Source organism: Acidovorax sp. SUPP1855, assembly GCF_030158955.1.
Lineage (GTDB): Bacteria > Pseudomonadota > Gammaproteobacteria > Burkholderiales > Burkholderiaceae_C > Paracidovorax.
The window spans coordinates 112,125-167,289 of the sequence record NZ_BQXI01000007.1 but is presented as its reverse complement, the minus strand read 5'-3'; the positions used below and the strand labels follow the sequence as shown (position 1 = coordinate 167,289).

The following is a 55,165-nucleotide window of genomic DNA, read 5'->3' as shown; positions in this document are numbered from 1 at the left end:
CGATCTGCGAGCGCAGCACGAGCAGGCTGCGGTAGTTGTATTCGAGGCGGATGAAGCACAGCACGATGAGCACCAGGCCCACGGCCAGCAGGCCCCACATGGGCCCCGTCACCTTCGGCAGCTTGCGCCCGCCGGCCGGCAACTGCGCCTCGGGCGCCAGGGCCTGCAGACCGAAGAACACCGCCAGGCCCACCAGGGCGATGGCGAACACCGGCCAGCTGGCCTGGTAGACCTCGCGCCAGTTGGCGTTGAACTGCAGGCGCAGCCCCTTCCAGCGCGTGTTGGCCAGGCGAAAGCGCATGGCGCTGCCCCAGATCAGCGGGGCGAGGAGGGCGCCACCGATCAGGAACAGGCCCACGGTGGCGTCCTGCCCCGTGCGCACGGCGATCTGGTAGGCGACGGTGAGGCCCAGCAGCACGACGAATCCGAAGACCATGCGGCGCTGCTGCGCGGTGAATTCGAGGGGGCTGCCGGCCACCAGGGTGTGGCCGTAGAAGTACTGCGCGGTGCGCCGGCGGGCCCAGGGCGTGTACAGGCCGAGCGTGAGGATGCCCAGCAGCACGTTCACGATCCACACCCGGAAGTATTCGCCGCCGCTGCCGGTGAAGACCAGGGCATGCGGTTCGATGCCGTGCGATGTGAAGGTGGAAGACACCCTGTCTGCGGGTGGTGGGGTCATGTCCATGGGCTGCTCTCCTCGGTGCCGCGGAGTGTAGCGCAGCCCCTGTGGCATCGGTGGCCTGTCCATCGGCCTGTAGCGCAATACCAACTTGCGGTGGCAGCTACTGATTTTGTAGCGTTTGCGGTGGCGCCGCGCGCGGTGGGGCGCCCGCCGGCATCAGAACTTTTCCCACGGCTGCAGGTAGCGCCACTGGCCCTCGGGCACCTTGGCCAGCGGCACGCGGCCGAGGCGGATGCGCTTGATGGCCACGACCGACAGGCCCACGGCTTCGCACATGGCCGGGATCTGCCCGGGGCGGATGCCCTTGAGCGCAAAGCGCAGGCGCGTCTCGTTCTGCCAGCTCACCTTGATGGGCGGTAGCGGGCGGCCATTGAAGCTCAGGCCGTGGCAGAGCTTTTTAAGGCCGCTGTCGGACAGCGTGCCCTGCACCTCGACGATGCATTCCTGCTCCAGCGATTCGATGTCCTCGGCCAGCTTGCGGGCGATGCGCGCATCCTGCGTGTAGACGACCAGGCCGCTCGCGGGCGTGGGCAGGGGGGTGAAGCATTCGAGCGCCCGGAAGTGCCGCTGCAGCACGCGCGTGCCGCTGGCGTCGTCGGCCGCATGCGAGGCCGCGCCGAGCAGGGTGAGCGCCGAGGGCTCGCCCTGGCTGCGGCTGCCGTGGCTTCCATGGCGGCCTGGGCCTGCCGGCGCTGCGCCGACCGGGCCCTGCGGTGCGCCTGGGCCGCCCAGTCCCGCTTCGTAGCCCACGGGCTTGTGCAGCAGCAGGGTCACCGGGGTCAGCTCCATCAGGTTGGCGTCCTGGTCCATGGCCACCGCCTGGTGCGGCGAGACGCGGGCGCCGGGCGCCTCGACCACGCGGCCGTCCACGCGGACCCAGCCGCCCTCGATGTATTGCTCGGCCGTGCTGCGCGAGCAGCCCAGTTGTTCGGCCACGCGCTTGGCGAGGCGGATGTGTTCGCGGGTGGGATCAGACATGGCCGGGCTCCAGGGAAAGGTTCAGTGCGCGGATGCGCTCGACATGGGCCAGCAGCGAGCGCCGGGCCACCGGCCACATGCGCTCGGGCACATCGGCGTAGGCGTGGCGCACCCAGTCGTCCGGGCTGCCATCGGGAAAGGCCCGCATCGCGGCCAGCACCTTGGCCTCGCGCGCCAGGCGGTGGGCCTTGAGGCCGGCGATGGCGCCGCGCGCATCGCCCAGCACGTAGCCGTGCGCGGGCAGGATGAACTGCACGCCGTGCCGCTCGCACAGCGCATCGAGCCGGTCGAGCGAGTCGAGGTAGTCGGCCATGTTGCCGTCCGGCGGGTCCACCACCGTGGTGCTGCCGTTCAGGATGTGGTCGCCACTGAAGAGCAGGCCGTCCTCGACCAGCAGCAGGCACAGGTGGTTGGCCGCGTGGCCGGGGGTGTGCACCACCTCCAGCGTGTGCGTGACTTCGCCCTCGGGCGACGGGCCGGCCAGCACGAGCCGCTCGCCCTGCGCCAGTGCGCGCTCGGGCACGAAGTGGCTGGCCGCGCGCGCGGTGGGCGCCGACGGCAGGCCCAGGATGGGCGGTGCGGCGCGGCCATTGGCGGCCACCCGGGCCTGCAGCGGCAGCGCGCCGGGGGAATGGTCGGGGTGCGAATGCGTGCACACGATCATGCGGATGTCGCCGCCGGCCGCGCGCCACAGGCGCTCCAGGTGCTCGGCATCCTGCGGGCCGGGGTCGATGGCGATGAACCCCGTGGCCGGGTCGCCCACCAGGTAGCTGTTGGTGCCGGGGCCGGTCATCACGCCGGGGTTGGGCGCGGTCAGGCGCTGCACATTGCGCAGCAGCGGCATCGGGCGGTCGCTCTGCCAGTCGAGCGGGTGCACGATCTGGCCGTCGGGGCACACCAGCGCCAGTTCGCCGAAGGGTGGCTCGTGTTCCATGTGGCGCGATTCCCGGCCCGCCAGCAGGCCGGCGCGCGGGCAGCTGGTCCACAGCGGCGCCTCGTGCGCCACGGCGGCCAGCACGGCGTCCACACCGTCGAACCGGGCCAGGCGCTCCAGCGTGCGGATGGTGGGGTAGATCATGAAGAAGCGCCCTGCGGCATGGCGCTCCAGCGCGTCGGCCGGGCGCACCCACACCGGCTCGAACTGCTCGGCCTCGTCGGCCACGGGTTCCTGGCCCTCGGGCATGCGCGCCACGAGAAAGGGCACGTCGAAGCGGCGCGGCAGGTCGCGGTCGGCCGTCCAGTGGGCGAGCAGGAACACGGCATCGGCCGCCAGCCGCAGCCCGCGCGCCTGGCACTGCGCCACGAACGGCGCGTGGCGGTCGAGCGCGGCGATGTCCGCGGCACCGGCGAAGCGGCCATCGGCACGGCGCGCCAGCAGCACGCCCAGTTCCTCGAAGCTCTCGCGGATGGCGGCGATGGCCTGGGTCACGCGCAGGCCGTTCTGTGTGGCGCGCCGGTCCGCGGCGGCGTGCGAGGCGGGCGCGGCGTCCAGCGCGTCGATGCCGCCGCCCGGGAACACGTAGGCGTCGGGCGCGAAGCTGGCGTTCGGCGAGCGGCGCGTCATCAGCACTTCGAGCCCGGTGCCGGTGCCGGCTGCCGGCGCGTCGCGCAGCAGCAGCACGGTGGCCGCGGCGCGCGTGGCCACCGGTTCGCGGTGGGGATGGAGTTGTTGGGAGGTGCGGGGCATCCGGCGATTATCGGCAGTGGGCGCCGGGGCGCCGCCCGCCCGCGCCCCGTTGGGAAGCAAAGCAGTTGATTGCTATAAAATTAATAGCATTATGCCCTAGAAAATCATGCGCTGGAGGCCGATTTTGCTTCGACCTGCCGGTGGCCGGCCGCGGCCTTGTATTCCTGCACCCAGCGCGCCAGCACGGCCGGGTCCATCACGTCCTCGATGCGCGCGAAGCCCTCGGGGGCGCGTTCTTCCACCATGTCGAGGATGGCGTCCAGGCCCTCCTGCCGGTTCAGGGCCACGATGCGGGCGGTGGCGGGGCGGCGCGCGGCCTCGTAGTGTTCCAGCGCGGCGACGGGGTCGGGCTGCGCGTGCAGCGCATCGGCCAGCGCGCGGGCGTCCAGGATGGCCTGCGTGGCGCCGTTGGAGCCGATGGGGTACGCAGCAGGTGGACTGCCACAGCCTTCCTGTGCCTTCCTGTGCAGGTGATGGAGCAAATAGTCCCCCAAAAGATAGAGCCTTTCTACCACTGTAAACCCTCTGCTCTGTGGGCGGTGTCGCATAAAACGATTTCTTCCCGATCAGCGTTCTTTGCGAAGGAATATTGCTCGTCCACAGGAACAATATTAATTCTGCTCTCTGGTCTTTTTTCATAGGTGAAATTTATTTTTGCAACAAAATCCCAGTCGAAAATCGCGGCTATGATAGCATCGGCTTACGTCGCAATGCTCCGTAAACCCCCCGGCATTTTGGTAATTTGTTGCCAATTGTCGGTAATTATCAATCACAAGGGAAAGGTAAAAAATGACTATTAAGAAGAAAATCATGCTAATCGCTTTGGCGCTGGCAACAAACGCAGTCTATGTCAGCGCGCAAGATTTTTCTGCAGACACTTACGCCAAGCCAGAGAATTTCAACTTTACTAAAGAGCAGGCGCTTAAGGCCGCTGGGTTGGATGTGTATGTGAACGAAGAGAATTCTAAGCAAGTTCAAGCATTGGTAAAAAATAGGCCAAAAATACAGGAAATTGCTGGGGAATTTTATGCTGGCTCGTGGATAAGATACGATGAAAATCTCAAGGCACATCAAATTTTTGCCACTACTGCCCCTATCAACAAGCTCAAAAATTCGACTTTTGATGGAGATGTCACATTCGTCCAGGTGAAATTCAGCTATAAACAACTGGAGGCGATGAAAGACAAAATCATGAGTACTTTCGCCGAGTCTGCTCAAAGCAGTAATCCGCTCGTTTTCGGAGTTGCCATTGATGAAGAAAAAAACCGACTTCTAGTGCGGGGGCGCGAGGAAAACCACAATATCATCAACTCTCGACTGAGGTTGCTTGGTATTGACATGGGCGCCATCTTGCTCGAGGACCAAAATGGCCCTATCACTCTAATGGGTTCATTGTTTGGTGGGTCAAAAATTGGTGCATCAAACGCGGATACAGCAGCCATGCTCAGATGCACCGCTGGGTTTAACGTCATCATTGACGGTATATATCCTGGCACCATCACATCGGCGCATTGCTGGCATTACAACACCAGCTGGAATAAGGTGTACTTCGCTGATGGGGTAGGCAAGGGTGTTGAAATTGGGGAATTCTTTGCCGATGGATATCTGGATAAAATGGATGCTATTATCTTTGGGAATACTAATTTTGTTCACACACTATTCAGAAAAATAATTACAACCCCTAACAATGCCGTGAGCGTAAAACCCGTAACAGGCTTGTCTCAAAATGCCAAAGTATGCACTTCAGGTGGTACTAATGGTTGGAGATGCGGCACGCAAAAACAGCTCGTTTCAGAAGCGTTTGTTAATGGAACGATTTTTAAATTCTCGGAAGCAACGTTCTGTGGCTCTGGAGGTGATTCCGGGGGGGCGGTGGTTAATGAAACTAACAATGCAATAGGCATCTACACGGGGGCAGTTGGCAACTACCCTAATGGAACATGCGGATCAGTGTTCGGAGGGGGAACCGTAAACTCGTTTTTTCAGCCGCTTACGCAGTATCTCGCACGGTATCCAAATGTGGCCATAATGTCAGAGTAAATTAGGCTTGAATCGAAGGCGGATTCGATTCCCGGCCCGCCAGCAGCCCGGCGCGCGGGCAGCTGGTCCACAGCGGCGCCTCGTGCGCCACGGCGGCCAGCACGGCGTCCACACCGTCGAACCGGGCCAGGCGCTCCAGCGTGCGGATGGTGGGGTAGATCATGAAGAAGCGCCCTGCGGCATGGCGCTCCAGCGCGTCGGCCGGGCGCACCCACACCGGCTCGAACTGCTCGGCCTCGTCGGCCACGGGTTCCTGGCCCTCGGGCATGCGCGCCACGAGAAAGGGCACGTCGAAGCGGCGCGGCAGGTCGCGGTCGGCCGTCCAGTGGGCGAGCAGGAACACGGCATCGGCCGCCAGCCGCAGCCCGCGCGCCTGGCACTGCGCCACGAACGGCGCGTGGCGGTCGAGCGCGGCGATGTCCGCGGCACCGGCGAAGCGGCCATCGGCACGGCGCGCCAGCAGCACGCCCAGTTCCTCGAAGCTCTCGCGGATGGCGGCGATGGCCTGGGTCACGCGCAGGCCGTTCTGTGTGGCGCGCCGGTCCGCGGCGGCGTGCGAGGCGGGCGCGGCGTCCAGCGCGTCGATGCCGCCGCCCGGGAACACGTAGGCGTCGGGCGCGAAGCTGGCGTTCGGCGAGCGGCGCGTCATCAGCACTTCGAGCCCGGTGCCGGTGCCGGCTGCCGGCGCGTCGCGCAGCAGCAGCACGGTGGCCGCGGCGCGCGTGGCCACCGGTTCGCGGTGGGGATGGAGTTGTTGGGAGGTGCGGGGCATCCGGCGATTATCGGCAGTGGGCGCCGGGGCGCCGCCCGCCCGCGCCCCGTTGGGAAGCAAAGCAGTTGATTGCTATAAAATTAATAGCATTATGCCCTAGAAAATCATGCGCTGGAGGCCGATTTTGCTTCGACCTGCCGGTGGCCGGCCGCGGCCTTGTATTCCTGCACCCAGCGCGCCAGCACGGCCGGGTCCATCACGTCCTCGATGCGCGCGAAGCCCTCGGGGGCGCGTTCTTCCACCATGTCGAGGATGGCGTCCAGGCCCTCCTGCCGGTTCAGGGCCACGATGCGGGCGGTGGCGGGGCGGCGCGCGGCCTCGTAGTGTTCCAGCGCGGCGACGGGGTCGGGCTGCGCGTGCAGCGCATCGGCCAGCGCGCGGGCGTCCAGGATGGCCTGCGTGGCGCCGTTGGAGCCGATGGGGTACATGGGGTGCGCGGCATCGCCCAGCAAGGTGACGCGGCCGTGGCGCCAGCGGGGCAGGGGGTCGCGGTCCACCATGGGCCACTCCAGGATCTGCGTGGCCGCGCGGATCACGCCGGGCACGTCCAGCCAGTCGAAGCGCCACGCGCCGAAGGTGGGCAGCAGGTCGTCCACCGCGCCGGGCCGGCTCCAGTCGGCGCGGTCGGGCGCCCGGAGCCCGCCGCCGAAGCCGTCCTCGCGCAGGCGGCGGTCGGCCACCCAGTTGATGAGCTGCGTGCCGTCCGCCGCGGGCGGCGCGATCGGGTAGACCACGAACTTCGCCCGGCGGTGGCCGGCCTGCACCATGGTGCGCCCGTCCAGGAACGGCCGCGCCACGGTGGTGCCGCGCCACATCATCATGCCGTTCCAGCACGGCGCGCCTTCATCGGGGAAAAACTGGCGCCGCAGCGCCGAATGGATGCCATCCGCGCCGATCAGCAGGTCGCAGGGCAGCGCCTCGGTGCGGCCATCGGCATGGGCGATGTGGGCGGTGGCGCCGGCGTCGTCCTGCGTGCTGCCGGTGACGCGGGCGCCGCTGCGCATCGCCGCCGCGCCGAGGCGCCGCGTCGCCTCGTCCCACAGGAACATCTGCAGCTGCCCGCGGTGCACGCTCAGTTGCGGATGGCTGTAGCCCGCGGCCACGCCGCGCCGGTCTTCGTAGATCGGCTGGCCGTGGCGGTTGGCGAAGACCAGCGCCGCGGTCTCCACCCCCATCGTGCGCAGCGCGGGCAGCAGCCCCAGGCCATCGAGCACCGCCACGGCGTGCGGCAGCAGGTTGATGCCGACGCCGAGCGGCTTCAGGTGCGCGGACGCCTCGCACACGGTGATGCGGTGGCCTTGCGCCGCCAGGGCCAGCGCGGCCGTGAGGCCGCCGATGCCGCCGCCGGCGACGACGATGTGGAGCGGTGCAGAGGGCATGGTGTGTCTCCGGGTTGTCCTGCTTGACGCCATGCGATGGCGCCGCCTATTGTTGCGCCATGCAACAAAAATCGGCACGCGCGAAAACCCTGCCCTCCCATGCGCCGGCGCGCGCCCCGGATGCGCCCGAGGGCGAACTGCGCCCCCTGCCGGGCCTGGACTACGGCGTGCTCGACCAGCTCATGGGCTATGCGCTGCGGCGCGCGCAGAACGCGCTGTACCTGCACTTTCAGCGGGCCGTCGCCGCGCAGGCCGACGTGAGCCCGCAGCGCTTCGCCGCGCTCGTGCTGGTGGCGGGCAACCCGGGTCTGCGCCAGGGCGTGCTGGCCGATGCGATGGGGCTGCACCGCAGCGGCGGCATGCGCCTGGTGGACTGGCTGCACGCCCAGGGCTGGGTGCGGCGCGCCGCCGATCCGCTGGATGGCCGCGGCTGGACCCTGCACCCCACGCCCGCGGGCCGCGCCGCGCTGCAGCGGCTGAGCGAGGCGGTGCTGGCGCACGATGCGGCGCTGGTGCAGGCGGTGGGCGAGGGCGGCGGGCAACTGCATCCGCTGCTGGAGCGCTTGGCTACGGCGGCGGCAGCGGCGTCGTCCGCGCCCCTCCCTTGATCCTCGCCCCCTGATGGCCCCATGGTTCCGGCCGGCACGGTCGTCTGGCATGCTTTCCGGCCTTGCCCAACAGAACCCACACAAGGAGACAACGCATGACGAAGATGAACCGACGCCAGGCCGGCCTGGCGCTGGCAGGGCTGGCCGCCGCTGGCCTGGGAGCGCCCGCACGGGCGCAGCAGGGCGTGCCCCGCATCCTGGTGGGGTTTCCCGCCGGGGGATCGATCGACGTGGTGGCCCGCCGCCTGGCCGAGCAGTGGCGTGGCCGCACCGGCACCACCACGGTGGTCGAGCAGAAGGTGGGCGCGGGCGGGCGCATTGCCCTCGCCACGCTCAAGGACGCGCCGCCCGATGGGCTCACCCTGGTGCTCAGCCCCTCGTCCATGCTGACCATCTACCCGCACGTCTACAAGCGCCTGCAGTACCGGCCGGCCACGGACTTCATCGCCGTGACGCCGGTGGCCCTGTCCACCTGCGGCTTCATGGTCGGGCCGAAGGTGCCCGAGTCGGTCAAGACCCTGCGCCAGTTCGCCGACTGGACGAAGGCGCGGACCGAGCCCGAGGGCTACGCGTCGCCCGCGGCCGGTGCCATGCCGCACTTTCTGGGCACCCAGTTCGCCCGCGCGGCCGGCATCCAGCTCACGCACGTTCCCTACCGTGGCGCGGCCCCGGGCCTGCAGGACCTGATGGGCGGGCAGGTCGCCTCCGGCTGCTTCAGCGTGGGCGACTGCCTGCCGCATCTGCCCACCGGCCGGGTGCGCGTGCTGGGCGTGACCGACACGCGGCGCTCGCGCTTCCTGCCCGATGTCGCCACGTTCGAAGAGCAGGGCTTCGCCGGCATCCACGGCGTGGAAAGCTATGGGCTGTACCTGCCCGCCAAGACGCCCGCCGCGCAGGTCGACCGGCTGCTGGCGCTGGCGCAGCAGGCGATCCGCGATCCGGCCGTGGTGGAGTCGCTGGCCAAGCTGGGCTTCGAGCCCGTCAGCAGCACCCCAGAAGAGTTCGCGCGGCAACTGGCGCAGGAGCGCGAGCGCTGGGCGCCCGTGGTGGCCGCATCGGGCTTTTCGTCCGAGGAATAGCCGCCGCCGGGCACGGGGCGGGCCGGGTCAGTCCCAGGCCGGTGCCAGGCCTTGCGGATCGACCAGCCGGCCGCCGCGCTCCAGTGCGCCGATGCGCTGCATCTGCCCGTCCGTCAGGCGCAGCTGCGGTGCTTTCAGATTGCTTTGCAGGTGGGCGTGCTGCGTGGACGAGGGAATCACCGCATGGCCCAGTTGCATGGCCCAGGCGAGGGCCACCTGCGCCGGCGTGGCCGCCAGTTCCGCCGCGATGGCCTGGATCACCGGGTCCTGCAGCACCTGGCCGTAGGCCAGCGTCATGTACGACGTGGTGTGGATGCCCTGGCTGCGCGCGAAGTCCACCACCGCGCGGTTCTGCAGGTAGGGGTGCAGCTCGATCTGGTGCGTGGCGATGCGGTCCGCGCCCACGGCAGCGATGGCTTCGCGCAGCAGGGCGGTGTTGAAGTTCGATACGCCGAAGGCCCGCGTCAGTCCCTGCGCCTGGGCGTCGGCCAGTGCGCCCAGCGACTCTCCCACCGGCACCGCGCTACCGGGCGACGGCCAGTGGATCAGCGCGAGGTCCACCCGGTCGGTGCGCAGTTTGGCGAGGCTTTCCTGCAGGCTGGGAACGAGACGGTCGGCCGCAAGGTGGTCGGTCCAGACCTTGGTGGTGATGAACAGTTCGTCGCGTGGCACGCCGCTCTCGGCGATGGCCTGGCCGACCTCGGCCTCGTTGCCGTAGATCTGCGCGGTGTCGATGTGGCGGTAGCCCAGCGCCAGTGCGGTTTTCACCGAGTCGATGACGACCTGGTCCTTCAGGCGGAAGGTGCCCAGGCCGAAGGCGGGCACGGTGGGGGAAGCAACGGGTGTGGTCATGAAAATCTCCGGTGGCAATGAAGGGGTGAACGGAAAAAGGTTGGCCATGGAAAGCGGCCGGATCAATGGGCCGCAGCAGCCGGGCTGCCCGTGCGCACCGCGAAGCCGCTGCGGCGGTCCAGTACGCCGCTGTAATGCGTCAGGGCCAGCGACACCAGCACCACCAGTGCGCCGATCCACGGCGTGTGCATGAGGCCCAGGTGCGTCACGATCAGGCCACCGGCCCAGGCCGCGCCGGCGATGCTCAGGTTGAACGCGGCGATGTTGAGGCCCGAGGCCACGTCCACCGCCTGCGGCGTGAAGCGCTCGGCCTGCTGCACCACATACACCTGCAGCCCCGGCACATTGCCGAACGCCACCGCGCCCCACAGCAGCACGGTGCCCAGCGCCAGCCAGGGGTGGGGCACCGTGAACTGCAGCAGCAGCAACACGGCGGCCAGCAGCGCGAACACGATGCGCAGCGCGGCAATCGGCCCCTTGCGGTCGGCCAGCCGGCCGCCGCAGAGGTTGCCTGCAGCCACCGACACGCCATAGACCAGCATCACCCAGCCCACCGCCCCGGCGCTGAACCCCGACACCTCGGTGAGGATGGGCGCGAGGAACGTGAAGGGGATGAACGAGCCGCCGTAGCCGATGGCCGTCTTGGCATACACCAGCAGCAGCCGCGGCTCGGCCAGCACGCGCGCCTGCTGCGCCAGAGAGGCGGGCGGGGTGTGGGCGATGTCGCGCGGCACGAACAGCGCGCTGCCGATGAAGGCCACCACGCCCAGCGCCGACACGGCCAGGAAGGTCTCGCGCCAGCCGAAGTGCTGGCCGATGAACGTGCCCAGCGGCACGCCGGTCACCAGCGCCACCGTGAGGCCCGTGAACATCACCGCGATGGCGCTCGCGGCTTTCTCGCGCGGTACGAGGCCCGTGGCGATGGTGGAGCCGATCGAGAAGAACACCCCGTGCGCCAGTCCGGTGAGAATGCGCGCCGCCACCAGCGGGCCATAGCCCGGCGCCTGCCACGCCAGCAGGTTGCCGGCCGTGAACAAGGCCATCAGCGACAGCAGCAGCGCCTTGCGCGGCACCTTGCCGGTGAGGGCGGTGAGCACCGGTGCGCCGACGGCCACGCCCAGCGCGTACAGGCTCACCAGCAGTCCGGCCGAGGGCAGGCCGATGGAAAGATCCGCCGCCACGGTGGGCAGCAGGCCGACGATCACGAACTCGGTCGTGCCGATGGCGAAAGCGCTGAGCGTCAGCGCGAACAAGGCAATGGGCATGGAAGCACTCCTGAAGATGCGCCGAGTCTGCGGGTTTATCCTTTGCAGAAAAACCCGGTTTCGCTCCATAGATACTTGCCCCGAAATCAACAATGAAACGGCTGGGCCGCGCACCATGAAGACCACGCTCGAAGAACTCCAGGCCTTTGCCGCCGTGGTGGACGGCGGCTCCATCACGGCCGCCGCCGAGCACCTGGGCCAGACCGTCTCCGGCATCAGCCGGGCGCTGGCGCGGCTGGAGAAGAAGCTCGAGACCACCCTGCTGCGCCGCACCACGCGCCGCATCGAACTCACCGAAGAGGGGCAGGCCTTCCTGGCCCGCACCCGCGCGATCCTCGCCGCCCTGGACGATGCCGAGGAGCACATGGCCGCGCGCCGGCTCCAGCCCGCCGGCCGCCTGCGCGTGAACGCCGCCACGCCGTTCATGCTGCATGCCGTCGCTCCTCTGGTGCCCGAGTTCCGCCGCGCCTACCCGCAGATCACGCTGGAGCTGGACACCGACGAGCTGAACATCGACCTGCTGGCGCGCCGCACCGACGTGGCGATCCGCATTGGCCCGCTGCGCGACTCCACGCTGCACGCCCGGCCGCTGGCCACGAGCCGCATCCGGGTGCTGGCGAGTCCGGCCTATCTCGCCGAACACGGCCGGCCCAGGACCGCGGCGGCCCTCGGCCGCCACACGCTGCTGGGTTTTTCACAGGTCGAATCGCTCAACCGCTGGCCGCTGCGCGGCGCGCATGGCGACGAATGGCCTATCACGCCGGACATCACCGCCTCCAGCGGCGAAACGCTGCGCCAGCTGGCATTGCGGGGTGCGGGCATCGTGTGCCTGTCCGACTTCATGACCGCCGCCGACCGCGAGCGGGGCGATCTGGTGCAGATCCTGGCGAAGGACACGGCCGACGTGCGCCAGCCGATCAGCGCGGTGTACTACCACAACACGCAGCTGGCCGCGCGCATCGCGTGCTTTCTGGATTTTCTGCAGGAGCGGCTGAAGGCGTTCTGAGGGGGGCGGCGGGCGATTCAGGCGGCGTTATCGGCTCCCATCGGCCATTCGCCAGCCACGTTCGCCATCCAGTAGTTGGCCAGTGCGGGGAACTGGTCGCCTTCTCGCGCATAGTCGGGGTCGCGTATGTCGAACAGGACATGGTCGCCTTCCTGCACGCGAACCAGCGTGAATGCGTGCTCGCTGCCACGGCTGTTGTCGAACATCAGGGTCATGTCAGCCAGCGGTGCTGCATGCCGGATGGCCGCTTGGGTGCGAGGAAAGCGATCACGCAGCTTTGCTGCAGGCACGGCATGACCTCCTTGGTCCTTGCGGGTTTCCACACGCAATTCCGACAATGCCGCATTGGCTAGACCCACGAAAAGCAGGACGACGTAGTAGCCCGAGCGCTGCATCTCCAAAATGTCTTCGTGCTTGCTTTCAACGGTGCCATCAGGGCGTTCGACCCAGTGCGAGAACACGGTTTCGAACGCGAATGGCATGCGCTCCGCCATCACGATGGCTTTAAACGCCCGGATGCCTTCCTGGGAAAGGCGCTGCCAGCGGTGATCGGAGTCTCGTAACTTCTGAGCCCAATCAGGCAGGTCGCTGGGCAGGATGGACGTGATCAACCGATCGGCATTGATGAGTGGGACGCGTAAATCGTCAGCCAGGCGTTCATACCAAAGGGTGGATTTTCCTGAGCCGTTGTGTCCCGCTAATACCAGAGCAAGGGGTTTTCTCTCGGTATCCAAAGCGTTCCGCAGAACGTCAGCGAGCACTGGGGGGTGCATCAGCGGAGAACCTGCAGAGCCCTGAACTTACCTTCGACGAACTCTCCGATGGTGGTTTTGCCATCTTCTGACTTGCGCACCATCTTGGTGGGATCGGCTTCACTGACTGCATAGGAATAAACCTTGCGGACGCTGTGAGGCTTGAAAACCGCTTCAGCGTCAATTCCGGGTGCAGCCAGAGAGCGGCCCAACTCGACCATCAGAACGTTCGCTTGTTCCCGATCACGAATCCGCACACGTTTGGCGGACTTTCCGGACTGCACAAGGGATAGGCCACCGTGGAAAGAGGCAACCGTTCTACTGTCCGTGGCGGATATAGAAGTCTTGGTACTCATGGCAGGGGAGCATGGTGAGGAAGAAGAGTGTTCATTGTGCCATTCAGGGATTCGAGCGGGCTCCATTAACTTGACGGCCCTCTCGAATTCACAGGAATACAGAGTCAATCTCAACTTGGTTTCTGTCCCTCCTCAGCCCAGCGTCTCCAGGAACGTCTTACGCCACCAGTGGATGTCGTGCTCCCGGATGCGCTCCATCAGCGCCTGGTGGCGCCGCTGGCGTTCCTTGAGGGGCATCTGCAGCGCGGTCTGGATGGTGTCGGCCATGCCCTGCGTGTCGTAAGGGTTGACCAGCAGCGCTTCCTTCATCTGCTCGGCCGCGCCGGCGAAGCGCGACAGCACCAGCACGCCAGGGTCGTCCGGGTCCTGGGCGGCGATGTATTCCTTGGCGACGAGGTTCATGCCGTCGCGCAGCGGCGTCACCAGGCCCACGGCGGCGGCGCGGCACAGGCCCGGCACGCGCTTGCGGGCCACGGTGCGGTGGATGTAGCGCAGCGGCATCCAGTCGAGTTCGCCGTAGTCGCCGTTGATGGCGCCGCACAGGCCTTCCAGTTCCTGGCGCAGGTCGGCATAGGCGTCCACGCTGTCGCGGGTGGGCGAGGCGATCATCACCAGCGTGGCGCTGTGGTGGTTCTCGGGGTAGCGCGCCAGCAGCTCGCGGAAGGCGCGCACGCGCTGCGGGATGCCCTTGGAGTAGTCCAGCCGGTCGATGCCCAGCAGCAGGCGCCGGCGCGAATACTCGTCGCGCATGGCGGTGAAGGTCTGCACGGCCTCGGGCGCGGCGGCCAGGCGGGTGAATTCGTCCACGTCGATGCCGATGGGGAAGGCCCCCACCTGCACCGTGGCGCCGAAGGCGCGCAGGTGCTGCGGGCCCACGGTTTCCGCATTGGCCTCGTTGCTCAGGTAGCGCGTGAAGTGCGATACGTCGGCCTCGCTTTGCAGGCCCACGAGGTCGTAGGCGAACAGGGAGCGCATGAGCCATTCATGCTGCGGGATGGCGGCCATGATGAGCGGCGGCGGCACCGGGATGTGCAGGAAGAACCCGATGCGCTGGCGGCAGCCCAGCGCCCGCAGCTCGGCGGCGAGCGGGATCAGGTGGTAGTCGTGCACCCAGATGGTGTCGTCTTCCTTGAGCAGCGGCAGCAGCTTGCGGGCGAACATCTGGTTCACGCGGCGGTAGCCGGCGATGTAGCTGGCGTTGAAATCTGCCAGGTCCAGCCGGTAATGGAACACGGGCCACAGCACGCTGTTGCTGTAGCCGCTGTAGTAGCTGTCGTGGTCTTCCTGGCACAAATCCACGGTGGCCAGGGTGACGGTGCCCGCCTGGCGCGTCTGCAGCTTGCCTTCACCGGGCAGGCCGTCTTCGGAGATATTGCCGCTCCAGCCGAACCACAGGCCTCCGGTGCGGCTCAGCGTCTCGCCCAGCGCGACCGCCAGGCCTCCGGCGGCGGGCTTGCGGGGGTCGGCGATGCGGTTGGAGATGACGACGAGGCGGCTCATGGGAAATTTCCTTGCGGTGCGAACGGGCAGTCGGGGTGGGCGTAGCGGATGCGGCGCCTTTCAGATCACGCTGTCCCAGGGGTCGGACAGCCGGACGGCGGCATTGATGATGCCGACCATGGAATAGGTCTGCGGGAAGTTGCCCCACATCTCCCCGGTCTGCGCGTGCGTGTCCTCGGACAGCAGTCCGAGCGCGTTGCGCGTGGCCAGCAGGGCCTCGAAGATCTCGCGCGCCTGCGCCTTTCGGCCGATGCGGGCCAGCGCGTCGATGCGCCAGAACGCGCAGATGTTGAAGGCGGTGTCGGGCTTGCCGAAGTCGTCGGCGGCCTCATAGCGGCGCATGTAGGGGCCATCGCAGAGCGACGCCTCCATGGCGTCCACCGTCGAGACGAAGCGCGGGTCCATCGGGTCGATCAGGCCCACCTCGGCCATCAGCAGCACGCTGGCGTCCAGCTCGTTGCCGCCGAAGCTCTCGGCAAAGGCCTGGCGCTCCTCGCTCCAGGACTTTTCCAGGATCTCGTCGCGCATCGACCGGGCGTGCGCGCTCCAGTAGTCGGCGCGTTCCGGCAGCTGCAGCGAGTGGGCGATCTTGGCCAGGCGGTCACAGGCGGCCCAACTCATCAGCGCCGACGAGGTGTGGACGCGGGCGCGGGTGCGCAGCTCCCACATGCCGGCGTCGGGCTGACCGTACACGCGCACGGCCAGCTCGCCGATCTGCTCCATGCGCGAGAACTCGGTCGCGCCCGCCGGGTGCAGCAGCCGCTGGTCGTGGAAGGCCTGTGCCGCGCCCAGGATGATGTTGCCGTACACGTCGTGCTGGAAATGCTCGGCCGCCTGGTTGCCCACCCGCACCGGGCCCATGCCCCGGTAGCCGGCCAGGTGCGGCACGAAGGCCTCGGGCAGGTCGTGCTCCAGGCCGATGCCGTACAGCGGCTGGATGTGGCCGTCGCTGGCCTCGGCCACCACGTTGCTGAGCCAGCGCAGGTAGTCCTCCATCGTCGCCGTCTCGGACAGGCTGTTGAGCGCCCGCACGACGAAGAACGCATCGCGCAGCCAGCAGTAGCGGTAGTCCCAGTTGCGGCCGCTGTCGGCCGATTCGGGGATGCTCGTGGTCATGGCCGCCACGATGGCGCCGGTGTCCTCGAACAGCGAGAGCTTGAGCGTGATGGCCGCGCGGATCACCGCGTCCTGCCATTCGAGCGGCACGGCCAGGCGCTGCGTCCAATGGCGCCAGTACCACACGGTTTCCTGCTCATAGTGGCGCGCCGTGTCGGCAATGCCGGCGGGCAGCGACTCGTCGGCACCCAGAAGGAAGTTGTGCTCGCGCGCCATCACGAAGGGCTGGCCCGACAGCACGTGGGAGATGGGCACGTCGGTGTTCAGCCGCAGCGTCAGCTCCTCGCCCACGTAGCGGATGTGGTTGCTGCCCTGCGTGATCTCGGGCGCGTCCTTGCCCCAGCCGTAGCGCACGTCCACCGTCACGCGGATGCGCGGTGCGCCCTCCAGCCGCCGCACGCGGCGCACCAGCATCATGGGCCGGAAGTAGCGCGACCGGGCGTAGAAGCGCGGGGCGAAATCCGTGATCTCGATGCTGTTGCCCGAACGGTCGGTGAGCCGCGTGCGCAGCACCGCGGTATTGGGCTCGTACCACTGCTCGGTGGTGGCGAGGTCTTCGATTTCGATGGCGAAGCGGCTGCCTTCGTCGCCCGGCTGCAGCAGGGCGTTGAACACTGGATCGCCGTCGAAGCGGGGCAGGCAGCACCACACGATGTGCGCCTGCGCATCCACCAGGGCGCTGATGGCGCAGTTGCCGATCAGGCCCAGCGCCAGTGAAGGCTCGGCGGGCGGGCCGAAATGGGAACCGGTCTTCATGCGGCGGGCCTTTCCGGCGCCGCCATCTGGTAGAGCCATTCGCGCAGGACGGTAGTGTCGTCGCAGCGCACTGCGGCCTGCGTCTCGCCCGGGCCCACCTTGATGCCGATGCCGCCCAGGGCCTGGGTGGCGACGAAGCCGTTCTCGTCCGTCACATCGTCGCCCGCGAACACGGGAATGCGGCCCTGGAAGGGCGGGTGCTGCATGAAGTCGGTGATCGCCCGCCCCTTGCTGGGCCCCGAGGGCTTGATCTCCAGCACGCATTTGCCCTGCATCAGTTCGAGCCCGGGCGCGTGCTGGAGCGCATGTTCCAGCGTCGAGCGGCACAGTGCTTCGAGTTCCGGCGCCTGGCGGTAGTGCAGCGCGACGCCGGCGCTCTTGCGTTCCAGGACCAGGGCGGGATAGCGGTCGCGCAGTGCCTCGATGGTGCGGATGACCGCCGTCAAATCCGTGGCCGGCACGGCCCCCACGAGCCCGCTGTTCAGGCGGTACTGGGCGCCATGCTCGCAGGCCAGCGGCAGCTGAAGGGGGGACAGAAAGCGGTCGATGTCGGCTTGCGTGCGGCCCGTCGCGATGGCCAGTGCGCCGCCCAGCCGTTCGTGCAGCGCCTGCAGCGCCGGCACGATGCCCGGAGGCACCTGCACCGCATCGGGGTGGGACGCAATATCGGCCAGCGTGCCGTCAAAATCGAGGAAAAGTGCGTATCTCGCAGTCAGTAGCGGTAGATTTTGCATTGCCAGCCACCTTACCAGAAGCCTTCGCGCGGGCTGTAGGCGCCGAGGCAGGGCGCCTGTAGGCGGGTTGAAAACCCTCCACCGGGTGCCCATGTGGCAGGGAACGCTGCGCGTGCTGCGAGCGCCTCACCTCTCGCCCTTTCTCCCGACCGTCCATGACCGAAATATCGCCTCTGCACATCGTCTGCCCGCATTGCCACACCACCAACCGTGTGCGGGCCGAGCAACTCGCCAGCGCTCCCGACTGCGGGCAATGCCACCAGCCGCTCTTTGCCGGCACGCCCCTGGCACTGGATGCGAACAGCTTCGAGCGCCATGTGCAGCGCAGCCACATTCCCGTGCTGGTGGATTTCTGGGCACCCTGGTGCGGACCTTGCCTGCAGATGGCGCCCGCCTTTGCCCAGGCATCACGCGAACTGGAGCCCCGGGTGCGCTTGGCCAAGCTGGACACCGAGGCCCACCAGGCGTTGGCCGCACGCCATCAGATCCGGAGCATTCCGACGATGATCCTGTTTCGCAGCGGGCAGGAGGCCGCGCGCATCTCAGGGTCACTGGGCGCAGCGGACATCGTGCGCTGGGTGCGCACTGCGACCGCCTGAGGGTGCTGCGGATTCAGTCATTCATTGCATGTCTGAGGGCTCTTTCAGTGGAGCGATATGGGCCAGCGCGCCACGCACGAACTCAATGCGCTTGTGCTCGTAGGAGTTGCTGTATCGCACCGAGATTGGCTCTCGGGGGATGCCCAGGCATTCAAGAATGGCCGAGGTGAAGGTCAGAGGGGGCAATGGTCCGATCCGCGTCACTTCGTGTGCGGCATGGCGTTGCTGCAATGTCTGCCCTTTTCGATTGACAACGGCTTGTGGGGCGTCGTCCGACAGGGCGTGCGCGGGCTTGCTTCTGGCTTTTTCGTATTGGCGAATTTCTGTGGCGGATGTGGAGTGCTTGATGAACGAAGGGGGAAGTGCATCTGATTTTTGCGTCGGTACCGTCTCTTCAAATTCGCCGCGGCCCATCGCTTCCAGGGTTTGATCATGCATTGCCTGGATATCGGGCTCTGCCGCCATTTTCTTGGCAGCCGACAGCGCAAAGACGCAGCAGCCTTCCTGTGACTTCTGCACGCCGGAGAAAATGATGCGCGACTGCACTATTGCGGGGGGCAATTCCGCGGAACGGTTGCGATTCAGGTAGTGCATCAGTTGGCCTTCCAGATGCGCCCATTGGTCGGAAAATGTCTGGGCGCGCAAATCACTGTGGGGCAGACTGTCCACCACGATGACCGATACAGCGTCCTGTGTGCATTTCAGGCTTAACGCGATGCGATGCCTGCCGCCGTGGTCCAGGACTGCTTGCCAGCTTTCCTGTGCGGCCATGCCTTTCTTCAAGCGCGTGACCAAACCGGATTTCGTCAACCCCGTCAATCGGTGATCGGTGTCGAACGCATACAAATCCAGCTTCAGCCTGGGGTCTGCGCCATTGAGGCCATCCACCATCTCGGGAAGAAAACGGGTGTCTTTGTTGCTGAAAGACAAATGGGGGAGGTCCAGGGATTCTTCCAGGGCCTTGAGGTAGGCCAGCAATTCCGGAGCGCGGGCCAAGGCCCGCGGCTCGTCGAACGATGGCCCCCGCAATGGGAGTCTTGAGGGCGTTGCTTGCCTGGGCCGCTGATCGGACTCAGGTCCCGTCAGCGCTCCCTGCGACCGGGCCGATAGCCCCTGCAGACTGGATTGCAGAGGTGTTGACGGTCGCTCCGATGTACGCGTGGACTGATTCTCTGCGCTGGCATGCAAGTGCTCGTTGGTGAGCAACGGCAATCTGGATGAAACAGAGTGGGGCAACGTTGGGATCATGGTGTGGAGAGAAAAATGCGCCTGCTCGGAGAAAGGGCCCTTCCCTGCTTTGCACATGATGGGCCTGATCGCTATCGTTTGTTTCAGGGTCTCGTGAATCTAAGAAGACCTTGCCTGCCCCGCAGCAGGGGTTGCGAACCCGCTGATGATTTGGCGAAGCCTGAGCAGCCGATTGGCTCAGCCCTGCGCGGCCAGCCAGCCGGCCACCGCACGCACCCGCGCCTCGCGGATCCATTCCCCCACCTGCGGGCCCGCGGCGCCAGCCGCCGCGGCGCGGGCGGCGATCTCCGCCGTCACCACCGACTGCGCCGCCGCGAGGATGGCTGCCAGCCGGGGGCGCTGGGGGTAGGGCGTCTCTTCGAAGCCGAGCCGGCCCCGCGCGTCGCATTCGCAGGCCAGCAGCACCTCGACAAAGCGCGCCGGCTTGCGCAGGGCGTCGCAACGCTCCAGGAGCCGCACCAGGGCGGCGGCGTTGAGGTCCGCGCTGCGGTGGATGTGGCCGTGCTCGCGTGCCACCACGTCGGCGGTTTCGCGGCAGTCCACCGGCACGCGCAGGCGCTCGCACACGTCGCGCAGCAGTTCGGCGCTGCGGGTTTCGTGGCCGATGTGGCGCGGCAGCACGTCGGCCGCAGTGGTGCCCTTGCCCAGGTCGTGCACCAGGCAGGCAAAGCGCACGGCCAGGGGTGCCTGCAGCCGCGCGGCCATGTCCAGCACCATCATCACGTGCACGCCGGTGTCGACCTCGGGGTGGTACTCCGCGCGCTGGGGCACGCCCCACAGGCGGTCGAGCTCCGGCAGCAGCACGGCCAGCGCCCCGCAGGCGCGCAGCACTTCGAACATGCGCGAGGGCGCGGGCTCCATCAGGCCGCGGGCCAGTTCCTGCCAGACACGCTCGGCCACCAGGTGATCCACCTCGCCGGCCTCGACCATCTCCCGCATGAGCGCCAGGGTCTCGGGGGCCACGGTGAAGTCGGTGAAGCGCGCGGCGAAGCGGGCTACGCGCAGGATGCGCACGGGGTCTTCGCGGAAGGCGTCGGTCACGTGGCGCAGCACGCGCGCCTGCAGGTCGCGCACGCCGCCGTAGGGGTCGCACAGGCCGTGCGTTGCCGAGGGTTCGGAGGCACCGGCCGCATCGGCCGGCTGCGCGATGGCGTTGATCGTGAGGTCGCGGCGCGAGAGGTCTTCCTCCAGCGTGACCCCGGGCGAGGCCTGCACCGCAAAGCCGCGGTAGCCGCGCCCGCTCTTGCGCTCGGTGCGCGCCAGGGCGTATTCCTCGTGCGTCTGGGGATGCAGGAACACCGGGAAGTCGCGCCCCACGGGCAGGTAGCCCTGCGCCGCCATTTCGTCGGGCGTGGCGCCGACGACGACCCAGTCCCTGTCGTTGACCGGGCGACCCAGCAGCCTGTCGCGCACCGCACCGCCCACCATGTAGATTTGCATGGGCGGCAGTGTACGGCGCGGCGTTGCGGGCCCGGCCGGTATCCGCCCAGCGGCCATACCGATCGGTTCAAGGCCAAACCGGTGCCATGCCGGCGGATTTCATGTCTGTATTGCTATTAAAAATATAGCAAAAAACGGTTGGCAGTGGCTGGCGCCCCGGGGGCTGCGGGGCGTCGCCGCCCTCGCGCCGCTCAGCGTTTGTCGGCCGTCAGCCGCGCGAGCGCGCCGCGGATCACCTCGATGCGCTGGGCCTCGTAGGAATGGCTGTAGCGCAGGGTCTTGATGCCGTGCGGTCCCGAGATGGCGCGCGCCTCGAAATCGCCCTGCAGCCGGTCGAGGCAGGCCAGCAGTTCGGGGTGGTGGCGTGCGGCCACGGCCCGGTCGAACGAGAGGCTGCCGTCTGCCCTCGGACCGAAATCGCTGTCCGGCAGGGTGCCGTGGCCCGGCGTGAACGGCGGGGGCGGAATGGCGAACCGCGTGGGCGGGCGGCCGGGCCGGTCCACCCCCATCAGGGACGGATCGGGCGGGGTGCTGAAGTAGGTGGAACGCATGGAACTCTGGTCCTGGAGTGGCTGCGTTCACAGCGTGCCGCCGCTCCCGCCACGCCCCTGCCGCAGGCCGGAAGCGATGTTCCATTTTGCGAAGCGCCCCCTCGCGGGCGCTTCGCCGATCAGCGCGCCGTGCGGCTCAGCCGGTAGGGCTCTTCGAAGTCGAGAAAGTCCGCTTCGGCCTCGGCCCCGCGCACCCAGTCCTGCACACCGGGCAGCGCCAGCACGCGCTCCACATAGCCCTTGATGTGCGCCGGCAGCGGCAGGGCGTAGGTGGTCAGGCGCGAACACACGGGGGCGAAGAAGGCATCGGCGATGGTGAATCCGCCGAACAGCAGCGGGCCGCCGTGCGCCTGCAGCAGCGCCGTCCACATTTCTATCAGCCGCGCCACGTCGGCGCGCACGGCGGGGCGGTCGCGCCACAGCAGGGCGCCGGTGTCGGGCAGGCGGGCCTCGATGTTCATTGGGCAGGCGCCGCGCAGCGCGGAGAAGCCGCTGTGCATCTCGGCGCAGACGCTGCGGGCCCGTGCGCGGGCGGCCGGGTCGGCAGGCCACAGCGCTTTGCCCGGGTGCTTTTCCGCCACGTATTCGGCGATGGCCAGGGTGTCCCACACCGCCAGGTCGCCGTCGACCAGCACGGGCACCTTGCCGGTGGGCGTGACCGCCTGGATCTTTTGCTTGAACTGCGAGCCTTCGTCGAAGCTGTCGAAACGCAGCGGCACTTCCTCGAACGCGATGCCGGCCTGGCGCAGCAGCACCCAGGGGCGCATGGACCAGGAGGAGTAGTTCTTGTTGCCGATGTAGAGCTGGAACATGGGATTCACCTCGGAAAACGGGAGGTGCATCCTACGACGCCGCCGCACGGCCCTTCGATGCCTTTTCGCCCGGCGACTGATGCGCGCCGCGCATCAGCGGTGCCTGGCGACCCTGGCCGGTCAGATCGGCCAGACCACGCCGTTGTCGTTCAGGATGGCATTCAGCGGCAGGTCGTGGGCCTCGGGCTCGAAGTCGTCGATGTAGCCGTGCGTGAAGCCCAGGCCCACGGTGGTGGGCACCGGCTGCAGCGTGGCCAGCGTGCGGTCGTAGAACCCGCCGCCGTAGCCCAGCCGGTAGCCGCCGGGGCCGTAGCCCACGCAGGGCACGAACAGCAGGGAGGGCACGATCACCTCGGTGTCCTTGGGCTTGGGGATCCCGTAGGCGTCCTCCTCCATCGGGCAGCCGGGGTACCAGGCATGGAAGGTGAGGGTCTTGTGCACCTTGTCCACCACCGGCAGCCCGATGCGGCGCCGCTGGGGCTCGTCGAGCAGTTCGCCGTCTTCCTTCCAGCGGTGCAGCGCCGGGAGCGGGTCGAACTCGCCCTTGATGGGCCAGTAGGCCCCGATGACGGTGTCGGGCCGGTCCACCAGCCAGATTCGCATGACGCGCTGAAGCAGGTCCGCCCGCTGTAGGCGGTCGGGGAGGTTCAGGCGTTCTTCTACCAGTGCGCGGCGCAGGGCTGCTTTGTCCATCACATAATTCCCCCAATGCAATTGCTCAAGATTCTGACACCGCTCGTCGCGGGCGCCTTGCTCGCCGGTGGCGCGACCCTTGCGGTCGCGCAAAACCGGGGTGACGATACCCTGCTCGAGATGCAGCAGGCCTTCCGTAAGGGCGACCGGCAACGGCTCACCCAGTTGCTGCCGAGTGCCCGTGGCCACGTGCTCGAGCCCTGGGCCGCCTACTGGGAGCTGCGGGCCCGCCTCGGCGAGGCCCTGCCGCAGGAGGTGGGCGCCTTCCTGCAGCGCTACGCCGGCACCTACCAGGAAGACCGCCTGCGCAACGACTGGCTGCTGCTGGTGGGCCAGCGCCGCGACTGGGTGCAGTTTTCCGAGCTGCACCCGCAGTTCCGCATGGGCGACGACCGCGAGGTGCGCTGCTACGCGCTGCTGATCGAGCAGATCAAGGGCACGGCGCCGGCCGGCGCCATCGAGGAGGTGCTGCGCAACTGGTACGGCCAGCGCGAGGCCGACGACGGCTGCACGCACGCGGTGGCTGAGTTCTATGCCGACAAGAAGGTCACGGCCATGGACATCTGGCGCAAGGCGCGCCTGTCGGCCGAGGCCAACCGCGCCCGCGCCACGCGCAACGCGGTCGAGATCGTGGCGCCCGAGGCGCTGCCGCAGCTGCGCGAGGTGTTCGATTCGCCCGTCAAGTTCCTGGCCAGCCGCGCCACGGCCGCCGGGCGCGTGCGCCAGGAGCTGGTCGTGCTCGGGCTCATCAAGATGGCCATGGCCGACCCCGGCGCCGCGGCGCGGCTGCTGGATGCCAAGTGGGGCGTGCAGCTGTCGTCTGAGGAACGCAACTGGGTCTGGGGCGTGATCGGCAAGCAGACGGCGATCGCGTTGTCGCCGGACGCCATGGGCTACTTCGGCAACGTGTCCAAGGACGCCGACCTGTCCGACGACACCCTGGGCTGGAAGGTGCGCGCCGCCCTGCGGGCCGGGCAGTGGAAGCAGGTGGCGCGCGCCATCGACGCCATGTCGCCCACCGCCCGCCAGGACAGCACCTGGACCTACTGGCGTGCCCGCGCCTGGCTGTCCAACCGCCCGGGCGACGAAGACAAGGCCCGCGCCCGCGAGTTGCTCGAACGCATCGCGGGCACCAACGGCTTCTATGAAATGCTGGCCCTGGAAGAGCTGGGACAGCGCGTGGTGCTGCCGGCCGCGCCCCTGCCGCCGACGCCCGAGGAAAAGGCCGCCGTGCGCGCCAACCCGTCGCTCAACCGCGGGCTGTACGCCATCTTGCTGGGGCTTCGCGGCGAAGGCGTGCGCGAGTGGAACTACGCCACCAACCTGCACAGCCCGGGCGGCATGGCCGACCGCGAGCTGCTGGCCGCCGCCGAGTTCGCCTGCCAGCGTGAGGTGTGGGACCGCTGCATCAACACCAGCGAGCGCACCAAGGCAGCGTTCGACGCGTCGCAGCGCTTTCCCATGCCGTTTCGCAGCACGGTGGTGGCGCGGTCGCAGGCCATCGGGCTCGACCCGGCCTACGTGTATGGGCTCATCCGCCAGGAAAGCCGCTTCGTCATGGACGCGCGCTCGGGGGTGGGGGCTTCCGGCCTCATGCAGGTGATGCCGGCCACGGCCCGCTGGACGGCCCGCAAGATCGGCATGGCGAATTTCACGCCCGACCAGATCAACGACCGCGAGACCAACATCACCATCGGCACTGCCTACCTCAAGCTGGCGCTGGACGATTTCGACGGCTCCATGCCCCTGGCCGCGGCGGCCTACAACGCCGGCCCGGGCCGCCCGCGCAACTGGCGCAACGGCCCGCTGCTGGAGGCCGCCATCTGGGCCGAAAACGTGCCGTTCACCGAAACGCGCGATTACGTGAAGAAGGTGCTGGCCAACACGACGATCTATGCGGCCATTCTGAGCGGCCAACCGCAATCGCTCAAGGGGCGGCTGGGCAGCGTGGGGCCGCGCGATGCCGCGGTGCCGGAGCCGAACAAGGACCTGCCCTGATTCCTGCGCGGTGCCGGGTGCGAGGGCGCTCGGCATCGCGGTTTCACCCGGCCGCGGGGGGGCGGCCGTTTAATACACAAAAAACCATGTCCAAGAAGAAGAGAATCGGGGCCGCTGCGGCCATCGCCGTGGCAGTCGGGTTGCTGTGCGGGGCCGTTTCGGCGCAGCCGGTCTACAAGTGGGTGGATGCGCAGGGCCGCACGCAGTATGGCCAGCAGCCGCCGGACCTGTCCACGGCCGAGCAGCCGCAGTTGCACAACACGGTGCCGTTCGGCAGCAGCGGCGGGACTGGTTCCGGCGCGGCGCCGCGCAAGCTGCCCCGGGACGTGCAGGACCAGGTGAACGGCCTGGCGCAGGGCTTGACCAAGACGCAGCCGGGCAAGGTGCCGCTGTCCTGCGGCAGGGCGGTGAGCAACGCGACCTCGGGCCTGGACACCATGCTGGAGACCGGCGACAAGAACGCACGCGACGGCTACCTGTCGCGCGAGCAATACGAAGCCACGGCGGGCAAGATCCGCGCCACGCGCAGCCACATCACGGTCGGCGACTGCGAGTCGGCCACGGGCGTCAAGCGCGACTTCTACCAGTGCATTTCCAACGACCGCAACCACGTGATGGGGTGCGCGCAGCAACACCGCTTCTGAAGCCCGGCCTGCCGGCGCTCAAGGCACGTCGTCGCCTGTGGGCGGGGCCTTGCGCCCGGTGACCATGGCCCGCACGAGGTTCTCGCGGTGCTGGTACCCGGTGAACAGCACGCCGCCCACGTGCAGGGCGACCAGGCCCAGCAGGGTCCAGCCCAGGCCCTCGTGCAGGTTGGCGAGCCAGCCGTAGCCCCAGAACAAGTCGGTGGTGTAGAGCCAGCCGGTGAACCCCAGCAGACCGATGCAGCCCAGCAGTGCCACCACCATCCAGCCGCCCAGCGGGTTGTGGCCCAGGTGGCGCGGCGCGCGTCCCGCGCCCACGGCCCGCGCGTAGGCCCAGGTGGCGGCCGGCCCGCGCACGAACTGCGCAAAGCGCGCGTGGTGCCGGCCCGCGAAGCCCCAGGCCACGCGTGCGCAGGCGATGGCCAGGGCGGCGTAGCCCAGGTTCTCGTGCAGGGGCCCCAGCCGGTGGCGGGTGATCCAGGCCGCGGCGACCGAGGCCACCAGCGACCAGTGCAGGAGCCGCACCGCCACGTCCCACACGGGAACGGGCGGGTGGGGCGGATTACTTTTCTTCAACGCGTTCCAGCGTCTTGGGGTCGAAGAACGCTTCCACGCGCTTGCCCTGCGGGTCCTTGCCGTACACCTCGTAGCAGGTGGGGGTCTTTTCCATGCGGCGCACGGTCCAGCCTTCCTTGACCAGCTTTTCCTGCAGCTCGGTGTGGGGGCGCCATTCCGAAGCGGGATGGGCGGGGCACTGCACGTCGCCGTGCGCCCAGGCGCCGCCGGCGGCCACGGTCAGGGCCAGTGCGATGGCGGCACGGCGAAAAGGGGTGGAATTCATGGGGGGCTCCTGCAAAGAAAGGGAATGGGAGGACGGAACGGTTTCGGCCGGCGCAGCGTGTCAGGTCTGCGCCCAGCGGCGCAGGAGATTGTGGTACACGCCCGTGAGCTGCAGCAGCCGCGGGTCGGCGGCGTCCAGCGAGGGGGTCAGGCGCTGGATGGTCTGATCCAGGTCGAAGAGCAGCGTGCGGTCGCCCTCGTCCTGCACCAGGCTTTCGATCCAGAAGAACGAGGCGATGCGCGCGCCGCGCGTGACCGGCGTCACGCGGTGCAGGCTGCTGGAAGGGTAGAGCACCAGGTCGCCGGCTTCGAGCTTGACGCTCTGCACGCCGAACGGGCCTTCGATCTCCAGCTCCCCGCCGTCGTATTCGTGCGGGTCTGCGAGGAACAGCGTGGCCGACACGTCGGTGCGCATCGACTGCTGCGTGCCGGGCCACTGCATGACGGCGCTGTCCACGTGCGCGCCATAGGTGCCGCCGTCGGCATAGCGGTTGAACTTCGGCGGGTGGATCCTGCGCGGCAGGGCGGCCGCGATGAAGGTTGGGTGGCGGCCCAGCACCCGCAGCAGGTGCTGGCCCAGTTCCACCGCCACCTCGCTGGCGTCGTCGAGCTGTTCGTTGCGCTTGACCGACCGCGCCAGAGTGCCCGCGGTGGCGCTGCCGCTGCGCCAGTCGGCGCCATCCAGACGCTGGCGGAAGTGGCGGATTTCGTCCGGGTCCAGAACGTGTTCGAGGGTGATCAGCATGGCGTTTCTTCGGACAGGGAGGGAAAGGCCGGCGGCTGGGCCACGAGCGCGCCCGGGCCGATGTCGGCCAGCGTGGCGCAGCCGGCCAGCGCCATGCAGGCCTGCAGTTCTTCGATCAGCAGGCGCAGCAGGTGGGCCACGCCCAGCGCGCCGGCCACCGCCAGCGCATAGACCTGCAGCCGGCCGATCAGCACGGCATCGGCGCCGAGCGCCAGCGCCTTGAACACGTCGGTGCCGCTCCGGATGCCGCCATCGAACAGCACGGGCCAGCCGGGGCCCACCGCCGCCCGCACGGCGGGCAGCATCTGCAGGCTGGCGGGGGCGCCGTCCAGCCCGCGCCCACCGTGGTTGGAGACGACGATGCCCGCCACGCCCCGGGCCTGCAAGGCGGTGGCGTCTTCGGGGTGCAGCACGCCCTTGACCCAGACGGGCAGGTGCGTCTGCGCCATCAGCCAGTCCAGGTCGGCCCAGGTGGGCGCGAAGTGCATGGCATGGAAGACCCGGCCCTGGCCCGGCTGCGGGGCGGGCGGCTCCACCGGCGCCTGGCCGCGCAGGTTCTCGGCCACGCAGGTCGGCGGCATGCGAAAGCCCGCCGCCAGTGCCTGGCGGCCGGCGGTCTGCAGGGCCGCGTCCAGCGTGACGACGATCGCGCGGTAGCCGGCCGCCTCGGCGCGGCGAACCAGCTGCAGCGTGTCCTCCCGCCGTGGCTGGAAGTACAGCTGGAACCAGCGCGCCGGGCCGCTGGCCTGCGCGATCGATTCGAGCGTGCGGGACGACAGGGTGCTGGCGAGCAGGCAGGTGCCGGTGGCCTCGGCCGCGCGCGCGGTGGCGATCTCGCCGTGCGGGTGTGCCAGGGCCTGGAACGCCACCGGTGCGAGGGCCAGCGGGTGCTCCCAGGCCTCGCCGCCCACCACCGCCCGCACATGGCCGTGGCGCACGTCGCGCAGCAGCCGGGGCAGCACGGCCCAGCCGTCGAAGGCGCGCCGGTTGGCCTGCGCCGACACGCCCAGGCCGCTGCCGCCCGCCACGTAGGCATGGTGCGCGGCATCCATGTGCTTGGGCGCGAGCAGGGCGTAGTCGAGCGCGCCGTGCACGCCGGGCGGAATGCGGTCCGGCGGCGGAGGCGGTGCGGTGGAGGAAAGGGCTGGGGTCATCGTTGAAAGCGGCAATGCCGGGCAGAGCCCGGCATTGGATCAGACCCGGGGCGCCGTTGCCAGCGCGCCGATCAGAACTCGTAGTCGAGCGTGACGCGCACCGCACGCCCGTCGCCCTTGTACAGGAACGAGCCCGAGCGGTACACCGCCGTGTAGTAGTCCTTGTCGCCGGCGTTGAGCACATTGACGCGGATGTCGGCGTGCTTGTTCAGGCGGTACGAGGCGAACAGGTCGTACACGGTGAACGAGGGCACGGGCTGCGCGCAGGTGCCGTTGGTGTAGCTCGCGCCGGTGTCGGGCTGGCCGCCGCAGCGGTCGCTTTCGTGCCGCGCCGTGGCGCCCACGGACAGCGCGGGAGTCAGCTGGTACTTGCCCTGCACCGAGAACGAGCGGTCGGCGAAGTTCGACAGCGGCAGGCCCACGTTGGCCGCCGTGGCCGACTTGAGCACCTTGGACTTCATGAACGCCACGCCGGCCTGCACCGTGAACTGGGAGGTCACGTTGCCCACCAGGCCGAATTCGACGCCGCGCACGCGGTTCTTGCCGGTGTTGAAGGTGCCCAGCGAGTCGTAGTTGGCGCCCTCCATCACGTCGGACTTGGTGGTCTGGAACGCCGCGGCCGTGAACAGCAGCTTGTTGTCCAGCAGGTTCCACTTGGTGCCGATCTCCAGATTGCGCGAGGTCTCGGGCTTGGCGCCGGCGGCGCTGCCGTTGTAGACCACCAGGCCGCCGTAGCCGCTGCTGGTGCCGGTGTCGGATTCGCCGCCGTTGATGTCCTGGGCCGAGCCATAGCTGGCGTACACGATGCCCATGGGGTTGATCTTGTACGACACGCCCAGGTGGCCGTTGAGCAGGGTGTCGGTGTAGCTGTAGTTGCCCGTCTGCGCGGCCGTGGTGGCGTTGCGCGTGACGAGGCTGAAGTCGGTGTAGTCGGCGCGCACGCCGCCGAACACCGTCCATTGGTCGGTCAGGTCCACCGTGTCCATGGCGCTGAGCGCGAAGCTCTTGACCTGCCAGTCGTTGGCCCAGGGCGTCTGGGCGATCTGCCGGCCCATGATGGAGTTCAGGCCCGGCGTGACGGCGCCCGAGGGGCCCGAGAGGCAATAGGCCGTGTTGGCGCCCGTGCCCGCCTGCGTGCGGCAGTTGAATGCGCCGGTGTTGGTGACGGCGTAGTTGCCGCGCGTCACCTGGTGGTCCGTGTATTCGAGGCCGAAGATGAGTTCGTTCTTCTTGCCGGCGATCTCGGTGTCCCAGCGCAGGTTGGTCTGGTGCGCGAAGTACTTCACTTCCTGCCAGCCGTTGTGCGTGCTCAGCGAGGCGCTGGTGAACGGCGTGCCGTTGCTGTAGCGCGTGCCGCCCGAGGCGCCGGTGACCACGTAGCCGTTGTCGGACGTGCCGTAGCGCGTCAGGCTGGTGAGGGTCTTGTCGGGCGCGATGCGCCACTTGACGCGTGCCGTCAGGGCGTCGACGTCGGAGTTCAGGAAGTCCTGGCTCTGCGCGTACACGGGCACGCCGGTGGCGGGCACGCGGTTGGGCACCGTGCCGAGCAGGTAGCTGCCCAGGTCGGGGTACTTGTCCCTGGCGCGCAGGCCGTAGTAATCCAGCGTGACCGACAGGTTGGCATTGGCTTCCCACAGGCCCGACAGCGCCAGGCCCTCGCGGCGGCGCTTGGACGGGTCGCGGTCCGGCACGCCTTCGGTGCTGTAGAGCGCGTTGGCGCGCAGCGCGAACTGGTCCGAGAAGCCCTTGTTGGCATCCAGCGTGGCGCGGCGGTAGCCGTCGCTGCCCGCGCCCACGGAGACGCGCGAGAAGTCGTAGTCCAGCGTGGCCTGCTTGGTGATGGCGTTGATCGCGCCACCGGCCGAGCCGCGGCCGGCAAAGGTCGAGTTCGGGCCCTTGGTGATTTCGAGCTGCTCGATGGCGAAGCTCTCGCGCGTCGTCATGCCGGGGTCGCGCAGGCCGTCCACGAACACGTCGCTGCGGGCTTCCTGGCCGCGGATGATGTAGCGGTCGCCGAAGGCGTTGCCGTTCTCGCCCGTGCCTAGGGTGATGCCGGGCTGGGCCGCGAGGATCTGCTTGAGGTCGGTGAAGCCGGAGTCGTCGATCGCGGCCTTGGTCACCACCGAAATGGTCTGGGGCGTTTCCGCCAGGGGCCGCGTGTGGCGCACGTCGGCCGAGGTCTTGGCCTTGTAGGGCGCGCCCACTTCGGCGTTGGGGTTGGGATCGATGGCCTGGTCCTGCACCGTCACGGTCGGCAGGACGGTGGCGTCCTGTGGCGGTGCGGTCTGGGCCATGGCGGCCCATGGCAGCAGCACGGCGGTGGAGAGGCTGGCGGCAACGCCCTCGGCCAGGCGGAGGCTGCGGGGTTTCTTGACGGAGTTGGAGTGTTTCATTTTGTTGTCAGAACCAAAAACAGCGCGATTATTGATACGAATCACTCTCGTTAAGGTGTTGTCTGACAGGGGCGCGGCGTGGAATCTGACAATTTGTAAGATTTCCGCCACAAATTGCGCACGGGAGGTGCGCCGGGCGAGGGGTGAGAGGTGAAAGCGGCCCCGGCACGGGCGTGCCGCGCCAGCAAGGCCGGGGCCGCGCCTTCTGCCCTACCGGTTGTGGATCTGCGTGCCCTGGAGGGCGGCGGCGCCAGAGCGCACGAGGTCCTGCACCGTGCCCTCCAGCCAAGCCTGCAGCGGCTGGTCGGCGAAGTAGCGCGCGTGCAGCAGCGCGAAGTAGGGCGTCGCGGCGGCCCAGGCCCAGAGCCGCTGCGCCTCGGCCTGCTGCCACTCCAGCAACTTGTACTTGACGAGCACCTTGGCGGCGTAGCGCGCGTGCTTTTCAGGCGCCTGCACGAAGCCGTCCAGCCGCCGCCGGGCGGTGTCCAGCGCCGGGGCAAGGCCGGTGAAGACGCGGCCGTGCCCCGGCACGAGGGTGCGCGGCGCCAGCGACTCGATCAGGTCGAGCGTGGCCGCCACGTCGGCGAAGGCGCTGTCGCCCTCCAGCTCGGGAAAGACCACGCCGAAGCCGTTCTCCCACAGCGCGTCGGCCGAGATCAGCACGGCGTCGACCGGCTCGAACAGCACGATCGAATGCGGGTCGTGCCCGGGGGCCGCATGCACCTGCCAGGCCCGGTCGCCGAGCATCACTTCAGTGCCCGGCTGCAGCACGCCGTCCATGCGAAACGGCGGACAGTCCTGGCCCGTGGGCGTGTAGCTCAGGGCGTTGGCGTCCCACTGGCGCACATGGGCCGCCTGGCCCGGGGGGATGAAGGTGCCGAGGGCGGGCCAGGCCGCCTGCAGTGCGGCGTTGCCGCCGCAGTGGTCGCTGTGCAGGTGGGTGTTGAGCACGTGGTCCAGCGCGCGGCCCTGCAGTGCGCCCTGCAGCAGCGCGACGGTCTGCGCGGCATGGGTGCAGTAGCCGGTGTCCACCACCGCCGTGTCCCCGGCGCCGATGAACACGATGTTGTTGGCCGACAGCCAGCCGCGCTCCAGCACGGTCATGCCGGGGGGCAGGGGCGCGGGGCCGGAGGGCGTCGAAAGGGGGGGCATGGCGGTGGCTTTCATGGCGCGCCGCCCCGGGCCGTCTAGAACGTCACGCCGGCGATGAGTATGACATTCGCATAGGGCGTGCATTCGCCGGTGCGCACCATCACCCGCGCCTGCTGGCACAGCCGTTTGAATTCCTCGTGCGGCACGGTCTCGGGCGCCACGGGCAGCAGGCACCAGTCCGGCAACTGGCCTTCGGCGCGTTCCACGGCTTCGGTGGCGACGATGGCGCGCTCCACCTGCAGTTCGGAGAGGACGGCGCACAGCACCTCGTCCACGGCGGGGATGCCGGCCGTGACGGCCAGATCGATGCGGCGTGGCCCGGGGGGGATGGGCAGGCCCACGTCCCCGATGACCAGCATGTCGCCGTGGCCCATGCAGGCGATGGCGTGCGAGAGTTCGGCGTGCAGCAAAGCGCGGCGTTTCATAGCAATCTCCAGTCGGGTGGGCGGGGGCTGGCGGCGACGGCGTCGCGCGTGGGAATGGAGGGTTGGGCACCGGGCCGGGTCACGCACAGCGCCGCGGCACGGATGCCGCCCTGCACGGCCGGATCGAGCGCCTCGCCCCGTCCCAGCGCGACGGCGAGCGCCCCCAGGAAGGTGTCTCCGGCGGCGGTGGTGTCCACGGCCTGCACGGCCATGCCCGGGTGGTGGCGGCAGCCATAGGCATCGGCCGCCACGGCGCCGGCGGCGCCGAGCGTGACGACGACGCGCGCCGGGCCACGCGCGCGCAGCCGCCGGGCGGCATGCGCCGCCTCGTCCGGGGTCTGGACGGCACCGCCCACCAGGGCGGCGGCCTCGACCTCGTTCACGACCAGCGTGTCCACCAGCGGCCACAGCGCATCGGGCAGGGGCTGCATGGGCGAGGGGTTCAGCACCACGCGGCAGTTGGCGGCGTGCGCCTGGGCGGCGGCGGCCAGCACCTGGGGCAGCGGCACTTCGAACTGGGCGACCAGGCAGGCCGCACCCTGCAGCGCGGGCGCCAGCGTGGCGGGGTCCAGCACGAACCGCAGGTTGGCCCCGGCGGCCACGACGATGCGGTTTTGCGCCGCGTCGTCCACCACGATGGCGGCCACGCCGGTCGGGGCGCTGTCGTCGGTCTGCACGCCCGAGTGGTCGATGCCGTCGGCGTCAAGCGCCGCCCGCAGCGCCTGGCCGTTGCCGTCGGCGCCCACGCGCCCGAACAGGTGCACGTCCGCGCCCAGGCGGGCGCACGCCACGGCCTGGTTGCCGCCCTTGCCGCCGGGAATGTGGTTCAGCGAATGCGCCATGACGGTTTCGCCGGCGCCGGGCGCCTGGGGCACGCGCAGCACCAGGTCCATGTTGAGGCTGCCGACGACGGCGATGCGGGGGCGGGAAGGAGGGGCGGCGTTCATGCGCGGGAGAAAAGGGACGAAGAGAAGCAGAAAGAAGGGGCGGACGGAAGGGAAAGAAGCCGGGCTGGGGTCAGGAAAAAAGATACCGGGCCGTGGAGGCCCGCACGCGCAGTTCGGGTTGCAGCAGCATCTGGCGCGGCTCCTGCCGCTTGCCATCGATGCGTTCGAGCAGCATGTCCACCGCCAGCGTGCCGATGCGCAGCTTGGGCTGGGCGACGGTGGTGAGCGGCGGGCTGGTGAAGGCGGCCAGTTCGATGTCGTCGAAGCCGACGACCGACAGGGCATCGGGAATGCGCAGCTGCCGCTCGTTCGCGGCGCACAGCGCGCCCATGGCCATGAGGTCGTTGCACACGAAGACGGCGCTCGGTGCGGAAGGAGCACGGAACAGCGCCTGCATGGCCTCGTAGCCGCTCTGGCTGGTGAAGTTGCCGTGCGACAGCATGCCCTCGGAGGAAGCACCGGCCTCGGCCAGCGCCTCGCGCCAGCCCGCGATGCGCTGCTCGCTGGGCGCCAGTCCCTGCGGCCCGCCGATGCAGGCGATGCGGCGGTGTCCCAGGTCCAGCAGGTGGCGGGTGGCCAGCCGCCCGCCCTGGGCATGCGCGGTTTCAACCAGGTCGCAGGGCGGTTGGGGCACCTCGATCTCGCGATCCACGAGCACGGTGGGGATCGAAAGGTTTTCCAGCTGCCGCGCCAGCGTGGCGTCGTGCCCGGTCGAGACCACGATCAGCCCGTCGATGCGCCGCTCGGCCAGCACCTGCAGGTAGGAGGCCTGGCGCTGCGCCTCGTCGTTGGTGTTGCACAGGATGAGGTTGTAGCCCGCGCCGAAGCAGCGGTCCTCCACGCTGTGCACCACCTCGGCGAAGTACGGGTTGGAGCTGTTGGGGATCAGCATGCCCAGGGTGCGCGTGTGGTTGCGCTTGAGGCTGCGCGCGATGGCGCTGGGCACGTAGCCCAGCTCGCGGATCGCGGCCTCCACGCGCGCGCGGCCCTCGGCGCTCACGTGGCGCGTGCCGTTGACCACGTGCGACACGGTGGTCACCGACACTTCGGCACGGCGGGCGACGTCCTTGATGGTGGCCATGGGATCAGGGGTGCAGGTGCGGGGCGGCCAGGGGATTAAACGGCTGCCCGGCGCTGGCGCACGGTATCGACGATCACGGCGGCCACGATCACGCAGCCGGTGATGATGCGTTTGCTCGGCTCGCTCGCGCCGATCTGCGCCAGGCCTGCCTCCAGCACCGCGATGATGAGCACGCCGAACGCGGTGGTGATGACCGAGCCGCGCCCGCCCATCAGGCTGGTGCCGCCGATCACCACGGCGGCGATCACCTGCAACTCCATGCCTGTGCCGGCATTGGGGTCGGCCGCTTCCAGGCGTGCGGACTGCATCAGCCCCGCCAGCCCGGCCAGCAGGCCGGTGAGCGCGAACACCGCGATGCGGATGGGGCGCGGGTCCACGCCCGCCAGGCGCATGGCCTCTTCGTTGGTGCCGATGCCCACCAGGCACCGGCCGAACACCGTGCGCGACAGCACCAGCTGCGCCACCACCACCAGCACGAGGGCCAGCACGAACGCCACCGAGACACCGCCCGCCACGGGTGCCGACAGCCAGGAGATGGCATCGCCCACGTATTGCGTGCGCGAATCGGTCACCACGTAGGCGCCGCCGCGCACCGCCTCCAGCATGCCCAGCGAGACGATGAACGAGGGCAGGCGCCAGGCCACCGACACCGCACCGGTCACCGTGCCGCAGATCAGGCCGGTGGCCAGAGCCAGCGCGGCCGCGGCCGGCACGCTCCATTTCCACTGCAGGATGGCGGCGGCCGACGTGGCCGCCGACAGCGCCATCACCGAGCCCACCGACAGGTCGATGCCCGCGATGATGAGCACGAACGTCATGCCGACGGCCATCACGGCCAGCGCCGGGATCTCGTTGGCGATGGTGACGAAGGTCTCGCGGCTCCAGAAGTACTCGGACATCCACGAAAACAGCACGACCATGCCGACCAGCACGGCCGCCAGCCCCAGGAAGGTGCCCAGTTGCGTGCGCCAGACGGAGGCGGATGTGGCGGCGGAAGAAGAAGGGGCGGCGGCCTGGGGCGCCGGTGCGGGGGTGTTCATGCGGAAAGGGGTTTGGGGGCGGCCGTGCGGCCACCGGGTTCGGAAAAAGCGGCCGCGAGCAGGGACTGTTCGGTCCACTGACCGCGTTCGAACACGGCCACCAGGCGCCCGGAGCTCATCACGCCGATGCGGTCGGCCATGGCCATCAGTTCGCGCAGGTCGGAAGACACCATGCACAGCGCACGCCCGGCGTCCGCCATGCGGTCGAGTTCGGCATACAGGTCGGCGCGCGCGCCCACGTCCACGCCGCGCGTGGGTTCGTCCAGCAGCAGCACGCGGCCGTCGCGGTGCAGCCAGCGGGCGAACACCACTTTCTGCTGGTTGCCTCCCGACAGCTGGCCCACGGGCTGCTCGGGCCCGCGGCAGCGCACGCCCAGCGTGCGGATGAAGCCCTGCACCACGCTGCTTTCGTGCGCCCGGCGCAGCCAGCCCAGGCGCGAGACGGCCGACAGGTCGGACAGCGTGGCGTTCACGCGGATCGGCTGCGTGAGCAGCAGGCCCTGCGACTTGCGGTCCTCCGCCACCAGCCCGATGCCCGCCGCGATGGCCTGCATCGGCGAGGCGAAGCCGCGCGGAATGCGGCGTTCGCGCGGCTCGTGTAAATCATTCGCTATTGAATTTGTAGCATCATGCCCTAGTACCGATTGTGCTGGAGGCCGATTTGGATCATGTCCTTCGGACAGCACCACCGTGCCCCGGTCCGCCCGGTCGGCGCCGAACAGCAGGCGCAGCAGCTCGGTGCGGCCCGAGCCCACCAGGCCGGCGATGCCGAAGACCTCGCCCGCGCGCAGCTCCAGGTTCACGTCCTGCACCGCCGTGCCCCGGCCCAGGCCCTCGGTGCGCAGCACCACCGGGCCGGCCTGGCGGCGTGGGCGGTGTTCCAGGTCGCTCACCGCGCGGCCCACCATGCGCTGCACCAGATCGGCCTCGCTCAGTCCGGCCATGGGGCGGGCATCCACCAGCGCGCCGTCGCGCAGCACGGCCACGCGGTCGGCGATACGGCGCAGCTCCTCCAGCCGGTGCGACACGTAGACGATCGCCACCCCGCGCGCCGTGAGCCGCGCGATCTGCTCGAACAAATAGTTGGTCTCCCGCGGCGTGAGCATGGCAGTGGGCTCGTCCAGCACCAGCACGCGTGTGTCGTCGTGCAGGTTGCGGGCGATCTCCACCATCTGCTGCTGCCCCAGCCCCAGGCGTGCGACCGGCGTGGCCGGGTCGATGTCGGTCAGGCCGATCTTGGCCAATTGCGTGCGGGCGGCTGCATGTAGCGCGCCGCGGCGCAGCCAGCCCGCGCGGTGCGGCAGGCGGCCCATCAGCAGGTTCTCGGCCACGGTGAGCGTGGGAATCAGGCCCAGCTCCTGCATGACCATGCGCACGCCCTGGCCCTCGGCGTCGCGGCGCGAGGCGGGCGCATAGGGGTGGCCCGCGAGCCGCATGCTGCCGCGCGAGGCTGGCTCCAGCCCGCACAGGATCTTGGACAGCGTGCTCTTGCCCGCGCCGTTTTCCCCGGTGAGGGCCAGCACCTCGCCCGCATGCAGCGACAGCGTCACCGTGTGGAGCACCGTGGTGGCGTGGTAGTCCTTGCCCACGCCGATCATCTCCAGCAGGGGGGCGGACGCGGGCGCGGCGGCGGGCGGCAAAGGGGGCACGGGGTCGGTCCTCAGGTCAAAGGCGGCAGGCGAGGAGGTCGGCAGGCGCTGCGGGCGCGGTTACTTGCTGTCCTTGGTGACCAGCACCACCTCGGTCTTGACCTCGGCCGGCAGCTGGGCCTGCGGCGTCTTGGCGGCCAGGGCCTTCTGCACCAGCTCGATGCCGAACACGGCCTGCTTGGCGGCGTACTGGTCGGCCGTGGCGAGCACGCGGCCATCGGCCAGCATGGGCTTGATCGCGTTGATGTTGTCGTAGCCCACCACCTGCACCTTGCCGACTTTGCCGGCGGCCTTCACCGCGGCCACCGCGCCCAGCGCCATGCTGTCGTTGCCGGCCAGCAGCGCCACCAGGTCGGGGTGCTCGCGCAGCATGCCGGCGGCGACCGTGTTGCCCTTCTCGATCTCCCACTGGCCGGACTGCACGCCCACCACCTTGATGTTGGCGGCCTTCATCGCGTCCTGGAAGCCCAGCGTGCGCTGCTGCGCGTTGAACGTGGTCGACACGCCTTCGATGATGCCGACCTTGTCGCCCGCCTTGATCGATTTGGCCAGGTAGTCGCCCACCAGCTTGGCGCCTGCGCGGTTGTCGGGGCCGACGAAGGGCACGGTCAGGTTCTTTTCCTTGAGCGCGTCGGTGTCCAGGCGGTTGTCGATGTTCACTACCAGGATGCCCTTGTCCACCGCCGCCTTGACGGCCGGCACCAGCGCCTTGGAATCGGCCGGTGCCAGCACGATGGCGTTGACCTTCTGCGCCACGGCCTGCTCGATCATCTTGATCTGCGCGGCGGTGTCCGTCTCGTTCTTGATGCCGTTGGCCACCAGCGTGTATTCGCTGGCATGCGCCTTCTGGTGCGCCTTGGCGCCGTCTTCCATGGTGCGGAAGAACTCGTTGGCCAGCGATTTCATCACCAGCGCGATCTTGGGCTTGTCCTGCGCGAACGCGGGCGAGGCCAGCAGGCCCCCCAGCACGGCGAGGGCGGCGGCGGTTTGAACGGAGCGGCGGGTGAAGGGCATGGTGTCTCCTGGAAAAGGCGTTGTCGGGATACGGAATGCGCCGGTTGCGGACCCGATGGGGCTGTCGAAAGAGCCCCGATCGCCATCCGGAAAAACCGCCGCGGACCGCCATGGTAGCGAAAGCAAACGTTTGCGCAAACGTTTGCGCGTGGGGATTATCCCTGAGCCCAGGGGCGGTGGTGCTTGGAAAGGGAGTCTGGCGGGCGGCTGCGGCCGGAAAAGAAACGGGGTGCGCGCACAGGGGCGCGGGCCGGCTGACGGAGGGCGAACGGGTGTTTGCCTGCCTGGGAGAGACCGGTAGCAGGACCCGGGCGGGCTGAAATCAGCGGATGCAGCTGTTACTTCTGCGTGCCACCCCGGCCGGGCGGCACGTCATCCGCCGCGGGCTGCCACGGCCCGGCGTGCGCCGGCCGGACTCAGTCAGCTGCGCAGTTCCCGGCGCAAGATCTTGCCCACGTTCGTCTTGGGCAGCGCATCGCGGAACTCGATGTGCCGGGGCCGCTTGTAGCCGGTGAGGTGCTCATGGCAGTAGCGCTCCACGTCTTCCTCCGACAGCGCCGGGTCGCTTTTCACCACGAACACCTTGATGGCTTCGCCCTGTTTTTCGTCCGGCACGCCGATGGCCGCGCATTCCAGCACGCCGGGGCACATCGAGATCACCTGCTCCAGCTCGTTGGGGAACACATTGAAGCCGCTCACCAGGATCATGTCCTTCTTGCGGTCGATGATGCGGGTGTAGCCGGCCTCGTCCATGATGCCGACGTCGCCCGTGCGCATGAAGCCGTCCGCCGTGAAGGCCTTGGCGTTCTCCTCGGGCTGCTGGTAGTAGCCGGTCATCACGTTGGGGCCGCGGATGCAGATCTCGCCGGACTGGCCGATGGGCAGGCTCTCGCCGGCATCGTCCTTGATGGCGATGTCGATGCCCGGCAGGGGCAGGCCGATGGTGCCGGTGAACTGCGTGTTGTTCACCGGGTTGTTGGTGCCGATGGCGCAGGTCTCGCTCATGCCCCAGCCCTCGATCATGGTGCTGCCCGTCACCTTCTGCCACTGGCGCGCCGTGCCCTCCGACGCGGCCATGCCGCCGGCCTGCGACACGCACAGGTGCGAAAAATCGAGCGCAGCGAACTGCGGGTTGTGCAGCAGCGCGTTGAACAGCGTGTTGACCGCCGGCAGCATGTGGAAGGGCCGCTTCTTCAACACCGCGACGAATTTCGGAATGTCGCGCGGGTTGGGGATCAGCGTGAGGTGCGAGCCCTGGCGGATCGCCAGCAGGCACAGCGTGAGCGCGAAGATGTGGTACAGCGGCAGCGCCGCGATGCTGTTGGCATGGCGCACGTCTCCCACCTTGGACAGCGCGGGCGTGAACCACGCCTCGGCCTGCAGCGTGGCGGCCACGATGTTGCGGTGCGTGAGCACCGCCCCCTTCGACAGCCCCGTGGTGCCCCCGGTGTACTGCAGGAAGGCGGTCGAATCCAGCGTGGCGTGGCTGGGCGCCAGCGTGCGCCGCTCGCCCAGGGCCAGCGCCTTGTTGAACGGCACCACCTGGCGGCCGTTGGTGAGCGGAATCTCGTAGGCCGGCACCATCTTGGCCAGGTGGCGCACGGCGAACGTGATCCAGCGCCCGAAGGCCGCGCCCAGCAGGTCGCCCATGCTGGCAACGCACACGTGCCGCACGGCGGTGCGGTCGATCACCTCGGCCAGGGTGTGGGCGAAGTTCTCCAGGATCACGATGGCGGTGGCGCCGGAATCCTTGAGCTGGTGCTCCAGCTCCCGCGCGGTGTACAGCGGGTTCACGTTCACGCAGGTGTAGCCGGCGCGCAGCACGCCCGCCATGGTCACGCCGAACTGCGGCACGTTGGGCAGCATGATGGCCACGCGCGCCCCGGGCTCCAGTCCCTGGCCCTGCAGCCAGGCGCCGAGCTGGGCCGACAGGCGGTCGAGTTCGCCGTAGGTCATCCACCGGTCCATGCAGACCGAGAAGGGGCGGTCGGCATGCTTGCGGAACGACTCCTCGAACAGGTGCGGCAGCGAGCGGTACTGCTCGGGCTCCACGCTGTGCGGCACCCCCGGAGGGTAGTTTTTCAGCCAGATCCGTTCCATGCGGTCGTCCCTTTCGTGCGCGGGTGGAGGTGGGCACGATTGTGGAAGCGGCTCGCGCCCTGTCCAGGGGGCTTGTCCTAGGCCCGTCCCGCAAGTGACATGATGCGGACTCGTTTTTTTTCAGGAGCGCCGGTCTTGACCAATGCACGATGGCAACGCGGAATGGTGGTGTGCAACCTGCTGCTGGCCGCCGGCTGGCTGGTGTGGCAATGGCCCGCCTCGCCCCTGCGGGCGGTGGCGGGCCTGGCCGCGGTGATGCTGCTGCTGCGGCTGTTCATGGGGCTGCAGTTCGTGTGCATGGCCCGCGTGAACCGGCGGGCCAGCCGGGCCGACGGGGTGCCGGTGCCGTCGCTGGCGCAGATGGCGCGCGCCTGGTCGGCCGAGGCGCGCTGGGCCAGCGTGGTGTTCGGATGGTGGCAGCCGTTTCGCTCCACCGCCGTGCCCGACTGGCTGCCGCCCCCCGTTGCCGGCGGCCCGCCGCCCGCGCGCGGCGTGGTGTTGGTGCACGGCTTCATCTGCAACCGCGGGTTCTGGACGCCCTGGATGAAGGTGCTGCGCAGCCGCGGCCACCCGTTCGTGGCGGTGACGATGGAGCCCGCGTTCGGCGCCATCGATGACTATGTGGACACGCTGGACGAGGCGGTGCGCCGGGTCACCGCCGCCACGGGCCGCCCGCCGGTCGTGGTGGGCCACAGCATGGGCGGTCTGGCCGTGCGGGCGTGGCTGCGGGCGCGGCAGGCCGATGCGCGCGTGCACCGCGTGATCACGCTGGGCTCGCCCCACCAGGGCGCCTGGGCGGCGCGGTTCAGCCGGTCCGCCAACGGCCGGCAGATGGTGCCCGGGGGCGAATGGCTGCGGCAGCTGGCGCAGGACGAGCCGCCCGGGCGCGCGGCGCTGTTCACCTGCTTTTATTCCAACTGCGACAACGCGGTGTACCCGGCCGCCACGGCCACCCTGGACGGCGCGGACAACCGCCTTCGCGAGGGCCTGGCACACGTGCAGATGGCGTTCCATCCGCCGGTGGTGCGGGAGTGCCTGGACCTCATCGCGGCGCCGTAGGCCGCAGGGCATTGCCGCCTGCTTCTACGCCGCGGCCGCCGCGGAGCGCCGCGCGTTGAAGTCGTCCGATCCCACGCCCATGTCCTTGCCGTACTGCGGCGACACATAGGCCACGTTGACCCCGGCCAGCAGCCGCTTGAGCTGCTTCACGGCGGCCACGTTGCCGCTGCTGAAATCGTCGGGCAGCGTGAGCCGGTCCTGGTAGGCCAGCTGGAAGGCCCGCTTGTCGTCCGTCGAGCCGTTTTGCGCGGCCTTGAATGCCAGGGCGATTTCCCGCAGGCCCGCATCGGCGGATTCGGGCGTGCCGAAGCCCGCGCGCAGCGCCGCCCGGCCTTCTTCGGTGGAGATGGCCATCACATGGACCGGCACCGGTTTGGCCGCTGGCGCCGGCGCGGCGGGGACCGGGTGCAGCGCCGGTTTCGCGGCTGGGTGCTTTTGCGGGCGGGGCTTGAGGTGCGCCTTGGGCGGCGGAGCGGCGGCGGCCTCGGCTTCGGCCTTGGCAGTGGTTTCGGCCACGGCGGCCGTCTCGGCGGCGGCGGCCGCGTCCGCCGGGGTTTCGGCCGGCGGCTCTGCGGGCGGCATGGTTTGCGGGGCGAACCGTCCCAGGGTGTGGTTCAGGAACTTCTGCAGCGACTGACCGGTGGTCAGCAGCGACTGGCCGATGTCGGCCAGTTCTTCGCGGATCTCCTGTGACAGCCGCGTCTTGTTCTCCACCATGTGCTGGAGCGCGCCGGACAGCGCATGCAAGGCCGGTGCGGCCTGGGTGGCCAGGCGCTGCACCCGGGCCAGCACCTGCTGGGCCTGCGCGGCGGTGCTGATCTGCACGGTGTTGGCGCTCTCCAGGCCGATGGCCACGGCGGCGTGGGCCACGGACTGGAAGGCCGCCGAGGCCGCCTGCAGCTTGGCCGGCAGCACCGAATACCGCGTTTCCATGGGCGCCTGGGCGGAGGCCGAGCCGCTGGCGGCGCTGCTGCCACTACCGCTGCTCTGGAAGGACGGTCTTTGGGGCAGCACCGAAGGGCGGGGCCCCTGCGGGCGCGGGCTGGCGCCCTGCAGGATGGAGGGGCGCACCTGCGGCAGCACCGACACCCGCGGGGGCCGCTGTGCGGCGGCCTCCGGCCGGGCGGGGTCCTGCGGCGCTGGGGCCGGGGGAAGCACCGAGCTGCCGAACGCCCCTTGCGGCGCGGGCGCATAGGGCGACTGGAACGTGTTCATCGCCGAATGTGACTGGTACGCCTGGGGCGGCAGAAAGCTCTGGCGCAGCGGCGACTGGTATTGGGGCGGCAGCTTCGAATGGCGCTGGTAGGTCTCGGGCGGCTCGGTGCCGGGCCGCTGGGGCGACTGGAACTGCGGCGGCAGCAGCGAATGCCGCACCACGTGCAGGGGCGCACGCGGCGGCATCGACGGGGCGGACGACAGGCGCCTGGCCAGTTCGGGCAGCGTTGGTTCGGCGGAGGGCGGTTGGCGCCTGCGCCGGACGGGCGCGATGGGCGTCATCAGCCCCGGCGAGGGATCGACGACGATGCCCGGTGCGGGACGCAGCGGTGACGAAATGCCAGAAATGCGCGACATGGATGGATTCCTCGGGGAATCCGCCGCCAATGTGCCTCGCGCTGGGCGCCAGTTGGACCTTGCGGCGGATGACAGAGTCGATCATCCGCAGCCGCACGGGGTCGCCCCGCCCCGGCGCGAAGCCATGCCGCCGCGTGCGAAGAAGCGGCGGCCGGCCGGGTGCGCGCCGTCAGGCCGGCACGGCCTCGCGCTCGTCGGCCGCGAACTCGGGCTGGCCTTTGAGGCGCTCGTAGATCGGGGCGAAGTCGGCCGCGGTCATGTCGAACAGCTGCTGGAAGCTGTCGATGATGAAGTAGGTCTGCTGGTAGGTGTCGATCTTGTAGCGCGTGCGCATGGTGCGCTCCAGCTGCAGGGGAATGCGCTGCGGCTCGGGGCTGCGCACCGAATGGGCCAGTTCGCCGGAAGAGCTCAGGATGCCGGCGCCATAGGCCCGCAGGCCGTCGTCCTGGCGGATCAGGCCGAACTCGATCGTGTACCAGTACAGGCGCGACAGCAGCTCGCAGGCGCCCAGGCCGTGGGCCTTGAGGCCGCCCTGGCCGTAGCGCTGCACGTAGTCGGCGAAGACCGGGTTGAACAGCAGCGGCACATGGCCGAACAGGTCATGGAAGATGTCGGGCTCGACGATGTAGTCGAACTCCTGCGGCGTGCGGATCCAGTCGGTCACCGGGAACTTGCGGTTGGCCAGCAGCGTGAAGAACGGCACCTCGGGGATCAGCCCCGGCACGCCCACCAGTTCCCAGCGCGTGGCCTTGTACAGGCGCTCGTTCACTTCCTCGAAGCGCGGAATGCGGTCGCGTGCGCCGAGCGAGGGCAGGGCCTCGATGAACGCATCGCTCGCCAGGCCCGGAAGCAGGGCCGACTGGCGCTCGTACAGGCGCCGGTAGGTGTCGTGGTCGGCCGCGGTGTAGGCCTCGTAGTCCTGCGCGCAGGTGTAGTCGGCGTTGGCGCGGGCGTAGTCGCCGCGGGGTGGGCGATCGGATTGTCCGTAGACGACGGGGGGCTGTCCCATGCTTGGCTCCTTGGGTTTTGGTATCCATGCCGCAGCCCTGGGCGTCCTGCCCCCGGCCGCGGCTAATCCATCTTGATCTTTGCGGCCTTGATCAGAAAACCGTACTTGCTGTGCTCCGAGCGCACGAACTGGCCGAAGCTCTCCAGCGTCAGGTCCTCGGGGTCGAGGCCCATCTTCTTGAAGCGCTCCGTACTGGCCGGCGACTTCATGCCCGCGCTGAAGGCCATGGCGTAGCGGCGGGCGTCGGCATCGGGCAGCGCGATCGGGGCGAACAGCCCGAACCACGTCACCACGTTGAAGCCCTGCACCTCGTCGTTGATGCTGCGCACGTCGGGCAGGTCGTCGTCCCGGCCCAGCGAGGTCACGCCCAGCGCCTTCAGCTTGCCCGCCTTGATGAGCGGTAGCGACGAAGCCAGGTTGTCGAACACCAGGCTCACTTCCTGGGCCTGCAGTGCCTTGAGCGCCGGGGACGAACCCTGGAACGGCACGTGCGCCATGCGTGTGTTGGTCAGCGACTTGAACATCTCGGCCGCGATGTGGCCGATGCTGCCGTTGCCGCCCGAGCCGTACTTGAGCTGGTCCGGGTGCTTCTTGAGGTACTGCACCAGTTCGGTCGTGCTGCCGATGTTCAGGCTCTTGGCCTGCTCGGCGCTCATCACCAGCACGTTGGGCGTGCGCGCGACGAGGGCGATCGGCTTGAAGTCCTTGATCGGGTCGTACGGAAAGTTCTTGTACAGCCAGGGGTTCACCGCATGCGTGGCCACCGCGCCCATCACCAGCAGGTTGCCGCCGGCCGGGGCTTTCGCCACCAGATCGGCGCCGACGTTGCCGCCCGCGCCGGGCTTGTTCTCCACCGCCACGTTGCCCAGCGCCGCCTTGGCGCCTTCGGCAACGATGTGGGCCGAGGCATCGACCGGCCCGCCTGCAGGGTAGGGCACGATGATCTTCAGCGGCGCGGAAGGGGTCTGCGCGTGCGCGGCAAGTCCTGCCATGCACAGCAATGCACCCCCCAGATAGGCACTGGCGTTCCATAACTTCACGGTATCTCCTCCGGGTCTAAGACGTGCCGCAGTATAGAGATGCGTTACCGTGAAGCTGCATTCGGTTACAGGCGTTGTCTCAGTCGGACTTCAGCACGCCCCGGCGCATCTGGTCGAGCTCGATGCTCTCGAACAGCGCCTTGAAATTGCCGTTGCCGAAGCCGTCGTCGCCCTTGCGCTGGATGAACTCGAAGAAGATGGGGCCGAGCTGGTTCTCGCTGAAGATCTGCAGCAGCAGCGCGTCCTTCTTGCCGTCCACGAGGATCTTGCGTCGGTGCAGTTCGGCCAGCGGCTCGCCGTGGCCGGGAATGCGCTTGTCCACCAGTTCGTAGTAGGTGTCGATGGTGTCCAGCAGGCGCACCCCGGCGCCGCGCAGCGCGTCCACCGTGGTGTACAGGTCGTCCGAGCCCATGGCGATGTGCTGGATGCCCTCGCCGTTGTACATGTCCAGGTATTCCTGGATCTGGCCGGCCTTTTCCTTGCCCTCTTCGTTGATCGGGATGCGGATCTTGCCGCAGGGGCTGGTCATGGCCTTGCTCTTGACGCCGGTGACCTGGCCTTCGATGTCGAAGTACTTGATCTCGCGGAAGCCGAACAGGCGCTCGTAGAACTCGGCCCATTCGTTCATGCGGCCCCGGTGCACGTTGTGCGTCAGGTGGTCGATGTAGGTCAGGCCATGGCCGTGGGGGTTGAGCGCTTCTTCGGCCGACACGCCGGGCAGCGGCTCGAAGTCCACGTCGAAGAAGCCGATGTTGCCGATGTCGCCGGGCTGCGCGCCGCCCTTGCCGCGCCAGCGGTCCACCAGATAGATCAGGCTGTCGCCGATGCCCTTGATGGCGGGAATGTTCAGCTCGCCCGGGCCGGCGGTGCCGGCATAGCCCCAGGCGCCCAGCCCCAGGGCGCGCTCGTAGGCGGCCTTGGCATCGTGCACGCGGAAGGCGATGGCGCAGACGCTGGGGCCGTGCATGCGCGCAAAGCGCTGCGCGAAGCTGTCGGGCTCGGCATTGATGATGAAGTTGATCTCGCCCTGGCGGTACAGGGTGACGTTCTTGTGGCGGTGCCGCGCCACGGGCTTGAAGCCCATGCCTTCGAACACCTTGCCCATGGCCTGCGGATCGGGTGCGGCGTATTCGATGAATTCGAAACCGTCGGTGCCCATGGGGTTCTCCCAGGCGGCGGTCTGTTGCGTGGCTTGCTCGGGCAAGGCTGCGTTCATTGGCGTCTCCGTTCGTGGATGGATGTCTGCCATCCACTTTAGGCCGTAGAGACTCAGCATTCGGGCGAAATCGTGCCCTCGGCGAGCCCGTTTTGCAGGAAACCTGCATGAATGGCGGCAATGCCGCAGCCGAAGGTTGCCCGCGGTCAGCGGGCCTGCGTGGGAAGCGCCCGCAGCGCCATGGCGCCCTCCAGGCGGAGTTGCTCCTGCGGGGTGAACAGCTCCGACCGCAGTTGCGCCAGCCGTGCCGAAGAAGACCCCGAGCCCATCGCTGCCTGGTACTGGTCGAGCCGGCCCTGCCATTGCCGGTCCTGCGTGTCCATCTGGGCCAGCCGCTGCGCGGCTTCGGCGCCGTATTGCGCGCTGCGCGCGCTGAAGCGGGCCGTGGCGTCCATGCCCTGGGCGTCGAAGTCCGCGGTCTGCCGGGCCAGGCCCACGTGCGCCACCGCTTCGCTGCGTTGCGCCTGCAACGCGGGGCCGAGGGCGCTTTCGGCCTGCTGCAGGGCCGCGCTTTTCTGGTCGGCCGTGAGCGACGGGTCGCGCTCGATCTCCAGCCGGGACAGCAAATACTCGTCCATCTGCGCATCCGCGGCGAACAGGGCCTGGTACTCGTCCGGCTCGAAGGCGGCCATGCGCACCTTCTGGCGCGCGGCCAGGGCCTGGCGCAGGGCCTGGGGATCGCGCAGATCGGCGGGCGCCTGCAGTCGCCCCAGCGCCACGCGGTAGTCCACGTAGCGGTGGGCCAGCGCCAGGGCCCGGGTGGCGACCTGCGGCGGGAAGAACTGGCCGATCAGGCCCTCCAGCCGTGCCTTGAGAAGGCCGGGCTCCGGCGCTTCGCCCGCCGCGTGCAGCAGGGCTTCCAGCGTGTCGCGCAGGCCGGGGCCCAGCAGCGGGTCGTCGCTGGCGGCGGCCACGGGCGGTGCGGGCGCGTCCCACACCGCCGGCGTGGCCGGACTGCGAGCGCGGGTGCCCGCAGCCATGGGCGAGGCGGTCTCGGCGCCCGGTGTGCGGGGCGCCTGCTGCGCCGGGCCGCCCGCGGTCCACCAGAGCAGGGCGGCGGCCGCAGCGATGCCGCACGCCGCCAGTGCCGCACCGGGGATGCGCGTCACCGGCCGGTGCATCATGGTTCGGCTTGTCACAGGCCCGCTTTCTTGAGGCGGTTGGCCTGGTCCAGGTACAGCGTGACCGGGTCCACCGACAGCCAGCCCCGCAGGCCGAGCAGTTGGTTGATCTCGTCCAGATGGTTCTGGCGGTAGTCGCCCAGGTGTTTGCCCAGGCGCGCCGAGCAGGCCGACACCAGGCCGTCGTTGGCCTCGTTGAACACCAGCCCGGTCGTGGCGAGCAGGGCGTCGCTGGCATCGAGCACGTTGGTGACCGTGCGCACGCCGGTCCACGAGTAGTAGCGCACGCCGTTGACCAGATCGGCCCCGTCGCCGCAGCCGCTGGTGGGCACGCCCGCGCCGAAGCGCTGGTTGAAGCGCGCCGAACCCTCGGTGGTGAGCGAATCCAGCGCCGCGGTCGGCATCTGCGGCAGGCCGCTGCCGCCCGAGGAAAGGTTGATGAGCGCCACCAGCGCCGAGGCCGCCTGGCTGGCCACTGCCTCGCTCACGCTGCCCTTGGGCGCGACCCCGCGCACCACGTCCGCCACGCGCGAACCGCGGTTGACGCCGCCCACGGAGGTGACCGACGCCACCCACTGCGGCGCCACCCCGGCGACGTACCGCGCCGTCGGGCCGCCATGCGAATGGCCGATCAGGTGGACCTTCTCGGCGCCCGTGAGCGCCCGGATGTTCTTCACCTGGGCCAGCAACTGCTCGCCCCGCACCTCGGTGCTGTTGGCCGCCGATACCTGCGCCACGAACACGCGGGCGCCATCGCGCTGCAGCGCCTGCGGAATGCGGTAGAAGTAATCCACGCCCAGCGCGGAATCGAATCCGAACAGGCCGTGCACCAAAACGATGGGGTAGCGGGTCTGCGCGTAGCCGGACTGGGCGCTGGCGCCCTGCAAGCCCTGCAATGCGAACGCGGCCAGGACGAAAGCGAAACCGCGCAGCAGGCGGCTGAATGCAACGAACATGGTTTGTCTCCGGTGGTGGTGTGAAAACACTCTCTTATAAAAAAGAACGACCGTTCTTTTTTGGAGATTTTGCGACGATGCGCGGCCTTCCACATCGGGACATACGTGCATTCGGCGGCGATGGAATCCACCTTCGCAGCCGTGCCCGAGATCCGTAGAATCCTGCGCCATGACCGCTGACCACGCACTCGACAAGCTCGACCGCGCCATCTTGCGCTGTTTACAGGTGAACGGACGCGAGACCTACGACGAAATCGGAGAGCGGGTGGGGCTGTCGCCCAGCGCCGTGCTGCGCCGCGCCAAGCGCCTGGAGGACAGTGGTGTGATCGACCGCTACGTGGCACTGGTCCGGCCCGAGTCGGTGGGCCTGGGCCTCACGGCCTACCTGAACGTGCGCCTCGAAAAGCACACCGAGAGCCACAAGCGCAACCCCATGGACCTGTTTCGCGCCAGCGTGCAGACCTGGCCCGAGGTGGTGGAGTGCGCCGCGCTCACGGGCGAGATGGACTACCTGCTGCGCGTCGTGGTGGCCGACATGGCGCACTACAGCCGCTTCATCATGGACACGCTGCTCAAGCACCCCAGCGTGCAGGATTGCAAGACGAGCTTCGTGCTGGACCGCGTGAAGGCCACCACCGCCGTGCCGGTGTAGCGCGCAGGCGCTCTTGAATCCATAGCTGCCCGCGCCCTCGGGCCCGTCGGTGGCGCCGTCCGGGGGCGGAGAGGCTTCGCCTGCTGCGCCGCAGTGCAACAAAAAGTTTGGCCAGGAATAAGGGAAAACCCTAAAATCGCGCCATCATGATCCCCACCCAAGACTGGCTTCGCGCGTCCCCCGATGCAGGCGGCACTGTGCTGCGCAGCGAAGCGCCCCGCCCGCCGCACCGGCGGGGCAGCTCGCCGGTCATGGTGCCGATCCGCTCGCTCGGCCCCGGGCACCGCGAGCGCATCGCCGCCCACCTGCTGCGGCTGGAGCCTGCGGACCGCTACCTGCGCTTCGGCTACGCTGCCAGCGACGAACAGGTGCAGCGCTATGTGGACCAGCTGGATTTCGTGCGCGACGAGATCTTCGGCATCTACAACCGGCGGCTCGAACTCATCGCCGTCGCCCACCTCGCCTACGCCGATTCGCCGGAGCACCAAAGCTGCGCCGAGTTCGGCGTGTCCGTGCTGGGCCAGGCGCGGGGGCGCGGCTTCGGCGCGCGGCTGTTCGATCGCGCCGTGATGCATGCGCGCAACCAGGGCGTGAGCATGGTGTTCATCCATGCCCTGAGCGAGAACACCGCCATGCTGAAAATCGCGCGCAATGCCGGCGCCACCGTGCGCCGCGACGGCTCGGAGTCCGAGGCCTACCTGCAGTTGCCGCGCGCCGGCCTGGACACGCGCATGGCGCAGATGGTGGTGCACCAGTTCGCCGAGATGGACTACCGCTTCAAGAAGCAGGCCCGCCAGTTCTGGCGGCTCCTGGCCGGGCTGCAGGAAGTGCGGCGCGGCGTTCGCGACGGGCGCCACCAGTCGGCCGAATGACGGCCCCGGGCGCCCGGCAGGGCCGCCAGCGCGGCGCTTCCGCTATCCTTGGGGCCTGATCAACCACCGCACGTCCTGCATTCCAAGACCGTGTCCGACCCCCATTCCGCGCGCCCGTCCGAACGAGAGGACAAGCGCACGTTCCTGCAGCGGCTCGTCGAGTTCATCCACCCCGGCCCGGATTCGACCGACGAGCTGATCGCCACCCTGGCGGAAGCCGAAGACAACCAGATCATCAACGCCGATGCCCGCGTGATGCTCGAGCGCGTGCTGCGCATGGCCGAGATGCGGGCCAGCGACGTGATGGTGGCCGCCCCGCGCATGGACCTGATCGACATCGAGGCGCCGTTCGATGCCCTGCTGCACCAGGTGATCGACACCGCGCACTCGCGGTTTCCCGTCTATCAGGGCGAGCGCGAGAACATCATCGGCATCCTGATGGCCAAGGACCTGCTCAAGCTGCAGCGCGCGCCGGAGCTGAACATCCGCGCGCTGTTGCGCCCCGCCGCCTTCGTGCCGGAGAGCAAGGGTCTGAACGACCTGCTGCGCGAGTTCCGCGTGAACCGCATCCACATGGCGGTGGTGATCGACGAGTTCGGCCGCGTGGCCGGATTGGTCACCATCGAGGACGTGCTGGAGCAGATCGTGGGCGAGATCGAGGACGAGTTCGACATCCCCGAGGACGAGGGCGACATCTTCGGCCTGGCCGACCGCACCTACCGCGTGAGCGGCGACACCCCGGTCGAGCGGGTGGCCGAGGCGTTCGGCGCGGTGCTCGCGGGCTCCGACCGGACCGAGCCCTTCGACACCATCGGCGGCCTGATCGCGCACGAGATGGGCCGTGCGCCCAAGCGCGGCGAGACGATCGACCTGGGCGGCCTGCGGTTCGTCGTGCTGCACACCAAGGGCGGCGCGGTGCGCTGGTTCAAGGTGTCGCCGGTTCCCGCCGAAGACGACCGGGCTGCGCACTGATGGGCGCCGCTGGCGCGCGCCGCGGCCCGCTCGGGCCGGTGGCGCTGGCAGGGGGGCTCGCGCTGCTGGCGGGCCTGGCGCAGGCCGCCTCGATCGCCTGGCCCTTCGGCGGCGAGCCGGTGTGGTGGCTGCAACTCCTGTCCCTGGGCGGTTTCGCGCGGCTGCTGCTGGCCAGCCGCAGCGCGCGGCAGGCCGCGGTGCTGGGGTGGCTCTTTGCCACTGCCTGGCTGACGGGCACCTTCTGGTGGCTCTTCATTTCCATGCACACCTACGGCGGGCTGGCCGCGCCGCTGGCCGCGCTCGCGGTGGTGGGGCTGGCGGCGTTTCTGGGCAGCTACTACGCGGTGGCTGCAGGGTGTTTCAAGGCCCTGGGGCAATCAAATCGCCGGCATGCTGCTATCGTTTTCGGAGCGTTCTGGCTGCTGGCCGAGTTGGCGCGCGGCCAGTGGTGGACGGGCTTTCCATGGGGCGCCGGCGGCTACGCACACATCGAAGGCCCGCTGGCCGTGCTGGCGCGGTCGGTCGGGGTGTACGGCATCGGCTGCGTCGCGGCCGTGCTGGTCATGCTCGTGGCCCAGGGGCGGCGCAGCGACCTGCGCAGCCTGAAGGCATGGGCCCTGGTAGGGCTGGCCGTGCTGGCCTGGGCCGGGCTGGCGGTGCAGCGCCACTGCGCTGTCGAGCTGTGCCACACGCCGATGCAGCGCCCCGCGCCGCTGTCGCTGGCGCTGCTGCAGGGCAACATTCCTCAGGACGAGAAATTCCAGGCCGGCAGCGGCGTGCCGACCGCCCTGCGCTGGTATGCCGAGCAGCTGCGCAGCGCCCAGGCCGCGCTGGTGGTGGCGCCCGAGACCGCCATCCCGCTGCTGCCGCAGCAACTGGTGCCGGGCTACCTGGATTCGGTCACCGCGCGCTACACCCAGGCCCCCGTGGCGGGGCAGGGCGCCGGCCGGCAGGCGGCGCTGCTGGGCATTCCGCTGGGCGACATGGCGCTGGGCTACACCAATTCGGTGATGGGCTTCGCGCCCGGCCAGGCCGCGCCGTACCAGTACGACAAGCACCACCTCGTGCCCTTCGGCGAGTTCATCCCGCCGTTCTTCCGGTGGTTCACCGAGATGATGAACATCCCGCTGGGCGACTTCAACCGGGGCGCCGTGGGGCAGGCGCCGTTCCTCTGGGCGGGCGAGCGCATCGCGCCCAACATCTGCTATGAGGATCTGTTCGGCGAAGAACTGGGCGCGCGCTTCACCGACCCCGCCCAGGCGCCGACGATCTTCGTGAACCTGAGCAACATCGGCTGGTTCGGCGATTCGGTGGCCATCGACCAGCATCTGGCCATCAGCCGCATGCGCGCGCTGGAGTTCGAGCGCCCGATGGTGCGGGCCACCAACACGGGGGCCACCGCCATCATCGACCACCGGGGCGTGGTCACGCAGCGCCTGCCGTCGCACGTGCGCGGCGTGCTGACCGGCGAGGTGCTGGGGCGCAGCGGGGCGGTCACGCCCTATGCATCTTGGGTCTCGCGCTGGGGCCTGTGGCCGCTGTGGGCGCTGGGCGCGCTGGTGGCAGGCTGGGCCTGGGTGCGCCGGCGCCGCGCCCGCAGGGCCGCCACCGCCTGAAATCCCCGCGCGCCTGGCGCCGATCGAAGGGCCCGCTCAGAGCGCGGCCGCTTCGGAGGGCGCGCGCGCCATCGTTTGCATGAGCACGTCCGACAGCAGGGCCAGCATGCGGGCGGCATGGCGGTCCGGCGGGCGGTTGGCGGCGTGGTAGGCATGCAGCGCCATGGGGGGCAGGTCGCGCAGCGGCACCGCGGTGATGGCGGCCGGGTCGAGGTTGCGCGCGGTCAGGAAATCGACCACCGTCCACCCCATGCCGCGCTTGACCAGCGCCAGGGCCAGCTGCGAGGTCTGCATCTGGATGCCCAGCTCGGTGTGCACGCCCAGGCTCTGTGCCAGTTCGGCCATGGGTTGGCGCATGGGCTCGTCGCCCAGCAACTGGATCATGGGCGTGTTGGCCAGGAACGTGATCGGGTCGGACCGGTTCAGCCGCACCGCGCGCAGCCAGATGTCTCGCGCCACGGCGATGAACAGCGGCCCGCTCACCAGGATGCTGCTCTCCAGCTGCGGATGCGGGTGGTCGTAGAAGCCCAGCGCGAAATCCACCGAGCGGGTGAGCAGTGCCTGCGCCATCTGGTCCTGGTGCAGGGTGCGCACTTCCACGCGCACCCGGGGCGATTGCTGGGCGTGGCGCTCCAGCACCGCGGGCAGGAATTCGTGCGTGACGGACGGAATCGCCGCCAGCCGCACCAGGCCGCCCTCGGGCTGGCGCAGGTTGTGCGCGGTGCGGCGCAGTGCGTCGAGCTGGCTGTGGATCTGGCTGGAGGCGGTGAACAGCGCTTGCGCCTCCGGCGTGGGCAGCAGGGCCCCGCGGGCCCGGCTGAACAGCGCGTAGCCCAGTTGCAGTTCCGCGTGCGCGATGGTCTTGCTCACCGCCGACGGCGTGATGTTGATCAGCCGGGCAGCCGCGCTCATGTTGCCGGTCTGCATGACGGCCTGGAAGACTTCGAGTTGGCGGAGATTCATCGCAGGGGAGGGAAAACGAGAATATGACCGGAAGTCACACCCGGCCGGCGATTATTCCCCACAGCCCGCCATGCGGCTTCCTACCATACGGCACCCGCGGAAATGCCGCGGGCACAAAAAGTGTCATTCATTACGGAGACTCACATGCTTTCCCCTCTGAAACTGAAGCGCCTGCTGGCCGGCGCCGCCTTCGCAGCCTGGGCCGTCGTGGCCGCGGCGCAGCCCGCCGCCAAGCCCAACGTCGTGGTCCTGGCCACGGGCGGCACCATTGCCGGCGCAGGCGCCTCGGCGACCAACAGCGCGTCCTACGCCGCGGCCAAGGTGCCGGTGGACAAGCTCATCGCGGGCCTGCCCGAGCTGGCGAACGTGGCCAACGTCAAGGGCGAGCAGGTCTTCCAGATCGCTTCGGAGAGCTTCACCAACGAGCAGCTGCTCAAGCTGGGCAAGCGCGTGTCGGCCCTGGCCAAGCAGGCCGACGTGGATGGCATCGTCATCACCCACGGCACCGACACGCTGGAGGAAACGGCGTACTTCCTGAACTTGGTGGTGCGAACCGACAAGCCCATAGTGGTCGTGGGCTCCATGCGCCCCGGCACCTCGCTGTCGGCCGACGGCGCGCTGAACCTGCTGAGCGCCGTCTCGGTGGCGGCCAGCAAGGATTCCTCGGGCAAGGGCGTCCTCGTGACCATGAGCGACGAGATCCAGAGCGGCCGCGACGTGGTCAAGGGCGTCAACATCAAGACGCAGGCGTTCCGCAGCCAGTGGGGCCCGCTGGGCATGGTGGTGGAAGGCAACAACTACTGGTTCCGCGCGCCGGTCAAGCGCCACACCGCGCAATCGGAGTTCAACATCGACGAGATCGAGACGCTCGCCCCCGTGGAGATCGTCTACGGCTACGGCAACGTGCCGCGCTCCACGGTGGACGCCGTGGGCCGCTCGGGCGTCAAGGCGCTGATCCATGCCGGCACCGGCAACGGCTCGGTGGCCGACCGGGTGGTGCCTGCACTGCAGGAACTGCGTGGCCAGGGCGTGCAGATCATCCGTTCCTCGCGCATCGCCGACGGCTTCGTGCTGCGCAACGCCGAGCAGCCCGACGACAAGTACGACTGGGTGGTCGCCCACGACCTGAACCCCCAGAAGGCCCGCATCCTGGCCGCCGTGGCGCTGACCAAGCCCCAGACCAGCAAGGACCTGCAGCGCATCTTCTGGCAGTACTGATCGGGGCCCGATCCGCGCGGCCGCATGCCCGTGCGGCCTGCGCTGACGCGGTCCGGCGCGGCCCGCTTTCATGAAATTAGGGAATCACCCTTGGCCCTGTGTCACAGTCGGCCCTCCGTGTGCCTTGATAATGGATGCCCCGCCACCGAAAAGACCTCGGTGGCGCGCAATCAAAATCCGGCGGGCACACCGCCGATCTGGAGCACGACTGACAATGGCTGATTCCTTTTCCTATGAACAACTGATCGCCTCCGGCGAGGGCAAGCTGTTCACCCCTGACAGCGGACGACTGCCGCTGCCGCCCATGCTGATGTTTGACCGCATCACGCACATCGACAGCGATGGTGGGGCGCATGGGCTGGGGAAAATCCGGGCCGAACTCGATGTGCGCCCCGACCTCTGGTTTTTCGACTGCCACTTCCAGGGCGATCCGGTCATGCCGGGCTGCCTGGGTCTGGATGCCATGTGGCAGCTCATCGGTTTCTACCTCACCTGGCTGCAGCTGCCGGGCCGGGGCCGCGCCCTGGGCGCGGGCGAAGTCAAGTTCACCGGCGAAGTCGGCCCGAATGTGAAGCTCGTCACCTACGAAATCGACATCAAGCGCGTGATCAAGCGCAAGCTGGTCATGGCCATCGGCGATGCCCGCCTGCTGGCCGACGGCCAGGAGATCTACGTGGCCAACGACCTGCGCGTGGGCCTTTTCAAGCGTGAAGACGGGAAGGACGGAGCACCCGCAGCGGGAGCCACGGCATGACCATGAAGAAGCGCGTCGTCATCACGGGTGCGGGCATCGTCTCGTGCATCGGCAACGA

At 68.9% G+C, this 55,165-nt stretch carries 51 protein-coding genes and 2 pseudogenes (2 of these 53 only partly in view); 15 read left to right on the top strand and 38 right to left on the bottom strand.

Going from position 1 to position 55,165, the window contains the following annotated elements:
* The 4 genes and pseudogenes from AVMA1855_RS08655 to AVMA1855_RS08640 form a co-directional block, all read right to left on the bottom strand.
* Positions 1-679: pseudogene (locus AVMA1855_RS08655) on the bottom strand (YjgN family protein); it reaches 554 nt to the left of the window's first position.
* A 159-nt stretch (positions 680-838) separates the two neighbouring features.
* Positions 839-1,660, bottom strand: coding sequence for an RNA pseudouridine synthase (locus AVMA1855_RS08650; RefSeq protein ID WP_284425394.1), 822 nt, complete (start codon positions 1,658-1,660; stop codon positions 839-841).
* Complete coding sequence (locus tag AVMA1855_RS08645; RefSeq protein WP_284425393.1) at positions 1,653-3,347, bottom strand: MBL fold metallo-hydrolase; 1,695 nt, start codon at positions 3,345-3,347, stop codon at positions 1,653-1,655. The genes AVMA1855_RS08650 and AVMA1855_RS08645 overlap by 8 nt, the downstream gene beginning before the upstream one ends.
* A 104-nt stretch (positions 3,348-3,451) precedes the next feature.
* Positions 3,452-3,829: a Rossmann-fold NAD(P)-binding domain-containing protein gene (locus AVMA1855_RS08640; protein WP_284425392.1), complete on the bottom strand. Its 378-nt coding sequence runs from the start codon at positions 3,827-3,829 to the stop codon at positions 3,452-3,454.
* A gap of 307 nt (positions 3,830-4,136) precedes the next feature.
* On the opposite strand from AVMA1855_RS08640, the gene AVMA1855_RS08635 reads away from it, so the two are divergent.
* Entirely contained in the window at positions 4,137-5,387 is a 1,251-nt protein-coding gene (locus tag AVMA1855_RS08635) for a S1 family peptidase (protein WP_284425391.1), read from the top strand.
* 25 nt (positions 5,388-5,412) lie between these two features.
* Here AVMA1855_RS08635 and AVMA1855_RS08630 read toward each other — a convergent pair.
* Both AVMA1855_RS08630 and AVMA1855_RS08625 read right to left on the bottom strand, forming a co-directional pair.
* Positions 5,413-6,159 (bottom strand): annotated as a pseudogene (locus AVMA1855_RS08630) (NUDIX hydrolase); the annotation flags it as partial.
* A gap of 104 nt (positions 6,160-6,263) precedes the next feature.
* The gene (locus AVMA1855_RS08625; RefSeq protein WP_284425390.1) at positions 6,264-7,538 is read right to left on the bottom strand and encodes a flavin-dependent oxidoreductase; all 1,275 of its coding nucleotides are present in this window, start codon (positions 7,536-7,538) and stop codon (positions 6,264-6,266) included.
* A gap of 59 nt (positions 7,539-7,597) precedes the next feature.
* On the opposite strand from AVMA1855_RS08625, the gene AVMA1855_RS08620 reads away from it, so the two are divergent.
* The gene (locus tag AVMA1855_RS08620) at positions 7,598-8,146 is read left to right on the top strand and encodes a MarR family winged helix-turn-helix transcriptional regulator (RefSeq protein ID WP_284425389.1); all 549 of its coding nucleotides are present in this window, start codon (positions 7,598-7,600) and stop codon (positions 8,144-8,146) included.
* A gap of 95 nt (positions 8,147-8,241) precedes the next feature.
* A complete protein-coding gene (locus AVMA1855_RS08615; protein ID WP_284425388.1) occupies positions 8,242-9,225 on the top strand; it encodes a Bug family tripartite tricarboxylate transporter substrate binding protein in 984 nt (327 codons plus the stop codon).
* Between the two features lie 27 nt (positions 9,226-9,252).
* Here AVMA1855_RS08615 and dkgB read toward each other — a convergent pair whose 3' ends face one another.
* Positions 9,253-10,077, bottom strand: coding sequence for a 2,5-didehydrogluconate reductase DkgB (gene dkgB / locus AVMA1855_RS08610; protein ID WP_284425387.1), 825 nt, complete (start codon positions 10,075-10,077; stop codon positions 9,253-9,255).
* A 62-nt stretch (positions 10,078-10,139) separates the two neighbouring features.
* Positions 10,140-11,342 carry an MFS transporter gene (locus AVMA1855_RS08605; RefSeq protein WP_284425386.1) on the bottom strand — a complete coding sequence of 401 codons (1,203 nt, stop codon included), beginning with the start codon at positions 11,340-11,342 and terminating at the stop codon, positions 10,140-10,142.
* Between the two features lie 115 nt (positions 11,343-11,457).
* Between AVMA1855_RS08605 and AVMA1855_RS08600 the strand changes: the two genes are divergently transcribed.
* Positions 11,458-12,348, top strand: a complete 891-nt coding sequence (locus tag AVMA1855_RS08600; protein WP_284425385.1) for a LysR substrate-binding domain-containing protein — start codon at positions 11,458-11,460, stop codon at positions 12,346-12,348.
* Positions 12,349-12,365: 17 nt separating this feature from the next.
* Here AVMA1855_RS08600 and AVMA1855_RS08595 read toward each other — a convergent pair whose 3' ends face one another.
* The 5 genes from AVMA1855_RS08595 to otsB all read right to left on the bottom strand — a co-directional run bounded on the left by AVMA1855_RS08595 (position 12,366) and on the right by otsB (position 17,562).
* On the bottom strand, positions 12,366-13,109 hold the full coding sequence (locus tag AVMA1855_RS08595) for a zeta toxin family protein (protein ID WP_284425384.1): 744 nt from the start codon (positions 13,107-13,109) through the stop codon (positions 12,366-12,368).
* Between the two features lie 11 nt (positions 13,110-13,120).
* Positions 13,121-13,456 (bottom strand): hypothetical protein, encoded by a 336-nt coding sequence (locus AVMA1855_RS08590; protein WP_284425383.1) that lies wholly within the window; start codon positions 13,454-13,456, stop codon positions 13,121-13,123.
* A 132-nt stretch (positions 13,457-13,588) separates the two neighbouring features.
* Positions 13,589-14,956 (bottom strand): alpha,alpha-trehalose-phosphate synthase (UDP-forming), encoded by a 1,368-nt coding sequence (otsA, locus tag AVMA1855_RS08585; RefSeq protein ID WP_272565231.1) that lies wholly within the window; start codon positions 14,954-14,956, stop codon positions 13,589-13,591.
* Positions 14,957-15,016: 60 nt separating this feature from the next.
* The gene (locus tag AVMA1855_RS08580) at positions 15,017-16,828 is read right to left on the bottom strand and encodes a glycoside hydrolase family 15 protein (RefSeq protein WP_284425382.1); all 1,812 of its coding nucleotides are present in this window, start codon (positions 16,826-16,828) and stop codon (positions 15,017-15,019) included.
* Positions 16,825-17,562, bottom strand: a complete 738-nt coding sequence (gene otsB / locus AVMA1855_RS08575) for a trehalose-phosphatase (RefSeq protein WP_284425381.1) — start codon at positions 17,560-17,562, stop codon at positions 16,825-16,827. The genes AVMA1855_RS08580 and otsB overlap by 4 nt, the downstream gene beginning before the upstream one ends.
* A 155-nt stretch (positions 17,563-17,717) precedes the next feature.
* Between otsB and trxC the strand changes: the two genes are divergently transcribed.
* On the top strand, positions 17,718-18,161 hold the full coding sequence (gene trxC / locus AVMA1855_RS08570; protein ID WP_284425380.1) for a thioredoxin TrxC: 444 nt from the start codon (positions 17,718-17,720) through the stop codon (positions 18,159-18,161).
* A 21-nt stretch (positions 18,162-18,182) separates the two neighbouring features.
* On the opposite strand, the gene AVMA1855_RS08565 is transcribed toward trxC, so the two are convergent.
* The 5 genes from AVMA1855_RS08565 to AVMA1855_RS08545 all read right to left on the bottom strand — a co-directional run bounded on the left by AVMA1855_RS08565 (position 18,183) and on the right by AVMA1855_RS08545 (position 22,905).
* Positions 18,183-19,157: a YopJ family acetyltransferase gene (locus AVMA1855_RS08565; protein WP_284425379.1), complete on the bottom strand. Its 975-nt coding sequence runs from the start codon at positions 19,155-19,157 to the stop codon at positions 18,183-18,185.
* 429 nt (positions 19,158-19,586) lie between these two features.
* Complete coding sequence (locus AVMA1855_RS08560) at positions 19,587-20,849, bottom strand: multifunctional CCA addition/repair protein (RefSeq protein WP_284425378.1); 1,263 nt, start codon at positions 20,847-20,849, stop codon at positions 19,587-19,589.
* A gap of 191 nt (positions 20,850-21,040) precedes the next feature.
* Positions 21,041-21,400, bottom strand: a complete 360-nt coding sequence (locus AVMA1855_RS08555; protein WP_284397961.1) for a hypothetical protein — start codon at positions 21,398-21,400, stop codon at positions 21,041-21,043.
* 119 nt (positions 21,401-21,519) lie between these two features.
* Positions 21,520-22,212: a glutathione S-transferase family protein gene (locus AVMA1855_RS08550; protein ID WP_284425377.1), complete on the bottom strand. Its 693-nt coding sequence runs from the start codon at positions 22,210-22,212 to the stop codon at positions 21,520-21,522.
* A gap of 120 nt (positions 22,213-22,332) precedes the next feature.
* Positions 22,333-22,905 (bottom strand): 5-formyltetrahydrofolate cyclo-ligase, encoded by a 573-nt coding sequence (locus AVMA1855_RS08545; protein ID WP_272565224.1) that lies wholly within the window; start codon positions 22,903-22,905, stop codon positions 22,333-22,335.
* A 15-nt stretch (positions 22,906-22,920) separates the two neighbouring features.
* Here AVMA1855_RS08545 and AVMA1855_RS08540 point away from each other — a divergent pair, with 15 nt between their 5' ends.
* On the top strand, positions 22,921-24,903 hold the full coding sequence (locus AVMA1855_RS08540; protein ID WP_284425376.1) for a lytic transglycosylase domain-containing protein: 1,983 nt from the start codon (positions 22,921-22,923) through the stop codon (positions 24,901-24,903).
* Positions 24,904-24,989: 86 nt separating this feature from the next.
* Positions 24,990-25,547 carry a DUF4124 domain-containing protein gene (locus tag AVMA1855_RS08535; protein ID WP_284425375.1) on the top strand — a complete coding sequence of 186 codons (558 nt, stop codon included), beginning with the start codon at positions 24,990-24,992 and terminating at the stop codon, positions 25,545-25,547.
* Positions 25,548-25,565: 18 nt separating this feature from the next.
* On the opposite strand, the gene AVMA1855_RS08530 is transcribed toward AVMA1855_RS08535, so the two are convergent.
* The 13 genes from AVMA1855_RS08530 to AVMA1855_RS08470 form a co-directional block, all read right to left on the bottom strand.
* On the bottom strand, positions 25,566-26,123 hold the full coding sequence (locus AVMA1855_RS08530) for a cytochrome b/b6 domain-containing protein (protein WP_284425374.1): 558 nt from the start codon (positions 26,121-26,123) through the stop codon (positions 25,566-25,568).
* Positions 26,110-26,388 carry a PepSY domain-containing protein gene (locus AVMA1855_RS08525; protein WP_272565219.1) on the bottom strand — a complete coding sequence of 93 codons (279 nt, stop codon included), beginning with the start codon at positions 26,386-26,388 and terminating at the stop codon, positions 26,110-26,112. The genes AVMA1855_RS08530 and AVMA1855_RS08525 overlap by 14 nt, the downstream gene beginning before the upstream one ends.
* Positions 26,389-26,448: 60 nt before the next feature.
* Entirely contained in the window at positions 26,449-27,132 is a 684-nt protein-coding gene (locus AVMA1855_RS08520) for a Fe2+-dependent dioxygenase (RefSeq protein ID WP_284425373.1), read from the bottom strand.
* On the bottom strand, positions 27,126-28,286 hold the full coding sequence (locus AVMA1855_RS08515; RefSeq protein ID WP_284425372.1) for an alpha-hydroxy acid oxidase: 1,161 nt from the start codon (positions 28,284-28,286) through the stop codon (positions 27,126-27,128). Before AVMA1855_RS08515 ends, AVMA1855_RS08520 begins: the two co-directional genes overlap by 7 nt.
* Before the next feature lie 71 nt (positions 28,287-28,357).
* The gene (locus tag AVMA1855_RS08510) at positions 28,358-30,679 is read right to left on the bottom strand and encodes a TonB-dependent receptor (RefSeq protein WP_284425371.1); all 2,322 of its coding nucleotides are present in this window, start codon (positions 30,677-30,679) and stop codon (positions 28,358-28,360) included.
* Positions 30,680-30,889: 210 nt separating this feature from the next.
* Positions 30,890-31,831, bottom strand: coding sequence for an MBL fold metallo-hydrolase (locus tag AVMA1855_RS08505; protein ID WP_284425370.1), 942 nt, complete (start codon positions 31,829-31,831; stop codon positions 30,890-30,892).
* A gap of 35 nt (positions 31,832-31,866) precedes the next feature.
* Positions 31,867-32,256 (bottom strand): D-ribose pyranase, encoded by a 390-nt coding sequence (gene rbsD, locus AVMA1855_RS08500; RefSeq protein WP_272565214.1) that lies wholly within the window; start codon positions 32,254-32,256, stop codon positions 31,867-31,869.
* Positions 32,253-33,203, bottom strand: coding sequence for a ribokinase (rbsK, locus tag AVMA1855_RS08495; protein ID WP_284425369.1), 951 nt, complete (start codon positions 33,201-33,203; stop codon positions 32,253-32,255). Before rbsK ends, rbsD begins: the two co-directional genes overlap by 4 nt.
* A 70-nt stretch (positions 33,204-33,273) precedes the next feature.
* Positions 33,274-34,284, bottom strand: a complete 1,011-nt coding sequence (locus AVMA1855_RS08490) for a LacI family DNA-binding transcriptional regulator (RefSeq protein WP_284425368.1) — start codon at positions 34,282-34,284, stop codon at positions 33,274-33,276.
* A 35-nt stretch (positions 34,285-34,319) separates the two neighbouring features.
* On the bottom strand, positions 34,320-35,324 hold the full coding sequence (locus tag AVMA1855_RS08485) for an ABC transporter permease (protein ID WP_272565210.1): 1,005 nt from the start codon (positions 35,322-35,324) through the stop codon (positions 34,320-34,322).
* Positions 35,321-36,922 (bottom strand): sugar ABC transporter ATP-binding protein, encoded by a 1,602-nt coding sequence (locus AVMA1855_RS08480; RefSeq protein ID WP_284425430.1) that lies wholly within the window; start codon positions 36,920-36,922, stop codon positions 35,321-35,323. Before AVMA1855_RS08480 ends, AVMA1855_RS08485 begins: the two co-directional genes overlap by 4 nt.
* Before the next feature lie 111 nt (positions 36,923-37,033).
* Entirely contained in the window at positions 37,034-37,987 is a 954-nt protein-coding gene (locus tag AVMA1855_RS08475) for a sugar ABC transporter substrate-binding protein (protein ID WP_272565209.1), read from the bottom strand.
* Between the two features lie 420 nt (positions 37,988-38,407).
* Positions 38,408-40,087 (bottom strand): AMP-binding protein, encoded by a 1,680-nt coding sequence (locus AVMA1855_RS08470; RefSeq protein WP_284425367.1) that lies wholly within the window; start codon positions 40,085-40,087, stop codon positions 38,408-38,410.
* A 135-nt stretch (positions 40,088-40,222) separates the two neighbouring features.
* On the opposite strand from AVMA1855_RS08470, the gene AVMA1855_RS08465 reads away from it, so the two are divergent.
* Positions 40,223-41,146, top strand: a complete 924-nt coding sequence (locus tag AVMA1855_RS08465; RefSeq protein WP_284425366.1) for an esterase/lipase family protein — start codon at positions 40,223-40,225, stop codon at positions 41,144-41,146.
* A 24-nt stretch (positions 41,147-41,170) separates the two neighbouring features.
* Here the strand turns inward: AVMA1855_RS08465 and AVMA1855_RS08460 are convergent, their stop codons facing one another.
* The 6 genes from AVMA1855_RS08460 to AVMA1855_RS08435 all read right to left on the bottom strand — a co-directional run bounded on the left by AVMA1855_RS08460 (position 41,171) and on the right by AVMA1855_RS08435 (position 48,060).
* On the bottom strand, positions 41,171-42,718 hold the full coding sequence (locus AVMA1855_RS08460) for a hypothetical protein (protein WP_284425365.1): 1,548 nt from the start codon (positions 42,716-42,718) through the stop codon (positions 41,171-41,173).
* A gap of 169 nt (positions 42,719-42,887) precedes the next feature.
* Complete coding sequence (gene phhA, locus AVMA1855_RS08455) at positions 42,888-43,727, bottom strand: phenylalanine 4-monooxygenase (RefSeq protein WP_284425364.1); 840 nt, start codon at positions 43,725-43,727, stop codon at positions 42,888-42,890.
* 62 nt (positions 43,728-43,789) lie between these two features.
* Complete coding sequence (locus tag AVMA1855_RS08450; RefSeq protein WP_284405193.1) at positions 43,790-44,719, bottom strand: Bug family tripartite tricarboxylate transporter substrate binding protein; 930 nt, start codon at positions 44,717-44,719, stop codon at positions 43,790-43,792.
* Positions 44,720-44,846: 127 nt separating this feature from the next.
* Complete coding sequence (gene hppD / locus AVMA1855_RS08445; protein ID WP_284425363.1) at positions 44,847-45,983, bottom strand: 4-hydroxyphenylpyruvate dioxygenase; 1,137 nt, start codon at positions 45,981-45,983, stop codon at positions 44,847-44,849.
* A gap of 146 nt (positions 45,984-46,129) precedes the next feature.
* Positions 46,130-47,107 (bottom strand): lipase secretion chaperone, encoded by a 978-nt coding sequence (locus AVMA1855_RS08440; RefSeq protein ID WP_284425362.1) that lies wholly within the window; start codon positions 47,105-47,107, stop codon positions 46,130-46,132.
* 11 nt (positions 47,108-47,118) lie between these two features.
* A complete protein-coding gene (locus AVMA1855_RS08435) occupies positions 47,119-48,060 on the bottom strand; it encodes a lipase family alpha/beta hydrolase (RefSeq protein WP_284425361.1) in 942 nt (313 codons plus the stop codon).
* A 169-nt stretch (positions 48,061-48,229) separates the two neighbouring features.
* Between AVMA1855_RS08435 and AVMA1855_RS08430 the strand changes: the two genes are divergently transcribed.
* The 4 genes from AVMA1855_RS08430 (at position 48,230) to lnt (ending at position 52,172) form a co-directional block, all read left to right on the top strand.
* A complete protein-coding gene (locus tag AVMA1855_RS08430) occupies positions 48,230-48,712 on the top strand; it encodes an Lrp/AsnC family transcriptional regulator (protein WP_092745358.1) in 483 nt (160 codons plus the stop codon).
* Positions 48,713-48,858: 146 nt separating this feature from the next.
* Positions 48,859-49,584 (top strand): GNAT family N-acetyltransferase, encoded by a 726-nt coding sequence (locus AVMA1855_RS08425; RefSeq protein WP_284413882.1) that lies wholly within the window; start codon positions 48,859-48,861, stop codon positions 49,582-49,584.
* A gap of 90 nt (positions 49,585-49,674) precedes the next feature.
* Positions 49,675-50,556, top strand: coding sequence for a CorC family transporter (locus AVMA1855_RS08420; protein WP_284425360.1), 882 nt, complete (start codon positions 49,675-49,677; stop codon positions 50,554-50,556).
* On the top strand, positions 50,556-52,172 hold the full coding sequence (gene lnt / locus AVMA1855_RS08415; protein ID WP_284425359.1) for an apolipoprotein N-acyltransferase: 1,617 nt from the start codon (positions 50,556-50,558) through the stop codon (positions 52,170-52,172). Before AVMA1855_RS08420 ends, lnt begins: the two co-directional genes overlap by 1 nt.
* Before the next feature lie 36 nt (positions 52,173-52,208).
* On the opposite strand, the gene AVMA1855_RS08410 is transcribed toward lnt, so the two are convergent.
* Positions 52,209-53,135 (bottom strand): LysR family transcriptional regulator, encoded by a 927-nt coding sequence (locus AVMA1855_RS08410; RefSeq protein WP_284398041.1) that lies wholly within the window; start codon positions 53,133-53,135, stop codon positions 52,209-52,211.
* 144 nt (positions 53,136-53,279) lie between these two features.
* On the opposite strand from AVMA1855_RS08410, the gene AVMA1855_RS08405 reads away from it, so the two are divergent.
* The 3 genes from AVMA1855_RS08405 to fabB form a co-directional block, all read left to right on the top strand.
* A complete protein-coding gene (locus AVMA1855_RS08405; protein ID WP_272565197.1) occupies positions 53,280-54,353 on the top strand; it encodes an asparaginase in 1,074 nt (357 codons plus the stop codon).
* Between the two features lie 214 nt (positions 54,354-54,567).
* Complete coding sequence (gene fabA / locus AVMA1855_RS08400; RefSeq protein WP_272565196.1) at positions 54,568-55,107, top strand: 3-hydroxyacyl-[acyl-carrier-protein] dehydratase FabA; 540 nt, start codon at positions 54,568-54,570, stop codon at positions 55,105-55,107.
* Positions 55,104-55,165: the 5' end (the start) of a beta-ketoacyl-ACP synthase I gene (fabB, locus tag AVMA1855_RS08395; protein ID WP_284425358.1), read on the top strand. Its footprint extends 1,165 nt past the window's final position; the window shows 62 of its 1,227 coding nt (coding positions 1-62); its start codon is at positions 55,104-55,106; its stop codon lies off the right edge, out of view. The genes fabA and fabB overlap by 4 nt, the downstream gene beginning before the upstream one ends.

Coding starts and splice junctions, on each gene's coding strand:
- AVMA1855_RS08615 (WP_284425388.1), top strand. CDS start 8,242: ATGACGAAGATGAACCGACGCCAGGCCGGCCTGGCGCTGGCAGGGCTG.
- AVMA1855_RS08540 (WP_284425376.1), top strand. CDS start 22,921: ATGCAATTGCTCAAGATTCTGACACCGCTCGTCGCGGGCGCCTTGCTC.
- AVMA1855_RS08525 (WP_272565219.1), bottom strand. CDS start 26,388: ATGAATTCCACCCCTTTTCGCCGTGCCGCCATCGCACTGGCCCTGACC.
- AVMA1855_RS08625 (WP_284425390.1), bottom strand. CDS start 7,538: ATGCCCTCTGCACCGCTCCACATCGTCGTCGCCGGCGGCGGCATCGGC.
- AVMA1855_RS08405 (WP_272565197.1), top strand. CDS start 53,280: ATGCTTTCCCCTCTGAAACTGAAGCGCCTGCTGGCCGGCGCCGCCTTC.
- AVMA1855_RS08590 (WP_284425383.1), bottom strand. CDS start 13,456: ATGAGTACCAAGACTTCTATATCCGCCACGGACAGTAGAACGGTTGCC.
- AVMA1855_RS08555 (WP_284397961.1), bottom strand. CDS start 21,400: ATGCGTTCCACCTACTTCAGCACCCCGCCCGATCCGTCCCTGATGGGG.
- AVMA1855_RS08425 (WP_284413882.1), top strand. CDS start 48,859: ATGATCCCCACCCAAGACTGGCTTCGCGCGTCCCCCGATGCAGGCGGC.
- AVMA1855_RS08430 (WP_092745358.1), top strand. CDS start 48,230: ATGACCGCTGACCACGCACTCGACAAGCTCGACCGCGCCATCTTGCGC.
- AVMA1855_RS08645 (WP_284425393.1), bottom strand. CDS start 3,347: ATGCCCCGCACCTCCCAACAACTCCATCCCCACCGCGAACCGGTGGCC.
- dkgB (WP_284425387.1), bottom strand. CDS start 10,077: ATGACCACACCCGTTGCTTCCCCCACCGTGCCCGCCTTCGGCCTGGGC.
- AVMA1855_RS08650 (WP_284425394.1), bottom strand. CDS start 1,660: ATGTCTGATCCCACCCGCGAACACATCCGCCTCGCCAAGCGCGTGGCC.
- rbsK (WP_284425369.1), bottom strand. CDS start 33,203: ATGAACGCCGCCCCTCCTTCCCGCCCCCGCATCGCCGTCGTCGGCAGC.
- fabA (WP_272565196.1), top strand. CDS start 54,568: ATGGCTGATTCCTTTTCCTATGAACAACTGATCGCCTCCGGCGAGGGC.
- AVMA1855_RS08605 (WP_284425386.1), bottom strand. CDS start 11,342: ATGCCCATTGCCTTGTTCGCGCTGACGCTCAGCGCTTTCGCCATCGGC.
- AVMA1855_RS08620 (WP_284425389.1), top strand. CDS start 7,598: ATGCAACAAAAATCGGCACGCGCGAAAACCCTGCCCTCCCATGCGCCG.
- phhA (WP_284425364.1), bottom strand. CDS start 43,727: ATGGGACAGCCCCCCGTCGTCTACGGACAATCCGATCGCCCACCCCGC.
- AVMA1855_RS08470 (WP_284425367.1), bottom strand. CDS start 40,087: ATGGAACGGATCTGGCTGAAAAACTACCCTCCGGGGGTGCCGCACAGC.
- AVMA1855_RS08505 (WP_284425370.1), bottom strand. CDS start 31,831: ATGCCCCCCCTTTCGACGCCCTCCGGCCCCGCGCCCCTGCCCCCCGGC.
- AVMA1855_RS08545 (WP_272565224.1), bottom strand. CDS start 22,905: ATGGACAAAGCAGCCCTGCGCCGCGCACTGGTAGAAGAACGCCTGAAC.
- AVMA1855_RS08460 (WP_284425365.1), bottom strand. CDS start 42,718: ATGTCGCGCATTTCTGGCATTTCGTCACCGCTGCGTCCCGCACCGGGC.
- otsA (WP_272565231.1), bottom strand. CDS start 14,956: ATGAGCCGCCTCGTCGTCATCTCCAACCGCATCGCCGACCCCCGCAAG.
- AVMA1855_RS08480 (WP_284425430.1), bottom strand. CDS start 36,922: ATGATCGGCGTGGGCAAGGACTACCACGCCACCACGGTGCTCCACACG.
- otsB (WP_284425381.1), bottom strand. CDS start 17,562: ATGCAAAATCTACCGCTACTGACTGCGAGATACGCACTTTTCCTCGAT.
- lnt (WP_284425359.1), top strand. CDS start 50,556: ATGGGCGCCGCTGGCGCGCGCCGCGGCCCGCTCGGGCCGGTGGCGCTG.
- hppD (WP_284425363.1), bottom strand. CDS start 45,983: ATGAACGCAGCCTTGCCCGAGCAAGCCACGCAACAGACCGCCGCCTGG.
- rbsD (WP_272565214.1), bottom strand. CDS start 32,256: ATGAAACGCCGCGCTTTGCTGCACGCCGAACTCTCGCACGCCATCGCC.
- AVMA1855_RS08515 (WP_284425372.1), bottom strand. CDS start 28,286: ATGACCCCAGCCCTTTCCTCCACCGCACCGCCTCCGCCGCCGGACCGC.
- AVMA1855_RS08510 (WP_284425371.1), bottom strand. CDS start 30,679: ATGAAACACTCCAACTCCGTCAAGAAACCCCGCAGCCTCCGCCTGGCC.
- AVMA1855_RS08485 (WP_272565210.1), bottom strand. CDS start 35,324: ATGAACACCCCCGCACCGGCGCCCCAGGCCGCCGCCCCTTCTTCTTCC.
- AVMA1855_RS08580 (WP_284425382.1), bottom strand. CDS start 16,828: ATGAAGACCGGTTCCCATTTCGGCCCGCCCGCCGAGCCTTCACTGGCG.
- AVMA1855_RS08440 (WP_284425362.1), bottom strand. CDS start 47,107: ATGATGCACCGGCCGGTGACGCGCATCCCCGGTGCGGCACTGGCGGCG.
- AVMA1855_RS08450 (WP_284405193.1), bottom strand. CDS start 44,719: ATGGCAGGACTTGCCGCGCACGCGCAGACCCCTTCCGCGCCGCTGAAG.
- AVMA1855_RS08410 (WP_284398041.1), bottom strand. CDS start 53,135: ATGAATCTCCGCCAACTCGAAGTCTTCCAGGCCGTCATGCAGACCGGC.
- AVMA1855_RS08490 (WP_284425368.1), bottom strand. CDS start 34,284: ATGGCCACCATCAAGGACGTCGCCCGCCGTGCCGAAGTGTCGGTGACC.
- AVMA1855_RS08560 (WP_284425378.1), bottom strand. CDS start 20,849: ATGCAAATCTACATGGTGGGCGGTGCGGTGCGCGACAGGCTGCTGGGT.
- AVMA1855_RS08435 (WP_284425361.1), bottom strand. CDS start 48,060: ATGTTCGTTGCATTCAGCCGCCTGCTGCGCGGTTTCGCTTTCGTCCTG.
- trxC (WP_284425380.1), top strand. CDS start 17,718: ATGACCGAAATATCGCCTCTGCACATCGTCTGCCCGCATTGCCACACC.
- AVMA1855_RS08520 (WP_284425373.1), bottom strand. CDS start 27,132: ATGCTGATCACCCTCGAACACGTTCTGGACCCGGACGAAATCCGCCAC.
- AVMA1855_RS08600 (WP_284425385.1), top strand. CDS start 11,458: ATGAAGACCACGCTCGAAGAACTCCAGGCCTTTGCCGCCGTGGTGGAC.
- AVMA1855_RS08550 (WP_284425377.1), bottom strand. CDS start 22,212: ATGTTCCAGCTCTACATCGGCAACAAGAACTACTCCTCCTGGTCCATG.
- AVMA1855_RS08475 (WP_272565209.1), bottom strand. CDS start 37,987: ATGCCCTTCACCCGCCGCTCCGTTCAAACCGCCGCCGCCCTCGCCGTG.
- AVMA1855_RS08535 (WP_284425375.1), top strand. CDS start 24,990: ATGTCCAAGAAGAAGAGAATCGGGGCCGCTGCGGCCATCGCCGTGGCA.
- AVMA1855_RS08635 (WP_284425391.1), top strand. CDS start 4,137: ATGACTATTAAGAAGAAAATCATGCTAATCGCTTTGGCGCTGGCAACA.